We start from the raw sequence: 57,671 nt of genomic DNA, 5'->3' as shown, positions 1-57,671 counted from the left end.
CGCCGCCCGGCTGCTGGTCGGTGACGCTCATCGGCGGACGTCCTTCCCGTTGATCTCGACGACGGGAAGGCCGCCGGGGACCGGCCACTGGACCCGTTCGGCGGGGACGACCATGGCCACGCCGGTGCGGACCTCGGTCTCGCCGAAGACGAAGGTGTCGGCGACCTGGACGCCGGGGCGCTCCGCCTGGAGTTCCTCGACGGTTCCGTAGAAGAGCGCTCCGGTCGGGCAGACGGTGGCGCACATGGGGGCGAGGCCGTAGGCGGTGCGGTCGTAGCAGAGGTTGCACTTCATCTGGAGCTTCGCCTGGAGGTCGATCTTCGGTACGCCGAAGGGGCAGGCGTTGACGCAGTTGGAGCAGCCGATGCAGCGGGTGGTGTCGGCCTGCTGCACCACACCGTCGGCGGTCACCAGGATCGCGTCGGCGGGGCAGACCTCGGCGCACGGGGCGACCGGGTCCTCGCAGTGCATACAGACGGTGGGAAGGGAGGCGACGGAGTGGCCCTCGTCGGTGTAGTCGAGGTGGATCATCGATTTGCCGCGGTGCGAGTCGCATTCGCGGCAGGCGGAGACACAGGCCTGGCAGCCGATGCAGCGCCCCGGGTCGATGAAGATCGTTCTTCCCATCATGGGGGATCAGCTCCTCTCCGAGGTGCCACGGCCTTGTGGGGCCGTGGGAGGCAGCGGGTCGGTACGGGAGACCTGGGTCTCCGGGTAGGCGACATGGCCGGGGGCGACCGGCGGGGCGGGGACCTCGTCGATCCGCTCGGCGTGCTCGATGCGGCAGGCGCACACCTTGTACTCGGGGATCTTGGACCGGGGGTCGAGGGCGTCGATGGTGAGGGCGTTGGCCGCGGTGGGGACGGGCCAGTGGTACGGGACGAACACGGTGTCGGGGCGGATCGCCTCGGTGACCAGGGCGGGGAAGACCTCGCTGCCGCGCCGGGTGACGACGCGGACGGGCTCGCCGTTGCGGAAGCCGTGCGAGGGGTGGATCTCGGCCCAGGGGCGCGGGGTCTGTTCGACGAGGGCGCCGAGCCTGCGGGTCTGGTTGCCGGAGAGGAAGTGGGCGACGGTGCGGCCGGTGGTGAGCGACATGGGGTGCTCGTCGTCGTACGGGTCCATCGGCGGGTGCCATTCGACGACCTGGAGGTGGATCTTGCCGTCGGGGTGGTAGGTCTTTCCGTCCTCGAAGAGCCGGGGGGTGCCGGGGTGGTCGGTGGTGGGGCAGGGCCAGGCGATGCCGCCGGTCTCCTCCAGCCGTTCGTAGGTGATGCCGTAGTAGTCGTTGACGGTGCCGGCGGAGGCGATGCGCAGCTCGTCGAAGACCGACCGGGAGTCGGGGAAGTCGAACTTGTCACCGGCGCCGAGCCGGCGGGCGAGTTCGCAGATCGCCCAGGTGTCGGTGCGGACGCCGGGGGGCGGGTCCTGGGCCTTGTTGTGCTTGACCACGCGGGCTTCCGCGTTGGCCATCACCCCTTCGTCCTCGGCCCAGGTGGTGACGGGGAAGACGACATGGGCGTTGGCAGCGGTCTCGGAGAGGAAGAAGTCGAATTGCGCGTGGAACTCGGTGGTGTCGTACCCCTCCTTGACCACCCGGTAGTTGGGCAGGGAGACGAAGGGGTTGTTGCAGATGCCGATCAGGCCGCGGATCTCGCGGCGCTGCATCTGCCAGACCATTTCCATCATGGAGGTCCCGGCGAGCGGGAGTTCGGACTCCTCGATGCCCCAGATCTCGCAGATCTGGCGGCGGTGCTCCTCGTTCATGATGGAGCGTCCGCCGGGGAGGAGGTCGGACTTCTGGCCGTGCTCACGGCCGCCCTGCCCGTTGCCCTGGCCGGTGATGGTGCCGTAGCCGGCGCCGGGTTTGCCGATGTGACCGGTGGCGGTGCAGAGGTTGATCACGGAGAGGCAGTTCTCGACGCCCTGCGAGTGGTGTTCGATGCCTCGGGCGTGCCAGGCCATGGCCTTGGGCGCGCGGGCGAAGGTCCGGGCGACCTGGACGATCTGCTCGGCGGGGATCCCGCAGATCGCGGCGGCGCGGGAGGGCGGGTATTCGGCGGCCTTGGCCTTGACCTCCTCCCAGCCGGTGGCGTGGGCGGCGAGGTAGTTCTCGTCGGTGAGCCCTTCCTCGATGACGACGTGCAGGACGGAGGTGAAGAAGGCGGAGTCGGTGCCGGGTTTGAGGGCGACGTGGATGTCGGCGGTCCGGGCGATGGCGGTCTCGCGCGGGTCGATGACGATGAGGCTGGCCCCGCGGTCCCGGGCTCCCCAGACGTACTGGGTCATCACGGGGAAGCACTCGCCGACGTTGGAGCCGGCGATGAGCAGGCAGTCGGTGAGGAGGATGTCGGAGAAGGGGTTGCCGGCCCGGTCGATGCCGAAGGCCAGCTTGTTGGCGCCCGCGGCACTGACCATGCAGAGGCGGCCGTTGTAGTCGACGTGCCGGGTCTTGAGCGCGACCCGGGCGAACTTGCCCACCAGATAGGTCTTCTCGGAGAACAGGCTGGCCCCGCCGAGGAGCCCGAAGGCGTCGTTGCCGTGCGTCTGCTGGATGCGCTTGATCTCGGAGACGGTGAAGTCGAGCGCCTCGTCCCAGGAGACCTCGCGGAACTCCTCGTCGCGGGAGCGGCGCATCAGCGGGGCGGTGAGCCGGTCGGGGTGGTTGACCTGCTGATAGGCGTTGATGCCCTTGGGGCAGAGCCGCATCCGGTTGATGTCGTGGTTGCGGGGTTCGACGCCGAAGACCTTGCCGCCCCGGTCCACGCGCAGATACATCCCGCACTGGACGCCGCAGAAGCAGCAGTGGGTCGGCACGAGCGTCTCGCCGTTCTGGTCGGCGTGCCACTGGTCGGCCGGGATGCCGCCGGCGTCCCGGAAGGCGCGGGTGCCGGGTGGGGCGAGGGAGGGGTCCAGGGGGATGAAGGTGCGGCGGTCGGCAGCAGCTCGCGGTTCCGCGGTCACTTGAAGCCCTTCTTCACATGGGAGAGGTAGGCGCTGCCGCGCAGCACCCGCTTGCAGCGCGGGCAGTACTCGGCCCAGGAGTCGAAGTCGAGCCGGAGGTCGCGCATGGTGCCGCGCAGGTTCTCGACGTAGGGCCCGGTGTCGATGGGTTCCTCGCAGCGGCGGCAGGCGAACACCTCGTCGTCCTTGCGGCCGGTGTACTTGAACAGCTGCATGCCGACCGCGGCCGGGCGCTGGACGATGTGGAAGAACTTGCCGAACGGGATGTAGATGAGGGTGAAGACCACCGACACCATGTGCAGGATCGCCAGGAACTGGTAGCCGCCACCGTGCAGGAAGACCGAGGAGAAGGTGAGCAGCAGACCCGTCACGGAGATGACGATGAGCGCGATCAGCGGCACGAGGTCGTAGGCGAAGCGCTGGCCGGTGATGGCGCCGCGGTCCTTCATCCGGCGCCACAGGAAGTACGAGGCGCCGGGGATGACGAGGACGGCGGCGATGTCCAGGCCGTGGAACATCAGCCAGCCGAGGAGGTTGAGGGAGTCGAAGCCGAGGATCTTGAAGCCCCAGATCCGCATCTCGTAGCCGGGACCCGAGCCGCTGCCGGAGGTGAAGGTGAACCAGCCCCAGGTGAGCGGGAAGGTGATCAGGGCGGCGAGGATGCAGCCCCAGAAGATCAGCTGGTGGGCGGCCCAGCGGGCGTGGGAGCGGGCTCCGAGGAACTTCTGGAAGCCGAGATAGGTGGCGATCATCTTCGGCAGGGCGGTGGGCGCCCGACGGAAGTTGTCCAGGGAGAAGAAGCTGCGCCAGCCCTGTTTGAAGAGGCGTCGGGCGCCGGGGGCGGAGATCCACACTGTGTACCGGTAGGCGACGCCGAACGCGAGGAAGACCGTGGCCACGGCATAGGGGAGGAGGGCCGAGTCGAAGTTGCGGAGCATCCGGCTGCCGAGCACGATCGCGAGGATCAGCAGGGCGGAGACCGCCGCTCCGACGAGCGTGGCCCGGGTGGTGACGGACCGGGGGCCGGTCGCGGCGGGGGGCGTGGCCGCGGTTCCGTCGGGGGCGTGGGGCTCGGCTGCTGCGGTGGCTTCAGAGGGCTCGGTCACCCGGCCACCGTAGGACTGTTTGGGCGGATTCAACCCGTTTTGGAGGGTGAGAGGGTGAGCGGGTCGCCCGGACAGTCGCAAGGGTCGCCTTGCCTGGGCCGGGTCCGGACCCCCTGCCCGTGCGGGGCCTTGCGCACCGCTGCCGGCTCGCCGGTACGTTCGAGGCGCATCGGCCCGTGCTCCCCCGCGGGCCCCGATCCCGACCGGAGGAGCCGCACATGACCCACGATGACAAGGCCCCCGCCCTCCCGCCCCTGCTGGACGCGCTGACCGATGTGGCCGGGATCCGCGTCGGCCATGCCGAGGTCGCCGGAGCGGGTGCGTTGAGCGGTACGACCGTCGTCCTGGCGCCCGAGGGCGGGGCCGTGGCCGCCGTGGACGTGCGGGGCGGCGGGCCGGGTACGCGGGAGACGGACGCGCTGGATCCGCGCAATCTGGTGCAGCGGGTCGACGCCGTCGTCCTCACGGGCGGCAGCGCGTACGGGCTCGATGCCACGTCCGGGGTGATGGCCTGGCTGGAGGAGCAGGGCCGGGGTGTCCGGGTCGGCGCGGGCCCCACCCAGGTGGTCCCGGTCGTTCCGGCCGCCGCCCTCTTCGACCTCGGCCGGGGCGGCGACTGGCGGGCCCGCCCCGACGCGTCGACCGGCCGCGCGGCGGTGGAGGCCGCGGCCGCCACGGGGCCCGGGGAGCCGGTCGCCGAGGGCGGCGTGGGCGCGGGTACCGGCGCGGTGGCCGGGCAGCTGAAGGGCGGCATCGGCACGGCGAGCGCCCGCCTCGCCTCCGGGGTCACGGTGGCCGCCCTCGTCGCGGTGAACGCGGCGGGCTCGGTGGTCGACCCCCGGACCGGGGTGCTGTTCGGGGAGTACGGGGCCGGGGAGCCGCCGGCGCAGCCTCCGGCCGAGGTCCACGCGGCGGCGGAGCGCCGTCTCGCCCGGGAGCGGGAAGCGGCGGAGGAGGCCGGGGGCGGGGTTCCGCCGTTCAACACGACGATCGCGGTCGTCGCCACGGACGCGGACCTGACCCGGGCGCAGGCCCAGAAGCTGGCGGGCACCGCGCACGACGGCCTGGCACGCGCGGTGCGCCCGGTGCATCTGCTGACCGACGGGGACACCGTGTTCACGCTCGCGACCGGGCAGGCGCCGGTGCCGTCGGGCGATCCGGTCGCCGTCAACGAGATCCTGGCGGCGGGCGCCGACGTCCTGGCGCGGGCCATCGTGAAGGCGGTGCGCGCGGCCCGGAGCACCGAGGGGCCGGGCGGCAGACTCCTCTCGTACACGGAGCTGTACGGCGGCAAGGCCTGATCCGAACGACAGGTTCCGGGGGCGCGCGGCGCGAGCGAGGGGCGCGCGGGCAGCCGACTCACCCTCGGCGCCCGGGAGTTCACCCCAAGCGCCCGAAATGCACCGGGAACACGCGGGGAACTTTCTGCGTGCGCCCTACGTTTTTACCAACCCCGGTCACGATGTCGGACCCAGGGACTACGTTAAGCACGCATCAAGTAACACGCGGCGACGGCCTGGAGACACCACCTTGAGCGATCCGTACGAGACAACCGAGCACCACCTCGACCGACTCCTGCGACGCGCCCTCAACTCCTTCGACCTTCCCGACAGTACGGTCGACCGGCTCGGCACCGCGCTCGCCCACAGCAGTTCGCTGCACTCGTCGCACCACAGTTCCGTGCTGCACCGCGAGACCTACCGTCACACGTATCTCCTCGCCGACGGCTCCGCCCTGACCCTGTGGGAGCTGGTGCACAGCGGAGGGCGGGATGTGCGGGCCCCGCGCCGGCACGAGCTGTACGACGAGGAGGGCGACGCCCGCATCGCCGCGTCCCGGCTGGCCGGAAGTTTCTCCGACTCCCCGCTCTTCGGCGACGAGGGGATACAGGAGGCGCAGGGGGATCTGGAGATGCTGACGGTCCTGATGCCCGCCCCTCCGGCCCCGCTCCCCCGGACGTACGCGCCGGACAACTCCGCGGACCACGCCCGCCGGGTGCTGCGCCGCGCGGAGAACGCCGACCGGCCGGGCGAGCAGAAGGCGCGGCTGCTCCGGTCCGCCTTCGCCCACCACATCACCCAGATCTTCGGGCGGCAGTGCCACGTCGACGGCCGGACGGCCGGATTCACGCTCTACGAGCACGCGTTCCTGCTGCTGGACGGCAGCGAGACGAGCCTGTGGGAGGTCGAGCACACGGCGACGCCCGACGGCCGCCACATGTGCGAGGTGTACGAGGACGAGCACACCGCCCGTGCGGCGATGGAGAGCCGCACCCGGATCTGCTGACCCGGGCCGGCGGTCAGTTCGCGTCAGCCTCTGTGGACGCGTCGTCCTCCACGTGGGCGCGCGGGCGGGCGGGCAGGGCGAACATCACCAGGAAGATCACCGAGAGCACTCCGGCCACCCACCACAGCGACTGCTGGAACGCGTCGACGAACGCCGGGCCGACCGCCTCCGGGGCAAGCCGGTCGCCGATCGCGCCGAAGAAGACGACGGACACCAGGCCGAGGCCGAGCGCCGTCCCCATCTGCTGCACGGTGTTGATCAGGCCGGACGCCGAACCGGCGTGCTCCTTGGGCACTTCGGAGAGCACCGCGTCGGTCAGCGGAGCCACGATCAGCCCCATGCCCGCGCCCATGACCACCAGCGGGACGGCCATCTGCCAGGACGTGATGCCCATGCCGTACTGCTCGCTCTCCCAGAGGTAGATCAGCAGCCCGGCGACCATGAGGAGCGCACCGGCCTGGAGGACCTTGCGGCCGAAGCGGGGCACCAGCTGCTGCACGGAGATCCCGGCGGCCACCGAGACGGCGACGGAGAACGGGATGCCCGTCGCGCCGGCGCGCAGCACGCTCCAGCCGAGACCCATCTGCATGTAGAGGGTCCAGACCAGGAAGAAGATGCCGAGGCCGACGCCGAAGGTCAGCTGCACGGCGATGCCGGCGGCGAAGCTCTTCACCCGGAACAGGGACATCTCGATCAGCGGCGAGCCGTCGGTCAGCGTCTTCTGCCGCTGGTTCAGGACCAGCGCCCCGAACACGAACAGGCTGCCCACCATCGACAGATGGCCCCACAGCGGCCAGCCCAGCTCGTGGCCCCGGGTGAGCGGGTAGATGAGCATCAGCATCGCCAGGGTGATCAGGGCGACGCCGAGAAGGTCGAGACGGACCGCCTTGGGCGCCTTGGACTCGGTGATGAACTTCGCGCCGAGGAGCAGACCGGCGATGCCGACGGGCAGGTTGATCAGGAAGATCGGCCGCCAGCCGAGCCCGAAGAGGTCCCACTCGGTGAGCAGCGCGCCCAGCAGCGGGCCGGAGACCGCGCCGAGTCCGACGATCGCGCCGAAGAGTCCGAAGACCTTGCCGCGCTCGTGGGCCGGGAAGGTGGCGTGCACGATCGAGAGGACCTGCGGCACCATCAGGGCCGCCGTCGCGCCCTGGAGGATGCGGGCGGCGACCAGTATCTCCGGGCTGGGCGCGACACCGCAGAGGGCGGAGGCGAGCGTGAATCCGCCGATGCCGATGAGGAAGAGCCGCTTGCGCCCGTAGATGTCGCCGAGCCGGCCGCCCGTGATCAGCCCGGCCGCGAACGCGAGGGCATAACCGGCGGTGATCCACTGGATCGCGGAGACCGATGCCTCGGTCTCGCGCTGGATGCTCGGGATCGCGATGTTGACGATCGTGACGTCGACCAGGTCCATGAAGGCCGCGGTCATCACGATGGCGAGCGCGAACCAGCGACGCCGGTCGGCCGGGGCGGACCCGGGTGCGACCGCTGTCTTCACCGGCGCGGGCGGTGCAGGCGGGGCGGGCGGTGCGAGGTGCGACGCCGCGAGGGGCGGGGGTGCGGAAGAAGGCATGGGAGGAACCTAGGCAGCCATCAGGTCAGATCATGACCTGATGGCCCGGCATCCTGAGGCCATGTCCGACACCCCCGCACGACTGCTGAAACTGCTGTCGCTCCTCCAGACCCCGCGCGAGTGGCCGGGCGGTGAGCTGGCCGAGCGGCTCGACGTCAGCCCGCGCACGATCCGCCGCGATGTCGACCGGCTGCGCGACCTGGGCTACCCGGTCGAGGCCTCGCGCGGCTCGGCGGGTGGCTATCGGCTGGTGGCGGGCGCCGCCATGCCGCCCCTGCTGCTGGACGACGAGGAGGCGGTGGCCATCGCGGTCGGGCTGCGGGCCGGGGCCGGGCACGCGATCGAGGGCGTCGACGAGGCTTCCGTACGGGCGTTGGCGAAGCTGGAGCAGGTGCTCCCCTCGCGGCTGCGGCACCGGGTCTCCGCGCTCCAGAACGCCACCGTGCCGCTGACCCGCGGCGACGGCGCGACCATCGACCCGCGAACCCTGACGACGCTGGCTTCGGCGGCCACCGGGCGGGAGCGGCTGAGGTTCGCGTACCGCAGCGGCGACGGCACCCGGACGAAGCGGCAGGTCGAGCCGTACCGGCTGGTGAGCACCGGGCAGCGCTGGTATCTGGTGGCGTACGACCTGGACCGGGAGGACTGGCGCACGTTCCGGGTGGACCGGGTCGGCGAGCCGTACGCGACGGGGGCCCGGTTCGTCCCGAGACCGCTGCCCGTGGACGGGACGAAGGGCGAGGGCGGCGACGAAGGCGGGGGCGTCGGCAAGGGCGGGGGCGGGGACGCGGCGAGGTTCCTGGCCCGGTCGATGCGGCGGATGAAGCCGGAGCTGCGCCTCGATGTGTGGTTCGGCGGGCCGGCGGAGTTCGTGGCGGCGCGGCTGCCCGCGCACCTCGGGGCGCCGGATCCGGACGGCGAGGGCGGCTGCCGGCTGCGGACCTCGTGCACCGACTCGCTGGAGTGGGTGGCGCTGCGGCTGGCGTTGGTGGACTGCGAGTTCTCCGTACGGGAGCCGCCGGAGCTGGTGGCGTACCTGGAGAGTCTCGGCGCCCGGCTGACCCGCGCCGCCCGGCCCGGGGACCGGCCTCTGCCCCGGCCTGCCGGCCCGGAACAGGGATGAGCCCCGACGCCGGGGGGGTGGGCGCCGGGGCTCAGCTCAGGGACCGGTGAAAACCGGTCGGGTGACCGGAATGACCCGGTCGGTCAGCCGGTGCGAACCGGCTTGATGGGGAGATTACGGGTTATTGGCTCACGCCGCAGCGTCAAAGCCCGTGTCGTGAGCCATTCGCTTCAATTCGAGCAGCGCGTGCTTCTCTATCTGGCGGATCCGCTCCCGGGTGAGGCCGTGCTGCTTGCCCACTTCGGTCAGGGTCCGCTCGCGCCCGTCCTCGATGCCGTACCGCATCTTGATGATCGAGGCGGTCCTGTTGTCGAGCTTGCCGATCAGGTCCTCCAGCTCCTCACTGCGGAGCAGGGTCATCACCGACTGCTCGGGCGAGACGGCGGAGGTGTCCTCCAGCAGATCGCCGAACTGGGTGTCGCCGTCGTCGTCGACGGACATGTTCAGGCTGACCGGGTCGCGGGCCCAGTCCAGGACGTTGCCCACGCGCTCGGCGTTGGAGTCGAGCTCGGCGGCGATCTCCGCGTGCTCCGGGTCGCGCCCGTGCTCGCGGTTGAACTCGCGCTGCACCCGGCGGATCCGGCCGAGCTCCTCCACCAGGTGGACGGGGAGCCGGATCGTGCGCGACTGGTCGGCGATCGACCGGGTGATGGCCTGCCGGATCCACCACGTCGCGTACGTGGAGAACTTGAAGCCCTTGGCGTAGTCGAACTTCTCGACCGCGCGCACCAGGCCCGCGTTGCCCTCCTGGATCAGGTCGAGCAGAGGGAGCCCCGCGCGCGGGTAGCGGCGGGCCACGGCGACGACGAGCCGGAGGTTGGAACGGATGAATATGTCCTTGGCGCGCTCGCCCTCGGCGACCAGCGCCTCCAGCTCCTCACGCTTCGCGTCACCGGCGGCGCTCTCCACCTCGCCGTCGAGGATCTGCTGGGCGTAGACGCCCGCCTCGATGGTCTGGGAGAGGTCGACTTCCTTGGCGGCGTCGAGCAGCGGTGTGCGGGCGATCTCGTCCAGGTACATGCCGACCAGGTCGCGGTCGGCGATTTCCCCGCCCCCGGCGCGAACACTGCTTGCCCTGCCGGTCCCACCGGAGGTGGTGGACGTACGACGGGCGACGGCACGGGTTGCCATGCGTGCTCCCTTGCTGAGTAGGTCGCGACACCCTTTCGGGTGCCCTGCATCCGATGGAAACAACGACTGGAATCCGGACAGAATTCCCATGCTGCACATTCATTTTCGTGACCATGCAGTACCCTGTCCGCCGCCGACCGGCGGATGCAGCTTCCGGCTTTCGCCGGACGCGCAGGTCAGAGCCGGTTCCGGGGACGATCGGGCCGCTTTCCGGCTCTCCGGCCGGATACCCGGAATCAGTGCGTCCATGAGACCGCGCTCACCTTCACGCCCGCCTCTCCCCCAACCGGCCGGCCCAGGTCCGGACCCGGGTCCAGGAGGGCCGCGCTCCCGCCGTGAAAGACGTGCCGGGCGCCGTTCGGGTTGCTCAGGATGTCCGCGGCGTGCCGGGCCGACCGGTCCTAGGACCTCGGACCGATCCGGCCGGTGACCGCGGCCGGATCGGCCCGGGACCGGGGTCCCGGGCCGACCGGGACCGCAGCCCGATCCGCCCCCGCCCGCCCGCGCCTAGCGTGATCGACACGAACCGCACGGACGCCAAGGACGCCGCGGACACGACAGATACCGCTGACGGCACGGACACCACGGGAGCGTGATCGGCATGGACGACACCACGGGCACCCTCGACGAAGCTCTGGAGCGCATCCACGTCTCGGGGCCGGAGCGCGACGGCTGGCTCAGCAATCACGCGCCGATGGCCGTGGAGGCCCTGGTGCGGCACGGCCAGGCGTCGGCCGTGCACCGCTGGCTGGACCGTTACGGCCCGAAGCTGGAGGAGATGCCGGTCACCGGCGCCCCGGTGACCGCCCGGAACTGGCACGAGGCGCTGGGCGACCCGCGCCGTGTCGCCGACTGGACGGCGTACTTCGAGCGGGAGACGGCCCGGGCGCCCTGGCGTGACGTGCTCGCCGCGTGGTGGCCCCGGCTGCTGCCGGGCATCGCGGCGGGCGCCACGCATCCGGTGATCCGGGTGGGCCACTCCGTACGGACCCTGCTGACGGGCGAGGAGACCGCCCCGCGCGTCCGGGAGCTGGCCCACGCCCTCGGTTACTGGGCCGCCCGGCACCAGCCGCTGCCCGCCCTGACACCGCTCGGCCCGGCGCCGAGCGCGGCGGCGGCGCTGGATCTGGTGCCGCTGGTGCCCGACCGGAGCGGTGGCATCCGGGACCGGTTCGCGCAGCTGACCGGGTTTCCGGAGTGGCCGGCTCCGTGGCAGGCCACAGCTCCGGAGTCCACCAGTCCGAAGCCAACCAGCCCGGAACCTGCCGGTTCGAAGCCCACCGGCCCGGAACCTGCCGGTTCGGAATCCACCGGTCCGGAGCCTGCCGCCCCGGAGTCCGCCGGTCCGGGGCGCTTCAGCCCGGAGCCCGCCTCCGCCGACGCCGCCCGGTCCGCGCTCCGGGAGCTGGTCCGGGCCTCGACGCACCGGTACGCGACCCACGCGCACGGCGAGCCGATCATGCTGGTCCACGCGGCGACCGCGCCCAACGCGGTCCTGCGCACCCTGCCGGCCCTGCCCCGCGAGCTGTGGGCGCCGAGTCTGCGGGCCGCCTGGGCGGCGAGCGCGGCGGTCACCGCCGCCTACGCACCCCGGGAGGCGGCCCCCGTACCGGCGTCGGCCGGGGCCGCTCCGGACGCCGGGGAGCTGTTCGCCCGGGCGGCGGCGCACGGCGACGACCACACCATCAAGTTCACCGACACGGCGCTGGACGTGGGCGACGCGCTCGCGTTCTCCGCCGCCCGGCGCGCGATCGAGCTGAACCCGCCGGTGTTCTAGGACGGCGAGGACGGCGAGGACGGCGAGGACCCCGGACCCCGTACCCCTCAGCCGAACTGCACCGAGCGCTTCGCCAGCCCCATCCAGAACCCGTCGATGACGCTCCGCCCCCGGTCCAGCTCGTCCTCGGCCGCGCCCAGCGTCACGAACAGCGGTGCGAAGTGCTCGGTGCGCGGGTGGGCCAGCTTCCCGGCCGGGGATGTGTGCTCGAAGTCGAGCAGCGCGTCGATGTCCTGGGCCCGCAGCGCGCGGTCGCCCCAGTCGTCGAACTCCGCCGACCAGCCGGGCACCCCGCCGCCCTGGTGTCGCAGGGCGGCCAGGTTGTGCGTGAAGAAGCCGCTGCCGACGATCAGCACGCCCTCGTCGCGCAGAGGGGCGAGTTTGCGCCCGATCTCCATCAGCTTCTGCGGGTCGAGCGTCGGCATGGAGATCTGGAGTACGGGGATGTCCGCGTCCGGGAACATCTCCACCAGCGGTACGTACGCCCCGTGGTCCAGGCCGCGGTCCGGGATGTCCTGGACCGGCGTACCGGCGCCGCGCAGCAGCTTGCGGACGCTGTCGGCGAGCTGCGGCGCGCCGGGGGCCCCGTACCGCACCGCGTAGTAATGCTCGGGGAAGCCCCAGAAGTCGTATACGAGCGGCACCGGCTCGGTGGCTCCCAGCGCGAGCGGCGCCTCCTCCCAGTGGGCGGAGACCATCAGGATCGCGCGCGGGCGGGGCAGCCCCGCGGACCAGGCGGCGAGTTCGCCGGGCCAGACGGGATCGTCGGCCAGCGGCGGTGCGCCGTGCGAGAGGTAGAGGGCGGGCATCCGCTCTGCGGTGGCTGTCATGGCACTCCCCATCCACTGGACGCGGAACTCGTGGCGCCGGGCACCGCGTTGGATGCACAGGGCACTGGTTCCGGTCACGAACTCGTCCGAGCAGGAGTTTCCCGAGGTCATCCAGGGGATCGTTGTTAAGGGGTCCTGCGGAATCCGTACGGATCCACGCCGGAACCCTTGCGGGAACCTCCTCGGCAGGCTTCTTGAACCTTCAAGTTCCCACCCTCGGAGACCTTAGCCCTATCTAGTTAAACTTTCAAGAAAAGGTCGTACAGTGGAGTACATGACCACGGCACCCACCGGCGCGCCGCGCTGGCTCACCGACGAGGAGCAGCACGCCTGGCGCGCTTATCTGCATGCCACCACGCTGCTGGAGGATCACCTCGACCGCCAGTTGCAGCGCGATGCCGGCATGCCGCACATCTATTACGGACTGCTCGTCCAGCTCTCGCAGGCCCCGCGCCGCCGGATGCGGATGACGGAGCTGGCCCGGAACGCGAAGATCACCCGTTCCCGGCTCTCGCACGCCATCGCCCGGCTGGAGAAGAACGGCTGGGTGCGCCGCGAGGACTGCCCCTCCGACAAGCGCGGCCAGAACGCGGTGCTCACCGACGAGGGCTACGCGATGCTCCGCCGCTCGGCGCCGGGCCATGTCGAGGCCGTACGGCAGGCGATGTTCGACCGGCTCACGCCCGAGCAGGTGAGCAGCCTCGGGGAGATCATGCGAGTGCTCGCGACCGGCCTGGAGCCGGAGGGCACGGACGCGGATCTGCCCTGGCTCCGCTGAGCGACGGCTGAGCAACGGCTGAGCGGAACCAGGGCAGAGGACCTGCCCGGGCTTCGCGCTGTGCCCGGGCAGGTGGGAGAAGGAGGGAGCGGCGGTCGCCGTCAGTGGGCGACGACCGGGATCCTGAACTCCTCCTCGGCGCCCGCGTCGGACACGCCGTCCGCCCCGCCGCTCGTCCCCGTTCCGGGGCGGCCGGTGTTGATGAGGGCGATCGCGATGGCGGCCGCGGCGACGAGGATGCCGACCGCCCACCAGATCGCGGCGGCGAAACCGCTGACCATGGCCTGGAGCTCCAGGAGCTGCGGGTCGGTGGCACGGGCCGCGTGGTCGGCGACGTACGCGGTGGTGGCGCTCGCGGCGATGGTGTTCAGCAGAGCGGTGCCGATGGCGCCGCCGACCTGCTGCGAGGTGTTGACCATCGCGGAGGCCACTCCCGCGTCACGCGGCTCGATGCCGTGCGTGGCCAGGGACATCGCCGGCATGAACGCCGTACCCATACCGAGGCCGAGCAGCAGCATGCCGGGCAGGATGACGGCCGAGTAGCTGGTGTTCAGGTCCAGCTGCGTCAGCAGCAGCATGCCGACCGCGGCGACCAGGAATCCGGGGCCCATCAGCAGACGCGGCGGGACCCGGGTCATCAGCCGGGTGCCGATCTGGGTGGAGCCGGTGATCATTCCCACGATCATCGGCATGAACGCGAAGCCGGTCTTGACCGGGGAGTAGCCCTTCACGACCTGGAGGTAGTAGGTCAGGAAGAGGAACAGCCCGAACATCGCGATGATGGCGAGACCCAGCGAGAGGTAGACCCCGCCCCGGTTGCGCTCGGTGAGGACGCGCAGCGGCAGCAGCGGCGACTTCACGCGCGCCTCGGTCACGACGAAGGCCAGCAGCAGCACGGCGGCGGCGATGAACATGGAGACGGTCAGCGCGTCCGACCAGCCGGCCGACTCGGCGCGGGTGAAGCCGTACACCAGGGCGACCAGGCCGAGCGTGGAGAGCACGACGCCGGGGATGTCCAGCGGTGCGCGGTTGCGGGCGCCGGAGGGCTCGCGGATGACGAAGTACGCGCCCGCGGCGGCGACGATGGCGAACGGGATGTTGACGAAGAACGTCCAGCGCCAGTTCAGGTATTCGGTGAGGAAGCCGCCGAGGATCAGCCCGACCGCGCCACCGCCACCGGCGATGGCCCCGTAGATGCCGAAGGCCTTGGCCCGCTCCTTGGCGTCGGTGAACATCACGGCGAGCAGGGACAGGGCGGCCGGGGCGAGCAGGGCGCCGAAGACACCCTGGAGGGCCCGGGAGCCGAACATCATCGCCTCGTTCTGGGCCGCTCCGCCGAGCGCGGAGGCCAGCGCGAAGCCGATCAGACCGACGACGAAGGTGCGCTTGCGCCCCCAGAGGTCGGCGATCCGGCCGCCGAAGAGGAGCAGCCCGCCGAAGGCGAGGGCGTAGGCGGTGATGACCCACTGCTTGTTGCCGTCGGAGATGCCGAGGTCGGTCTGGGCGGAGGGCAGCGCGATGTTCACGATGGTCGCGTCGAGGACGACCATCAGCTGGGCGAGCGCGATGAAGGCGAGGGCCTTCCAGCGGCTCGGATCAGGAAGGGCGGTGTCTGCCGTTCGGGACAGACCGGCTGTTTTTGGCATGGGTGTAGCCACCTAAGGACGTGCGAGGGCGCCGAGGCGTCGCGAAGTGGGCGTCGGCGGTACGTACCGGTGTACGCGCGACGGATGAAGTGGGCTGTGACGGAGGGGAACGACTACGTGTACGGGGGCGGTGACATGCCGCCCGGAAGGCTCAGATCGATGCGGGCGTCAGGGGCGCCGCAGGTCCTCCAAGGTCGCCGCCGATCCGGGCAGCTCCGAGCGGGCCGGGGTCTCCAGGCCGTCCAGGAACAACTGCAGGTGGCGGTGGGTGAACCGGTCGATCCCCTGGCAGGCGATGCCGGGGAGCGGCCGGGTGAGCTGGGAGAGGGCGACGAGTACGTCACCGACGGCGATGTCGGTACGCAGTCGCCCCGCGGACATGGCGCGCGCCACGAGCCCTTCGACGGCCTCTTCGAGGCGCCGGCGCTCGGCGAGCAGTTCGGGGTGGTCCTTGTCGAAGACGCCGGAGAGCATCGGGCACAGGGCGCCGATCCGTTCGTCGGCGGCCGCGTGCACGAAGCGGCTGAGCGCGGCGAACGGGTCGGACTCCGCGGCGACGGCCTCTTCGGCCCTCAGGGTGGTGCGGGAGGTGACCGCGAGGACGACCTCATGGGTGAGGGCGGCCCGGTCGGGGAAGTTCCGGTAGAGCGTGGCGTTGCCGACGCCCGCCCGGCGTGCGACGTCGTCCAGCGCCACGTCCGGCCCGAACTCGACGAACAGCTCGCGCGCGGCCGCGACGATCCGCTCGCGGTTACGCAGCGCGTCGGCCCGCGGGCGGGCCGTGCGGCACTGCGCGGCCGATGCGGCGTTCTCGGCGACGGTCTCCACGACGATGCCGTTCCTTCCCTCTGTGTAGCCGGTCGACCCCTGCCCGTAACCGGGGACCGTTTCCCCGTTTAGCGGGGACACGTATGCAAACGGGGAGAGGATCCCCGCTTATTTCCCGCCCCACTGTGACCTGAGTCACATCACCTCGGCAGGAAAACCCACCGATCGGCGCACCCAGCGAGCGGCCCCCGGCCACCCGGCACAGGCTGATCGCCAGAGCGCAGTCAGGGGTCGGCCGGCTGCCGCGGACCCCGAAGGCGCCTCTATGCAGCAGCCCCGCCACCGGATACGCAGACACCGCCGCCCGATCGCCCTGGCCGGAGCGACCGCGCTGGTCATAGCGGCCATGGCCTCGGCCAGCACCACCCTGCCGACCACCGGACGCGCCTCGGCGGGCCCGGCGGCCACCTCGCAGGACTCCGCGCTCGCCCCGTGCCGGATCTCCGCCACCATGGGCGTACAGATGTCCGAGGGCCTGCCGACCCCGGCCGGCTACGCCCGGTCGACCGGCGAGGTCAGGGCGCTCAACCTGATGATCGACTTCCCGGACGCGGAGGGCACGGAACCCGCGGCGGACCGGTACGCGGAGTTCTTCCCGCAGACCTCCGACTGGTTCAGGACCAGCTCCTACGGCCGGCTCGTCTACCGGCCCGAGGCCCCCGTCAAGGACTGGCTGCGGATGCCGATGGCGTTCACGGAGTACGGGATAGAGCGCGGATCACCGTTCGAGCCGGGCTACCGCCAGCTGGTGAAGGACATCGTCGCGGCCGCCGACCCCCGGGTCGACTTCTCGGAGTACGACCTGGTCAACATCCTGGTCAGCCCGAACGCCGGCCCCTCCGCGCTGGACACCGTGCTCTCGGTGACCTTCTCCGGCAACGACGAGGCCCCGGAGGCGGACGGCGTACCGCTCGCCAACACCTCGTTCGTCTACAGCCGCCAGGACGACGGGTCGGGGTCGTACGCCGAGACCGGCTACCGCGTCCTGCCGCACGAGAACGGCCATGTCTTCGGGCTGCCCGACCTCTACACGATGGAGGGCGGCGGCTCGGTGGGGCACTGGGACATCATGTCCGAGGACTGGGGCGCCAACAACGACTTCCTGGCCTGGCACAAGTGGAAGCTCGGCTGGCTCGACAACGACCAGATCAGCTGCGCCTCGCAGTCCGGCGTCAGCGAGCACACGCTCGGGCCGCTGGCCGCCGAGGGCGGCACCAAGCTCGCCTTCGTCCCGCTGAGCGCCCAGTCCGGCTACGCCGTGGAGGTCCGTACGGCCGGGGGCAACGACGAGGCGGTCTGCCGGCCCGGGGTGCTGATCTACAAGGTCAGCTCCGACGTGGACACCGGCCAGGGCCCGGTCTCCGTCGCCGACGCCACCGAGGACAGCGGCGGCTGCACCCGACGCCCCAATGTGCACGCGGAACTGTCGGACGCCCCGTTCCGCCCCGGCCAGACGTTCACCGACCGGGCCAACGGCGTACGGATATCCGTGCTGGACGAGGACGACGACGGGAACTACCGAGTACGGGTCACGCGCCCGTGAGCGGGTGGGGCGGCGGCCCTCACGGAAGCCCGGATCACGCGCCCGGGAGCGGCGCGGTGGCGGCCCGGACTACGCGTCCGGGAGCGGCGCGGTGGCGGCCCGCACGGAGGCCCGGACTACGCACCCGCGCGGCGCGGTGGCCGCCCGCACGGAAGCCCGGACTACGCGCCCGGGAGCGGCGCGGTGGCCGCCTCCACCAGGGCCCGGAGCCGAGGCTTGAGGAGCTTCCCGGTGGCGTTGCGCGGGAGCGGCTCCTCGGTGAACAGCACCCGGGCGGGCACCTTGAAGGCGGCCAGCCTCGCGCCGACGTGGTCGCGCAGAACGTCGGCGGTGACCCCGGCACCGGCCCCGGCTCCGGTGCGCAGCCGGACCACGGCCGCCACCTCCTCCCCCAGCACCGGGTGCGGGATGCCGAGGACGGCGGCGTCGGCCACGTCGGGGTGGTCGTGCAGGACGCCCTCGACCTCGACGCAGTACACGTTCTCGCCGCCCCGGATCACCACGTCCTTGAGCCGGTCGACGACGGAGATCCGCCCCTCGCTCCGTACGGCGAGGTCTCCCGTACGGAACCAGCCACCGTCCCCGAAGGCCTCCTCGGTCGCCGCCGCGTCGCGCCAGTAGCCGCGGAACAGGGACTGGCCGCGCAGCCACAGCTCGCCCGGCTCACCGTCGGGCAGCTCATCGCCCGAGGGCCCGGCGATCCGCACCTCCGTGACCGGGGTGGGCCGTCCCGCGCCGCCGGGCTCCGCCCGGTACTCGTCGCCGAAGTGCGCGAGGACCCCGCCGCTGGTCTCGGTGAGGCCGTAGCCGTTGCGGGGCTCGACGCGTTCGCCGTAGCGGGCGGTGAGGCGGGCGACCAGGGCGGGCGGGGGCGCGGCTCCCCCGGTGCTGAACAGGGTGAGCCCCGCCAGCCCGTCGCCCGCCCGCTCCGCGGCTTCCAGCAGCTGGAGCCCGGTGGCGGGGACGCCGGAGAAGTGCGTGACGCGGTGCGTACGGATCAGCCGCAGCGCCTCGTCCGCGTCCCACTTGTGCATCAGGACGAGGGTGCCGCCGGCCGCCATCGCGGCGTAGAAGCCGGTGAACGCGGCGACATGGAAGAACGGGAACGTCATCAGCGAGACCGGTGCGGGCCCCTGCCCCGGGATGACGCCGCGCGCCCGTGCGGAGGCCGCCGCGTGGTAGCGGGGGTTGAGCGCGGCCCCGGCCTGGGCGAGATGGGTGGCCACCGCGCCCTTGGGACGGCCGGTGGTGCCGGAGGTGTAGAGGATCGTGGCGTCGTCCTCGGGCCGGGGCTCCACGTCGGGCGGCGCGGCCAGCGGATCGGGCGCGGGGAACTCCTCGTACCGCTCGACGCGCAGCCCCGCGGCGTCCTTCTCCTCCCCGTCGGAGCCGTGGAAGAGGACGACGCGCGCCCCGGTCCGCCGGGCCCAGCCGGCGACCCGCCCCAGCCGCTCCCCGTCCACGAGGAGCACCTCGGGCTCGCAGTCGTCGAGGGCGTGGCCGAACTCCTCCTCGGTCCACCAGGCGTTGAGCGGTACGGCGACGAGCCCGGCCAACTGGGCGGCCCAGAAGGCGATCTGCCACTCGGGGTGGTTCCGCATCGCGATCACGGCCCGGTCGCCGGAGCGCAGCCCGTACCGCTCCCGCAGGCGTACGGCGAGGGCGGAGGCGGCAGCGAAGAACTCCCCGTAGGAGTACGTCCGTTCCCCCGCGATCAGGAACGGCGCGTCCCCGTAGGCCCAGGTGGCCTCCACGAACTCCCGGAGCGTACGGGGCCCGTCGGCGTACTCAGGTGTCCCCCGCTCGCCGATGACCACGGCGAAGGGCGCGCCGGGCGCGGTGAGGGCGGCCTCGACGCGCGCGGCGCGCCGGGCGAGCTCAGCAGCGGCTGCTGCTCCGGGGTCCGGGGACGGAACGGTGTGCGGCACGGACGGCCTCTCTCGCGCTGACGCTGACGCTGACTGCTACGCGAGACGCTATGCGGGCGGGGCGGGAGCCGCCAGGGCCGAGCCCCGCCCTGGAGTCCTCCTGGCCTTGCGGCGGGACGGGCTCAGTGGTGTCGGCGGGCGCGTGTCCGCTTCACCCGACGGTCAGCAGCCGGCCGGCAATCATCCTGATCAGGGCGTCGCGCTGGTCGACCAGGTAGAAATGGCCTCCGGGCAGCACATCCAGGTGGAACTCGCCGGACGCGACGTCGGACCAGCACGACATGTCCGCCACCGAGGTGTCCGCGTCCTCGTCCCCGACGTACGCGTACAGAGGACAGTCGACCGGCCGGGCGGCGCGCGGGCCGTAGGTCCCGACGATCGTGAAGTCGGCGCGAATGGCCGGCAGGACGATCTCCCGGAGGTCCGGATCCGTCAGAAGCGCCTCGTCGGTGCCGCCGAGCCGGCGGACCTCTTCGATCAACGCCTCGTCGCCCTGGGTGTACAGCGATCGCGGCGTCACCCGGTGCGGGGGCTTTCGGCTCGACACGTGGAGTGCCGCAGGGCGCACCCCGTGCCCGTCGTTCAGGTGCAAGGCCACCTCGTGGGCGAGCGACCCGCCCATGCTGTGCCCGAAGAGCACCGTCGGTACGTCGTCGAGGAGGGGAAGGAGCGCCGCGGTCACCTGGTCGGCAAGCTCCTCCATGGTCTCGGCGCACGGGTCGGCCAGGCGGTCGTGCCGCCCTGGATAGCGCACGACCAGTACCTCCGTAGCGCTGTCGAACGAGGTTCCCCAGGAGTGATAGAAGCTGGCCGATCCGCCTGCGTGCGGGAGCACCAGCAGCCTGCGGCGAAGGCGGTCCGTCGCCGGGTAGCGGCGGAACCACCTGTCGGTGTCGACCGTCGCCGACCGGGCGGTACGTCGGGTGCCGACGCTCATACTGTGTTTCCTCCTGGGTGTCGGCTCCCGGTCGCGGGCTCGGTGGTCCGCTCCTCGGCCTCGGTGCGCTCTCTCTTCCGTGCAACGGCGGTAAGGGGTCCGATCGCCGAACTCGCCGGTGGCCTCGAAGCCCATGCTCGCAGGCCCACCGGCGAGTTCGGCGACCACCGGCCGACCGCACCTCGTGCGACGCGCCGTCCGTGGTGCCGTCGGGGAACCGGTCCCCGCCGGCCGGCGCGTCACAGGAGATGCGAGCCGGGATCCCGAACCGCCGGAGCGGCAGGACCGCTGGGCGGCGTCAGCGGGCAGACGCCTCGGCGACCACTTGGTGGACCGCCTCCAGATTGATCATCCGGGTCAGCTCGGACTGGTCGATGGTGATGCTGAACTCCTTCTCCAAGGAGGCCAGGATCTCGATGGCACGCAGCGAGTCGGCGCCGTGGTCGTCGATGAAGAGGCTGGTATCCGTCACCTCGTCCTCCTCGATCTCCAGAATGTCGCAGACTATTTCCTTGATCACCGAGCGGCGGTCACTGGCGGTCGTGGTCATGGATCTGATTCTCCTCGGTGGGTTCACTTGCCGTAGGGCGGCCACATCGCGCACCCGCTCCGGTTGTCCGACAACTCGGCGAAAAGCGGGGCGGGATGCCATCGTCACCGAATTCAGGTCGACGATAAGCGTCGCGGGAACGCGTGGACAAGACTTCCCGGGACCTCTTCGACACCACGGTTCGAGAGTTTGCAATGAGAGAGATCGAATAAGGCATTGCGCATGCCTCAGCCGCTCCCTACCCCGGGCCCGATGTTCCCGACCGGAGGCGAGCGCGATGCCGACGGCCGGACGGATACCGCCCAGCTCCCACTCTCCCGGTACCGGAGGTAGCCGAGCGTCACTTCGCGGCATCGAAGATTTGTCGACCACCGCCGATGTGCTCCCCTCCGGTGCGGAAAGGCTGATCGCCCGGAGCATCGCGTTCCTTCCTGCCAACGAATCGTCCGGGCGGCGGACACGAACCACGTTCTGGCAGGTTGCTGAACCCTGCGTTGACGCCGTGCTCCGCACCGCAGAAGGCTTGGGGCGGTGTTCCATGACCTCCGACCCAGGCGGCATGCCGCAGCACTGGTCCACCAGGACCGGGGGCATCCGAAATCCCCTCACACCTAGCACGAACTCGGAAGACCGATATGAAGTGGAGTAAGTTGTGGGCACATTAGGTCGTTGGTGTTTCCGACACCGGTGGATCGTCATCATGCTGTGGATCGTCGCGTTCGCAGGTATCGGCATGATAAACGGTGCCATCGGCGGGCCCAAGTACTCCAACTCGTTGACTCTCCCGGGCAATGACTCGACCAAGGCACTCGAACTGATGCAGGCCGAGTTCCCGGAACAGGCCGGCGAATCCGCGTCCATCGTCTGGAAGGCGGAGTCGGGATCGGTCCGGGATCCGGAGGTCCAGCAGAAGATCGGCAAGATGCTGCAGGAGGTCGACAGCCTCCCGCAGATCGGCCGAGTGGCCGGACCGTACGAGCCGCAGGGCGCCGCGCAGATCAGCGAGAACGGCAAGATCGCCTATGCGCAGCTGTCCTTCAGCGTGCCCTTCGAGGACATCAAGCCCGATCAGGTCAAGAAGCTCGTGAAGACGGCGAAGGCCGTCTCCGGTGATCAGCTGGACGTGCAACTGGGCGGCGGGGTCATCTCGTTCGCCGATGAGCCACCGGCCAATCTGAGCGAGATCGTCGGTGTGATCGCCGCGGCGATCATCCTCTACTTCGCCTTCGGCTCCTTCCTCGCCATGCTGGTGCCACTCGTCACCGCGCTCTTCAGCGTCGGAGTGGGGCTCAGCTCCGTCGGCCTGGCCAGCCACGTGACCTCCGTGCCGGAGTTCTCGTCGATGCTCGGCATGCTCATCGGCCTGGGCGTCGGCATCGACTACGCGCTGTTCATCGTCACCCGCTACCGAGCCAACATCAACCGCGGCCTCTCTCCGGAGGACGCGGCCACCGGGGCGGTCAACACGTCGGGGCGCGCGGTGCTCTTCGCCGGTGCCACCGTGTGCATCTCGCTGCTCGGCATGTTCGTCATCGACCTCGACTTCCTCAACGGCATGGCCGTGGCAGCCTCGCTGGTCGTCCTGACCACGATGCTCGCCGCCGTCACGCTGCTGCCCGGACTCCTGGGTGTGATGAAGGGCCGTGTCCTGAGCCGCCGTCAGCGGCGCAAGCTCGCCGAGCGGGGGCCCGAGACGGAGCATCCCGCCGGGCTCGCGGTGCGCTGGTCGCGCATCGTGGAGCAGCGTCCGCGGATTCTCTCCGCCGTCGCCCTCATCGTGATGGTGGCACTGGCGATTCCGACGTTCTCCCTGCGCCTGGGCTTCTCCGACCAGGGCAACAACCCGTCCACCACGACGACGAGGAAGGCGTACGACCTCCTCGCCGAGGGCTTCGGAGACGGTTCGAACGGGCCTCTCCAGCTCGTCGCGGTCGTGAACTCCCCGCAGGAGAGCGCGGCGCTCGACTCGGTGGTGGCCGAGGTGAAGGGCGCGAAGGGAGTGGCCTCCGCCGTGGCGGCACCGGCCGCACCGGGCAGTGACCTTCGGATCGTGCAGGTCGTGCCGGAGACCTCACCCCAGTCCGCGGAGACGTCCGAACTGATCACCCGACTCCGCGACGACATCGTCCCCGACGCGTCCGCGGACAGCTCGCTCAAGGTCTATATCGGCGGTACGACAGCCGTCTCCGACGACTTCGCCGACGCACTCGCCCAGAAGCTGCCTCTCTTCATCGGCGTGGTCGTCGTCCTCGGCTTCCTGCTGCTGATGCTCGCCTTCCGCAGCCTCCTGATCCCCCTCACCGCGGCACTGATGAATGTGCTCGCGGTCGCCTCGTCCTTCGGCGCGGTGGTGCTGATCTTCCAGTGGGGGTTCGGGGCGGATCTGCTGGGCGTGGGCGAAGGCCCGGTCGAGGCGTTCCTTCCAGTGATCATGCTCTCCATGCTCTTCGGTCTCTCCATGGACTACCAGGTCTTCCTGGTGAGCCGCATGCACGAGGAGTGGGTCCACGGCAAGGACAACGCCACCTCGGTCCGCACCGGTCTCGCCGAGACCAGCCGGGTGATCAACGCTGCCGCGATCATCATGATCGCGGTGTTCGGCTCCTTCGTCCTGTCGGGTCAGCGGGCCGCCGCCATGTTCGGTCTCGGCCTGGCCGCGGCCGTGGCGCTGGACGCCTTCATCCTGCGCACCATGCTCGTCCCGGCGTTGATGCACCTGTTCGGCAAGAACAACTGGTGGCTGCCGGGCTGGCTGGACAAGCGCATGCCGCACCTGGCGGTGGAACTTCCGGACGAGCCTGTTCCGGCGCCGCGCCCGGTGGCGGTCGCCGACACCGAGGACGACACCAAAGGCGATGACCGGCTGATCCCCAGCGGGCGCTGAGCCTGTCCGGTCACCCTGCGGGAGCGACCCGCAACCGCTACGAGGGCTCCCTCATCACCATCCGTGGCGAGGGAGCCCTCGCACGTGGCGGGAGCAGGAGGTGACGGGAGCAGGAGACGGAGAGCCCGCGTTTCTGTACGGGAGGCAATCCCGGAGCGACCCTGACTCCGGCCGGTTCCACTGACGCCGGTGAAGCCGGCAGGATCCCCAGTCCCCGGGCCGTGAGACGGCACAAGGGGGCGGGGCCGCGCTCCGGACCTGAACCAGCGAGAAGAGCGGGGCCACGCCCCGCACGGCAAAAGGAAAGCGGCCGGACCCTCAAGCCAGGGCCGGCCGCACATCTATGAGCACATCAGTCCTACGGCTGGCAGCGGCGCCGGTAGTAGGCATAGGTCAGGGCCAGCACCATGGGGCCGCACAGCACGAACAAACCGCTGCACGACACCGCGAGGATCTCCCATCCCAGGCTGTCGAACGGACCGCGTTCGAATCCGGCGATCTGGAATGTGGTGAGAACCCAGCCGATCAGGACCGCCACGATGACCAGGCCACCGACAACCGCGGGAACGATCACCATGTACGGCGGAACACGCTTGCCGCCGAACTTGGGAACCCAGGCCGGCACGACCTCGCCCCACGGGCGCACCAGGCTGAAACACGACAGCGCAAAGAGCTCGGAAATCACGCTGAGCCCGCCGACATAGGCAATCGACATCCACAGAGGCATATCCATGGCCGGAAGGCCTGTCCCCATCGTGAATCCTAAGGCGATGGGAAGCCGCCACAAGCACACCGGCAGAGCGACCAACGGAATGAGGTGAGCGGTTTTCTCCGCCCAGCGCGGGACCGGCCTTTCGGTACCCATGGCGATCACTTCCGGACTCTTCATCTGGTTTGCCATACTCTCAACGTTTCACGGAACCGGGGGACGCGAGATCAGTCTCAGGGATGAACCCGCTCACCCCCGCGGCTGAGGCCCTGCGGTACCCGCTCAGCCCCTCCGACCCAAGGCCACCGGCATCGATTCGAAACCCCAGATCAGGTTGGAACGCATGCGCTGCACGGGCCCCGCGTGTCCGGCCGCCCCCACCCGCCGGGTCAGCTCTTCGAACATCACGGAGAGCTCCATGGTCGCCAGCGCCGAACCGAGGCAGAAGTGCGTGCCCGAGGCGAAGGTCAGGTGGCGGTTGGGCGAGCGGCCGACGTCGAAGGCGTCGGGGTTCTCGAAGACCTGCCCATCGCGATTGGCGGCCGACAACCACACCGCCACCTCGTCGCCCGCCGCGATCGCACGGCCCTCCAGCTCGGTGTCCTGGTTGGCGGTGCGCAGCACATGCATGGCCGGACTGGTGTAGCGCAGCACTTCCTGCACCGTGCTCGGCAGCAGTCCGGGATCGGCGCGCAGCCGGTCCCACTGGTCCGGGTGGTCCATGAGTGCGAGCAGCCCGCCGACGGTGGCGTGCCGCGTCGTCTCGTTGCCGCCCGAGATCAGCCCGTCGCAGTTGAGGAAGATCTCCTCGTCGGTGAGCGGTTCACCGTCCACCTCACCCTGGACCATCGCGCTGACCACGTCCTCCTGCGGGTCCTCGCGCCGCAGCTCGACCAGCTCGTCGTAGTACATGAGCAGGTCGGTGTGGGCCGCGGCCGCGCGCATGGCCTGGTCCTCGCCGCCATCCACCGCGTCGGAACCGAAGGCGATCATGGTCCGGTCCAGCATGAACCCCCAGTCCTCCTTGGGCACACCGAGCATGTCGCAGATGACGGAGACCGGCAGCCGGGCGGCGGCGTCGACGAAGTCGCTGGTGCCCTTCTCCAGGGCCTCCTCCAGCGTCTCCACGACGGTGGAACGCATGGTGTCCTCAAGCCGCTTGACCATCCGCGGCGTGAACGCCGAGTTGATGATCCGCCGGATCTTCCCGTGCCGGGGCGGGTCGGTGACGATCAGCATCTTTCCCGCGGAGGCCTCGGTGGCCAGGGGGTTGTGGTCGAGCCGCATGCCCTTCTCCGAGGTGAAGTTCGCGGAATCCCTGAGCACCTGGTTCGCCAGCGGGTGCGAGAGCACGGCCCAGAACGCAGGCCCGTTCGCACGCTCGTTCCGGTAGAGCGGCGACTGCTCGCGGAGCTCCTTCCATATCTCCTCGGTGCGACCACTCCTGGGCAGTTCCGGGTCGGCCAGGTCTGTCATTTCGTACTCCTCCGTGTGAACAGCACGGACGGACCGTACGCGCCGGCCGTGCCAGAGAGTGGGCTCAGCCGTTCCGCCGGGTCTGGCGCACGACTTCCGCGGCGATACGGTCCGGCGCCTGTTCCGGCTGCCAGTGACCGATGCCTTCCAGGCTCACGGAACGGTAGGGGCCGGTGACATGCTCTGCCGTCCGGTCGACGGCGACCCGGCTCGCCGCCCTGTCCTCGTCGCTCCAGACGTAGGTGGTGGGTACCCCGACGGAGCCGAAGCCCTCGTGCTCGGCAAGCAGACTGCCCGAGCGGTACCAGTTCAGGGTCGCGTCCAGCACTCCGGGCCGGGTGTGCAGGTCCAGGTAGCGCTTCACCTGCTCCGGGGCGACCTGGTTCCCGAAGAGGGACCGCAGTTGCGCCGCGTCGTGGGCGAGCATCCCCGCGGTGGACTCCGGCGATGCGAAATAGGCCAGGTACCGCGACCGTTCCCGCTGCTCGGGGTCGTTCCGCAGCGCGTACCAGTACGCCTCCGGGTGCGGGAAGGACACCGCGGTCAGGGTCCGCACCCGGGCGGAGTGACGGGCCGCGAGGCACCAGGCGACGACGGCTCCCCAGTCGTGGCCGACCACATGGGCCGAGCCGACCCCGAGGGCGTCCAGGATGCCCGTCGCGTCGGCCGCCAGCAACGGCAGTGCGTAGGCGTCCGGACCGGTCGGGCGGGCGCCGTCGCTGTACCCGCGCTGGTCGGGAGCGATGGTCCGCAGGCCGGCGCTGTGCAGTGCCGGCACCACCTGGTCCCAGGCGTGCCTGCTTTGCGGAAACCCGTGCAGAAGGAGAACGGGATCGCCGTCCTCCGGACCCGAGACCTCCACATCGAATACCAGACCGCCGACTGAAACCCGCATGCGCTCCCCTGCCCCCTGTTCACTGTTAGCGCCGGAAAGTAGCCTGCCTTCGCGGCCGATTTCCCCGGTCTTTGCGCCGCCCCGGGCAGAGGCGTCCCGTGGACGCTATCGACCGGCCCCCCGGTGGACTACCGACGTGACAGCCAACTGCTGTTCGCTCCATGGAGCATCACGCCGGATCGCACCCCCTGGCAGGTTGCTGCAGTCGTGGTTGTGGCCCTCCATGCAGCGTTGTTGAGTGAGCGCTGGAATGCACGGACTGTATGCGGGCGCGGTATTTCGCGCAGATAGAGCGGGAGTAATTCAGGTGAATAGGCCCGGAGTCGAAGACATCCTTCCACTGTCGCCGCTGCAGCAGGGGCTGCTGTTCCACGCGGTTTACGACGAGGCCTCGGACGACATCTACACCGTCCAGCTCGTGCTCGACATCGAAGGCCCGCTGAATGCCGACAGGATGCGGCAGGCGGCGGCGGCGCTGCTGCAGCGGCACCCCAATCTCCGGTCGGCATTCCTGTACGAGAAGTTCGACGAGCCGGTGCAGGTGATTCCGCGCGAAGTGGCATTGCCGTGGACCGAGACCGACCTCAGCGGACTGGCCGCAAAGGAACGTCAGGCGGAGTGGGAGCGCTGGCTCGCCGAGGACCGGATGCGCCGCTTCGATCTCAAGCGTCCGCCGCTGCTGCGGTTCACGCTCGTCACGCTGGCGCCCGGCGAGTACCGCTTGGTGTTCACCAACCACCACATCCTGCTCGACGGCTGGTCGATGCCCGTCCTGCTCACCGAGCTGTTCGAGCTGTACGGCACCGGGGGCGACGCTTCGGCGATGCCCCGTGTCACCCCCTACCGCGAGTACCTCGGCTGGCTGGCCAAGCAGGACCGGGCGGCAGCGGACGCTGCCTGGAAGCAAGTGTTCCGCGGTATCGAGGAGCCCAGCCTGGTGGCCCCGGTCAGCCGAGGCAGGAGCCATGACCTGCCCGAGCGGGTGTCCGCCGCCCTGTCCACCGAGCTGACCACCGCGCTCGTCGCACAGAGCCGAGCGGAAGGCCGGACGCTCAACTCCCTTCTGCAGACGGCCTGGGCGACCGTGCTGGGGCAGCTCACCGGGCGCGACGACGTCGTGTTCGGCATGGCGGTCTCCGGTCGCCCCGCGCACATTCCCGGCATCGAGTCGATGGTCGGCCTCTTCATCAACACACTGCCCGTGCGCGTCACCCTCGACCCGACCGAGACCTTCGGCGCCCTGGCCGACCGGCTCCAGTCCGAACAGGCCGCGCTCACCGCCTACCACCACGTCAGCCTGACCGACATCCAGCAGATCGCCGGAGTGGGCGACCTCTTCGACACCTGCATCGTCCTGGAGAACTACCCGGTCGACACCGCTGACCTGAAGCTGCCCGGTGAAGGCCTGAGCATCACCGGATTCGACGCCCGCGACGCCAGCCACTACACGGCGGTGCTCACCGCCGTTCCGGGCGAGCGCATGCAGGTGCGGCTGGACTACCGCGGGGACGTCTTCGACACCGCCACCGCCCAGGACGTCCTGGACCGCTTCGTCGCACTGCTCCAGAAGATCGGCGACCAGGACCCCCGGCCCGTCGGACAGGTGGACCTGCTCACCGAGCGGAGCCGGCACCAGGTGCTGGTCGAATGGAACGACTTCCGGCGTGACGTCGACCCGGTCACCTTCCACGGGATCGTCGAGAACCATGCGGTCCGCACTCCCGAGGCCACCGCCATCTCCTCCACCGACGTGACATTCCGTTACGAGGAGTTCAACGAGCGTGCCAATCAGCTGGCGCATCTGCTGATCGAGCGGGGGGTGGGCCGTGAGCAGATCGTGGCGCTCGCGCTGCCCCGGTCGGTGGACATCGCGGTCGCCCAGCTCGCCGTGATGAAGGCCGGAGCCGCCTACCTGCCCGTCGACCCGGACTACCCGGCCGACCGGATCAGCTACATCCTCGACGACGCCGCGCCCGCCCTGCTCATCACCGACACCGAACACGCCCCCAGGCTCCCCGAACACGACCGGGTCCCACGCCTCCTGATCGACACCGCCGGCCTCACCACCGGCCGGCCTCACCACAACCCCGCCGTCCCCGTACAGCTCACCCACCCCGCCTACGTCATCTACACCTCCGGCTCCACCGGCCGCCCCAAGGGCGTCGTCGTCACCCACCAAGGCCTGGCGAGCCTCGCGGCGACCGTGGCCGACCGGCTCGACGTCACCGCCGACAGCCGGGTCCTGCAGTACGCCTCGCCCAGCTTCGACGCCTCGGTGGCGGAGCTCTGCATGGCCTACGGCGCGGGCGCCACTCTCGTCATTCCGCCCCTCGGCCCGCTGGCCGACGACGCGCTCACCCGGGTCCTCCTCGGCCAGGAGGTGACCCACGCGATCATCCCGCCGGCGGCTCTGGCCACCGTCCCGCCCGCGGACTTCCCGGCCTTCCGCTCCCTGACGGTGGCCGGTGAGGCCACCTCCGCCGAGCTGATGGACCGGTGGGCCCCGCGTCTGCGGATGATCAACGGGTACGGGCCCAGCGAGTCGACCGTCGGCGCGACCTTCAGCGCCCCGCTGGAGGCCGGCAAGGGCGCTCCGCCCATCGGGTATCCGTCGTACAACACCCGCATCCACATCCTCGACGGCCGACTGCGGCCCGCACCGGCCGGGGCGCCGGGTGAGCTGTACATCGCCGGCGCCGGCCTCGCCCGCGGCTATCTGGGCCGCGCCTCTCTGACGGCAGAGCGCTTCGTGGCCAACCCCTTCGGCACGCCCGGTGAGCGGATGTACCGCACGGGCGACCTGGCCCGGTGGGCGCCGGACGGACAGCTGGAGTTCGTCGGCCGCGTCGACGACCAGGTCAAGCTGCGCGGCTTCCGCATCGAGCTGGAGGAGATCCAGAAGGTCATCTCCGCCCATCCGCAGGTGTCCCAGGCCGCTGTGGTGGTGAGGGAGGACCAGCCCGGCGACAAGCACCTGGTCGCCTACGTGGTGTCGAAGGGGGCCGCGCTCGACCCGGCTCGCCTCTCCGCCGAGCTGCGGGACCGCGCGTCCGGGCAACTGCCCGAGTACATGGTCCCCTCGGCGTTCGTCGCCATGGACACGCTGCCGGTGACCACGAACGGCAAGCTGGACCGCAAGGCGCTGCCCGCGCCCGAGTTCAGCGGCACCACCGGCGGCCGGGGCCCGCGCAACGAGCGCGAGGAGCACCTCTGCCGGCTCTTCGCCGACATCCTGGGCGTGGAGCGCGTCGGCATCGACGACCACTTCTTCGACCTGGGCGGCCACTCCCTCAGCGCGACCCGGCTGCTGGGACGCATCCGTCGCCAGCTCAAGGTGGAGCTGACCGTACGGGACCTGTTCCAGGACCCGACGGTCGCCGGGGTCTCGGCCCGGATCCGGGCCGCCGAGGCCCCCACCCGCGCGCCGCTGACCGCCGGGGAACGACCGGCTGAGATCCCGCTGTCGCCGGCCCAGCAGCGGCTGTGGTTCCTCAGCCGGATGAAGGGGGGCGGCGGGAACTACAACCTGCCGGCCGCCCTGCGGCTGAGCGGCCCGCTGGACGCCGAGGCGCTGCGCCACGCCTTCACCGACGTGATCGGGCGCCACGAGAGCCTGCGCACCGTCTTCCCCGACACGGACGGCCGGCCGCGCCAGGAGATCCTGCCGGCCGACGAGGTCCGTCTCGACCTGCGTCTCACCCGGATCGGCGAGGACGAACTGCGGGATGCCCTCGTCCGGGCCACCCTGGAGGACTTCGACCTGGCGTCGGAGATTCCGGTCCGGGTGAACCTGTTCCAGCTCACGTCCGACGAGCACGTACTGTTGGTGACGCTGCATCACATCGCGGGGGACGGCTGGTCCATGGCACCGCTGTCCCGCGATGTCTCCGTCGCGTACGCGGCACGGTGCGTCGGCAAGGAGCCGGTGTGGGAGCCGTTGCCGGTGCAGTACGCCGACTACACGGTGTGGCAACAGGACGCCATGGGGGAGGAATCCGACCCCGACAGCACGCTGACGCAGCAGATCGCCTACTGGCGATCCCAGCTCGCCGACCTGCCCGAAGAGCTGGCCCTTCCGACGGACCGGGTGCGTCCCGCGGTGGCGACCTACGCCGGCGCCGACGTTCCCGTACACCTGGACGCGGCCACACACCAGCGGCTGCTCGCCCTGGCCCAGGAGCGTGACAGCAGCCTGTTCATGGTGCTCCAGGCGGGTCTGGCGGCTCTGCTGTCGCGGTTCGGCGCGGGCTCGGACATCCCGATCGGCTCGCCGATCGCGGGGCGTACGGACGCGGCGCTGGACGATCTGGTCGGGTTCTTCGTCAATACGCTGGTGCTGCGTACGGACACGTCGGGAGACCCGGCGTTCCATGAGCTGCTGGACCGCGTGCGTGAGACCAACCTGGCGGCACACGCGCACCAGGAGCTGCCCTTCGAGCGGCTGGTGGAGATTCTCAACCCGGCGAGGTCGCTGGCCCGTCATCCCCTCTTCCAGGTGTTGCTCTCCCTGCACAACAACCCCGAGACGGCGTTGAACCTCAACGGCGTCCGGGCCACCGCCCACGAGGTTCCCCTCGACAAAGCCCGCTTCGACCTCACGCTCGAACTCGTGGAGTTGCGGGATGGGGAGGGTGGTGCCGCGGGTGTGTCGGGGCGGCTGGAGTTCGCCCGGGATCTGTTCGACGAGGAGACGGCGCGTCGGCTGGCGGCGGGTCTGGTGCGGCTGCTGAAGGCGGTCGCGGCCGATCCGCGGGTACGGGTCGGTGAGCTGGACGTGCTGTCCGCGGTGGAGCGTGGGTGGGTGGTCGAGGGATGGAACGCGACCGACCACACGGTGACACCGGGAACCCTGGTCTCCGGGTTCGAGGATCAAGTGGCCCGCACCCCGGACGCGACCGCCGTCCTCTTCGAGGACCAGGCTGTCACATATGCGGAACTGGACACCCGGGCGAACCAGCTCGCGCACGCACTGACCGCCCGGGGAGTGGGGCCGGGAACGTTCGTCGCGGTCGCCGCCCCCCGCTCCGTGGAACTGGTCACCGCCCTCTACGCCGTCCTGAAAGCGGGCGCCGCGTACGTACCGGTCGACCCGGACTACCCGGCCGACCGCATCAGCACCATCCTCCAGGACGCCACCCCCGCACTCCTCCTCACCACCACCAACACCGCCCCGCAACTGCCCACAACACCAGTGCCCCAGCTCCTGCTGGACACCGACCAGGGCCGGGGCACCGAACACCCCGCACACCGCCCCGACGTGACAGTCGCACCGAACGCACCCGCCTACGTGATCTTCACATCCGGTTCCACCGGACGCCCCAAGGGCGTCGTGGTCGGACACGACGCGATCAACAACCGCCTCGCCTGGATGCAGGACACCTACCAACTCGACACCACCGACCGGGTCCTGCAGAAAACACCCTCAGGCTTCGACGTCTCCGTCTGGGAATTCTTCTGGCCCCTGCGCACCGGCGCGACCCTCGTCCTCGCCCGCCCCGAAGGCCACAAAGACCCCGCCTACCTCACCACCCTCATCCAGAACACCGGCATCACCACCGCCCACTTCGTGCCCTCCATGCTCCAGGCCTTCCTCACCGAACCCACCACCCCCCACTGCACCACCCTGCGCCGGATCATCTCCTCCGGCGAAGCCCTCCCCACCGACACCGCCCACCGCTTCCACACCCAACTCCCCACCACCCAACTCCACAACCTCTACGGCCCCACCGAAGCCGCCGTCGACGTCACCGCCCACCACACCACCACCACCAGCAGCAGTGGAAGTGACACCACCAGTAGTGGTGGCAGTGGAAGCAGTGGCAGTGGCAGTGGCAGTAGTGGTGGCAGTAGTAGTGGCAGTGGTGGTGGTGTTCCGATCGGGCGGCCGATCTGGAACACCCGCACCTACATCCTCGACAACGCCCTGCGCCCCGTCCCCGTCGGCGTCCCCGGAGAGCTCTACCTCGCCGGAATCCAACTCGCCCACGGCTACACCCACCGCCCCGCCCTCACCGCCGAACGCTTCACCGCCAACCCCCACAGCACCACCGGCGAACGCATGTACCGCACCGGCGACATCGCCCGCTGGACCACCGACGGCACCATCGAATACCAAGGCCGCAGCGACGACCAGATCAAACTCCGCGGCTTCCGCATCGAACTCGGCGACATCGAAACCGCACTCACCACCCACCCCCACATCACCCACACCACCGTCCTCCTCCGCGAAGACCAACCCGGCAACAAACAACTCATCGCCTACACCCTCCCCACCCCCGGACACACCCCCCACCCCGACCAACTACGCACCCACGCAGCCACCCACCTCCCCGACCACATGATCCCCGCAGCATTCATCACACTCACCGAACTCCCCCTCACCGCGAACGGGAAGCTGGACCGCAAAGCCCTCCCCGCACCCGACTTCAGCCGCCAAGTCGTCGGCCGCAGCCCCCGCAACCCCCGCGAAGAACTGCTCTGCACCCTCTTCGCCGAAACCCTCAACCTCGACACCGTCACCATCGACGACAACTTCTTCAACCTCGGCGGCGACAGCATCGTCTCCATCCAGCTGGTCAGCCGCGCCCGTGCGGCCGGGCTCGTCTTCACACCGCGTGACGTCTTCCAGCAGCGCACCGTCGAGGCGCTCGCCGCCATCGCGGTGGCCTCCGACGGCAGCGCGGTCGACACCCCGAACGACCCCGAAGCGGGGACCGGTGACCTCCCGGCGACGCCGATCATCCACTGGCTGTCCGAGGCAGGCGGCGAGATCGACGGCTTCTACCAGGCCATGGTCGTCCGGACGCCCGCCACCGCCACCGTGGAGACACTCACCACGACGCTCCAGTCCCTCATCGACCACCACGACATCCTGCGCCTGCGGACCACGCGGACCGAGGGCCGCCCATGGACGTTCACCGTCCGGCCCAAGGGTGACGTCGACGCCGCGTGGATCCTGCGCCGCGTCGACACCGCCGGCGTCCACGGCGGCGAACTGCGCAGCCTGATGGCGAAGGAGACCAAGCCGGCTCAGGACGCACTCGCGCCCGACGACGGTGTCGTGCTCCAGGCCGTCTGGTTCGACGGTGGTCCGGGCGTCGAAGGGCGCCTGCTCCTGATGGCGCACCACCTGGTCGTGGACGGAGTCTCCTGGCGCATACTCCTCCCGGATCTCGCCACCGCGCACGATGCGGCCGAGGCCGGACGCGAGCCCGACTTCGGACAGCCCGGAACCTCCTACCGCGGCTGGGCCCAGGGGCTGGTCGAGGCCGCCTCCACCGAGGCGCGCACCGCGGAGCTGGACACCTGGACCGCCATGCTCGGGGCCGAGGACCCGCTGCTCGGCAACCGTCCTCTCGACCCGGACCGGGATACCGCGGCCACCAGTCGCGCGCTCTCCGTGGAACTTCCCCCTCATCTCACCGAGCCTCTGCTCACCACCGTTCCCGCCGTCTTCCACGCGGGTGTCAACGACATCCTCCTCACCGGCTTCGCACTGGCCGTCGCCGACTGGCGACGTCGCCGCGGGCAGAACACCACCGGGACGCTCATCGACCTGGAGGGGCACGGCCGTGAGGAACTCGTCCCCGGCACCGACATCTCCCGCACCATCGGCTGGTTCACCAGCCTCTACCCCGTACACCTCTCCCCCGGCGTCACCGAAGACGCCTGGGAAGAGATCCGGACCGGCGGCCCCGCCGTCGGCAACGCCGTCAAGAGCATCAAGGAACAGCTCAGGGCCCTGCCCGACAACGGCGCCGGCTACGGCCTCCTCCGCCACCTCAACCCCGACACCGCACCCACCCTCGCCGCCCTCCCCACCCCCCAGATCAGCTTCAACTACCTGGGCCGCTTCGAACTGGCCGGCAAGAAGGGCGGCTCCGGCGGGACGACCGCCTGGTCCCCCGCTCCCGAGGCGGACAGCGGGGTGAGCGGCGGCAGCGACGACGGCATGCGGCTCAGGTACGCGTTCGTCCTCAGTGCCGCGGCGATCGACGGACCCGACGGGCCCACCCTGACGGCCGGCTGGTCCTGGCCGCGGGAACTGATCGACGAGGAAGACGTACGCGACCTGGCGGAGAGCTGGTTCCGGGCCCTGGAAGCGATCGTCACGCACGCCGAAGGGCCGGACGCCGGCGGTCGCACCGCCTCCGACTTCTCGCTCGGAGGCCTGTCGCAGGACGAGATCGCCGAGTTCGAAGACGACTTCCTGCTCTGAGCGGAGATCACTGATGCCGAAGGAAAACGCAATGACGAAGTCCGGTCTCGAAGATGTTCTCCCGCTCTCGCCCATGCAGCAGGGGCTGCTGTTCCACTCGATGTACGACGAGGACGACGCCGACGTCTACACCATCCAGCTCAGCTTCGCGATCGAGGGTGAGCTGGACGCGGAAGCCCTGCGCCGGGCCGCTGCCGGCGTGTTGCGCCGGCACGCGAGTCTGCGAGCCGGATTCCGGCCCCGTAAGAACGGCGAACCGGTCCAGCTGATCTCCCGCGAAGTGGAACTGCCGTGGGCCGATGCCGATCTGCGTGGTCTGTCCGACGCCGAACGCGAACGGGAACTGGACCGGCTGATCGCCGAGGACCGCGCCCGCCGGTTCGACCTGGCCCGTCCTCCGCTGGTGCGCTTCACCCTCATCAGGGTCGGGCAGGACCGCTACCGGTTCCTGGTGACGCACCATCACATCCTGTTGGACGGATGGTCGTTCGCCCGTGTTCTGGGCGAGCTGTTCGAGCTCTACGGCACCGGCGGTGACGATTCCGGGCTGCCTCGTGTGACGCCGTACCGCGAGTACCTCGGCTGGCTGGACCGGCAGGACCGCCCGGCCGCCGAAGCGGCCTGGCGGCATTCCCTGGCGGGCCTCGACGGGCCCTCGCTGCTCGCCACCGGAAGCCGGAGCACCTCGCTCAGCCGGGGGCAGCTCACCGTGGAACTGTCGGCCGAGCGGACCGCGGCGCTCGGCCGGGCCGCCCGGCGGGCGGGGGTGACGGTCAACACCGTGGTCCAGGCGGCCTGGGCCATGGTGCTGGGGCGGTTGGCCGGCCGCGACGACGTGGTGTTCGGTGCGACGGTCTCGGGCCGTCCGGCCGACATCCCCGGGGTCGAGTCGATGGTGGGTCTGTTCATCAACACCCTGCCGGTCAGGGTCCGCATCGATCCCTCCGAGAGCCTGAACGATCTGCTGGCCCGGATCCAGGACGAGCAGTCGGAGCTGATGCCTCACCAGCACCTGGGGCTCAACGAGATCCAGCGACTGAGCGGGCACAGCGAACTCTTCGACTCGATCCTCGTCTTCGAGAACTTCCCGGTCGACTCGCAGAGCCTCCAGAAGTCCTCCGGTGCGCTCGGCATCGTGGCGAGCGAGAACCGCGACGACACGCACTACCCGCTCACCATCGCCGTACTCGTCGGCGAGACCATGGAACTCGCCCTGGCCTACCAGCCGGATGTGCTGGATCCCGCGCTGGCGCGGTCTCTCGCCGACAGCCTCGTGCTTCTTCTCAGCACGGTCGACGAGGACGCCGAGCGTCCGGTCGGGCTGCGGCAGTTCGGCTCCCCCGAGCAGAACGCGCTGCTGCTGGCGCAGAGCACGGGACCCGTGCTGGAGTTGCCGGCCGAGGAGACGCTGCACGGCCTGCTGGAGTCGCAGGCGGCACTCACCCCGGACGCCACGGCTCTGGTGTGCGGCACGGAGCGGCTGACGTTCGCGGAGCTCAACGGCCGCGCCAACCGCATGGCCCGACTGCTCGTCGAGCGGGGGGCCGGGCCCGAGCGGGTCGTGGCGCTCTCGCTGCCCCGCTCGGCGGACCTGGTCGTGGCCCTGTACGCGGTGCTCAAGTCGGGCGCCGGGTATCTGCCCCTGGACCCGGAGTACCCGGCCGACCGGGTGGCGTACCTCTTCGACGACGCTGCTCCGGCGTGCCTGATCACGCATCACGGCACCGCGGCGGGTCTGCCCGACGTGGCGGCCGGGACACCACGGGTCGTCCTGGACGACCCCGCGGTCGAGCGGGCCCTGGCCGGTCTGCCGGACAAGGACCTCGTCCAGGCCGACCGGATCGCCCCGGTGGGGGCCGACCACCTCGCGTACGTGATCTACACCTCGGGTTCGACGGGCCGGCCCAAGGGTGTGGCGGTCGAGCACCGCAACGCCGTGAGCCTCTTCCACAGTCAGCGGGCCCAGCTCTTCCGGCCCGGGTCACAGGCGCTGGGTGACCGGCGGGTGCGCGCCGGTGTCACGGCGGCCTTCACCTTCGACGCGTCGGTCAACGGTCTGATCTGGATGCTGGACGGCCATGAGCTGCACGTCATCGACGACGAGGTGCGCCGGGACCCGGAGCAGATGGTCGGCTACGTGCGGCAGCAGCGCCTCGACTTCGTCTTCTCCACGCCGACCTATCTGCGGCAGCTGCTGGCGGCCGGGCTGATGGATGCCGCCGAGCACCGCCCGCGTCTGCTGGAGATCGGCGCCGAGGCGACCGACGACGCTCTCTGGCAGGAGATGCGGGAACTGCCCGACGTATCCGCCTTCAACTACTACGGCCCGACCGAATGCACCGTCGTCACCCTCTGCCTCCCCTTCGCGGAGAGCGAGAAGCCCCTGATCGGCAGGGCGCTGGGGAACACCCGGGCCTATGTCCTCGACAGCCGGCTGCGGCTGCTTCCCGCGGGCATGGCGGGCGAGCTGTACATCGCGGGACCGCAGGTGACTCGCGGCTATCTCGGGCGCTCGGCGCTGACATCCGAGCGGTTCGTGGCGGACCCGTACGGCGTCCCGGGCGAGCGGATGTACCGTACCGGCGATGTCGTGCGCCGCACGGCCGACGGGCTGCTGGAGTACCTGGGGCGCGCGGACGACCAGGTGAAGATCCGCGGCTTCCGCATCGAGCTCGGCGAGATCGACTCGGTGCTGACGGGCCACCGGTCGGTCGCGCACAGCGCGGTGGTGGTGCGGGAGGACCAGCCCGGCGTCAAGCGCCTCGTCGCCTATGTCGTCCCGGCCGGCCGGAGCGCCGACACCGAGGTGCTGCGCGCCCATGTGTCGGACCGGGTGCCGGAGTACATGGTGCCGTCGGCGTTCGTCGTCCTGGACGCCCTGCCGATGACCGCCAACGGGAAGCTGGACCGCAAGGCACTGCCCGCACCCGACTTCAGCCGCCAGGTCGTCGGCCGCGGCCCGCGCACCCCGCGCGAGGAACTGCTCTGCGGGCTGTTCGCGGAGGTTCTCGGCCTGCCGGAGGTCGGTATCGACGACAGCTTCTTCGAGCTCGGTGGCGACAGCATCATCTCGATCCAGCTCGTCAGCCGGGCCCGCCGTGCGGGACTGGCTCTCACGCCCCGTGACGTCTTCCAGCTGCGGACCGTGGAGGCGCTGGCCGCCTCCGCACAGCTCTCCGACGAGGCGGGGAGCAGCACCTCCGAAGGGTCCGGGCCGGACAGCGCGACGGGCGCGGTGCCGCTGACGCCGATCATTCACCATCTGCGGGAGACCGGCGGTCCCGTGGACGGGTTCAACCAAGCCATGATGATGCAGGTCCCGGGCGACTACGACCTCGGGACGCTGACCAAGGCGTTCCAGGGGGTGCTCGACCACCACGACGCGCTGCGGTTGCGGCTGGACAGGACGCCGGACGGCACCTGGTCGCTGGAGGTTCCCCCCCGGGGCGCTGTCCGGGCCGAGGATGTCGTGCGGCGGGCCGACGCGCGTGCCGTGCCTCTGAGCGAGGCCGCGCAGGCCGCCCAGGAGCGGCTGTCCCCCGGCGACGGGGTGATGGTGCAGGTGGTGTGGCACGACGCGGGGCCCGACGCTCCCGGGCAGGTTCTTTTCATGGCGCATCACCTCGTCGTGGACGGAGTGTCCTGGCGCATCCTGATGCCCGATCTCGTCGCCGCGTACGAGGCGGTCTCGGCCGGCCGTGAGCCGGACCTGGAGCCGGTGGGCACCTCGTTCCGCGCCTGGGCCGACGGGCTGGTGCGGGCGGCCGGGGAGCGTACCGGCGAGCTGGACATCTGGACCGCCATGCTCCAGGGCGAGGATCCCCTGCTCGGCTCCCGCCCGCTCGACGCGCGCCGTGACGTCGTGGCGACGTCCGGGGGCCTGTCGGTCTCGCTGCCCGCCGACATCACGCGGGCGCTGCTGTCCCAGGTGCCCGCGGCGTTCCACGCGGGCGTCAACGACGTACTGCTCACCGGCTTCGCACTGGCGGTGACGGACTGGCAGCGGCGGCGGGGCCGCGACTGCTCCAGCGCGTTGATCGACCTGGAGGGGCACGGCCGTGAGGAACTCGTCCCCGGCACCGACATCTCCCGCACCATCGGCTGGTTCACCAGCCTCTACCCCGTACACCTCTCCCCCGGCGTCACCGAAGACGCCTGGGAGGACGTATGGACCGGCGGCCCCGCCGTCGGCAACGCCGTCAAGAGCATCAAGGAACAGCTCAGGGCCCTGCCCGACAACGGCGCCGGCTACGGCCTACTCCGCCACCTCAACCCCGACACCGCACCCACCCTCGCCGCCCTCCCCACCCCCCAGATCAGCTTCAACTACCTGGGCAGGCTGGGCGGTTCGGCCTCCGAGGAGGAAGGCGACTCCGGGAGCGGGCTGGGCGGAGCCGCCGACCCCCAGATGCCGCTGACCCACGCGCTGACGCTCAACTCGATGGCACGGGAGACGCCCCAGGGGCCGTCCCTGGTCGCCAACTGGTCCTGGCCGCGGGAGCTGTTCGACGAGGACGAGGTGCGGGACCTGGCCCAGACCTGGTTCCGCGCCCTGCGGGCGATCGTCACGCACGCCGAAGGGCCGGGTACGGGCGGCCACACGCCGTCCGACCTCTCGCTGGTCCGGCTGGCGCAGAGCGAGATCGACGAACTGGAGGCCGGGCAGCCGAAGCTGGCGGACGTTCTGCCGCTCGCCCCGCTCCAGGAAGGTCTGCTCTTCCACGCCCTCTACGACCAGCAGGGCTACGACGTCTACACCGTCCAGTTCTCCTTCGAGATCGGCGGTGAGCTGGACGGCGCGGCGCTCCGGGCGGCCGCGGACGCCCTCCTCAAGCGCCACGCCAACCTGCGGGCCGGGTTCCGGACTCTGGACAACGGGGAGGCCGTCCAGGTGATCCCGGCCGAGGTGAGGCTGCCGTGGTCCGAGCTCGACCTCAGTGGTCTGTCTCCATCGCGCCGTGAGGCCGAGCTGGCCCGTCACCTGGACGAGGACCGCAACCGGCGCTTCGATCTGACCGCTCCCCCGCTGGTGCGGTTCAGTCTGGTCGCCCTCGGTGAGGGGCAGCACCTCTTCACGATCACCAACCACCACATCCTGCTGGACGGCTGGTCCTACCCGGTGCTGCTGGGAGAGTTGTTCGAGCTGTACGCCGCGCAGGGGGACGACTCCGCTCTACCCCGGGTGGCCCCTTACCGGGACTACCTCGTCTGGCTGGCCAAGCAGGACCGCGGTGCTGCCGCGGAGGCGTGGACCCGGGCGCTCGACGGCCTCGACGAGCCGACGCTGCTGGCGCCGGTGGACCCCGGGCGGTTGCCGGTCGTCCCGGAGCGGATCTCGCGGGAGCTGTCACCGGAGTTCGCGGTGGCCCTGCGTGAGAGGGCCCGTGAACACGGCGTCACGCTGAACACGCTCATGGGGGTCGCCTGGGCCATCACCCTGGGGCACCTGACCGGCCGGGACGACGTGGTGTTCGGCACCACGGTGTCGGGCCGGCCGCCGGAGATCCCGAACATCGAGTCGATGGTGGGGCTGTTCATCAACACCCTGCCGGTACGGGTCCGGCTCGACCCCGCCGAAACGGTGGGCGACCTCCTGCGCCGCGTCCAGGACCAGCAGTCCGAGCTGATGGCCCACCAGCACGTGGGGCTCACCGACATCCGGGAGATGACCGGGTTGGGCGAGCTCTTCGACACGATCCTCGTGTACGAGAACTACCCGGTGGACAACGAGGCGATGGCCCAGTCGCTCGGCGATCTGACGGTTCGGGGCACCGAGCCCCTCGACGCCACGCACTACCCGATCGGCGTCACGGTGATGCCGATGGGCGAACGGCTGCTGGTGCGGGCGGACTACCGCGGCGATGTCTTCGCTCCGGAAGCCGCCGAACGCGTCCTCGGTCACCTGCTGCGGGTGGCCGAGGCGATGACCGATCCGCTGCGTCCGGTGCGCGAGCTCGATGTGCTGTCCGACGCCGAGCGCCGCCGGCAGCTCGTCGACTGGAACGACACGGCCCGCGACGTGCCCGACGAGGTCCTCGCGGAGCTGTTCGAGGCCCAGGCCGCGCGGACACCCGACGCCGACGCGCTGCTGTCCGGCGGCACACGCCTGTCCTACGCGCAGCTCAACACCCGGGCCAATCGGCTGGCACGGCTCCTGATCGCCCGCGGGGTCGGACCGGGGAGTTACGTGGCGGTGGCCCTGCCGCGGACCGCGGAGCTGCCGATCGCTCTGCTCGCGGTGGCCAAGACCGGCGCGGCGTACCTGCCGATCGATCCGGACTACCCGGCGGACCGGGTCTCGTACATCTTCTCGGACGCGCGGCCCGTCTGTGTGATCGCCGGCACGAGCACGGCGACGGGACTGCCGGTGGACCCCTCCGACCTGGTCGTCGTCGACGACGGGACCACGCAGGCCGCTCTGGCGGCCCTCTCGGGGGAGGACCTGGCCGCCGTGGAGCGGACCGGTCCGCTCTCGCCCGCGAGCCCGGCGTACGCCATCTACACCTCCGGTTCCACGGGCCGGCCCAAGGGTGTCGTGGTGTCGGCCGGGAACCTGGTCAACTTCCTCTTCGCCATGCGTGAGCGGGTGTCTCCGCAGCCGTCCGACCGGCTGCTCGCCGTGACGACGGTGGCGTTCGACATCGCGGGACTTGAGCTGTATTTGCCGCTGGTCTGCGGAGCGTCGGTGGTGATCGCCGCCTCGGACGAGGTCCGGGACACCGCGCTCCTCGCCGAGCTGGTGAGGAGCACGGGGGCGACCATCCTGCAGGCGACCCCTTCGCTCTGGCAGAGTCTGGTCACCGAGCGCCCCGAAGCCGTGCGCGGCCTGCACATGCTGGTCGGCGGGGAGGCACTGCCCGCCCCGCTGGCCCGGGCGATGGCCGAGCTCGGTTCCCGGGTCGTCAACCTCTACGGCCCGACGGAGACGACCATCTGGTCCGCCGCCGCCGAGGTCTTCGCCGAGGGCGACCCGTCCATCGGGCGTCCCATCGCCAACACCCAGGTGTATGTGCTGGACGCCGGGCTGCGGTTGATGCCGGCGGGCATACCGGGAGAGCTCTACATCGCGGGAGAGGGAGTCGCACACGGGTACCGCGGTCGGCCGGGCCTGACCGCCGAGCGCTTCGTCGCCAGCCCCTTCGGCACCGCGGGCGAGCGGATGTACCGCACCGGCGACCTGGTGAAGTGGCGGCCGGACGGACAGCTGGAATTCGTGGGCCGCGTCGATCACCAGGTGAAGATCCGCGGTTTCCGGATCGAACTGGGCGAGATCGAGAGCGCCGTCGCCGCCCATCCGGCCGTCGGCCAGGTCACGGCGCTGGTCAGGGAGGACCGGCCGGGCGACAAGCGTGTGGTGGCCTACGTCGTGCCCGCGCGGAGCGATGAGGAGCCGGACGCCGACGAGCTGCGGAGCCGGGCGGCGCTGACGCTTCCGGAATACATGCTGCCCTCGGCCTTCGTGGTACTGAAGTCGTTCCCGCTGACGCCGAACGGAAAGCTGGACCGCAAGGCCCTGCCCGCGCCCGACTTCGGCAGCCTGGCCTCGTCCCGCGACCCCCGGAACCCGCGTGAGGAGGTCCTCTGCACGCTCTTCGCGGAGATCCTCGGCCTGGAGACCGTAGGAATCGACGACAGCTTCTTCCAGCTCGGGGGCCACTCCCTCCTCGCCACCCGCCTGGTCAGCCGCGTCCGTACGGTGTTCGACGTCGAACTCGCGGTGCGCGAGATCTTCGAACAGCCGACCGTCGCCGGGCTCGCGCAGCGCCTGGACACCGCCGACGGCTCCCGTCAGGCGCTGGGCGTGATGCGGCGTCCGGCGGAGATCCCGTTGTCGCCGGCCCAGCGGCGGCTGTGGTTCCTCAACCGCTTCGAGGGGCCGAACGCCGCGTACAACATTCCGCTCGCCACCAGGCTGCTCGGCGACGTGGACCCCGCTGCCCTCCAGGCCGCGCTGCGCGATGTGGTGGACCGTCACGAGAGTCTGCGGACGGTCTTCCCCGACACCGACGGCCGCCCCCGCCAGGACATCCTCAGCTCCACGGCGACCGCCCTGGAGCTGCCGGTCACGGTGGTGTCCTCGGAGGAACTGGACGGCGCGGTGGGCGCCGCGGCCCGGGAGGGCTTCGACCTGGCGCGGGACATCCCGCTGCGGGCGCGGCTCTTCCGGGTCTCCGCCGACGAGCACGTGCTGCTGATCGTGGTGCACCACATCGCGGGCGACGGCTGGTCGCTGACGCCCCTGGCACGGGATGTGGCGACGGCTTACCGGGCGCGGCTGTCCGGGGCGGCACCGGAGTGGGAACCGCTGCCGGTCCAGTACGCGGACTACACGCTGTGGCAGCGGCAGGTGCTGGGCGAGGAGAGCGATCCGGCCGGCGCGCTGGCCGGACAGCTGGACTACTGGCGTGCGGCGCTGGCGGATCTCCCGGAGGAGATACCGCTGCCCATGGACCGGCCCCGGCCGCCGGTGGTGGACTACCGGGGCCGGACGATTCCGCTGCGGCTGCCCGCGCACATCCATCAGCGGGTGGTGGACCTGGCGCACGCGTGCGGTGCGAGTGTGTTCATGGTGATGCAGGCCGCGGTCGCGGCCCTGCTGGGCAAGCTGGGCGCCGGGGACGACATCCCGCTCGGCAGCGTGATCGCGGGCCGCACCGACGAGGCGCTGGACGATGTCGTCGGCTTCTTCGTCAACACGCTGGTCCTGCGCACCGACCTCTCGGGCAATCCGTCCTTCCGCGAGCTCGTCGAACAGGCCAGGGCGACCGACCTGGCCGCCTACGCCCACCAGGACGTGCCCTTCGAGCGCCTGGTGGAGGAGCTCAACCCGGTCCGTTCCATGGCCAGGCACCCCCTTTTCCAGGTCATGCTGGTGTTCCAGAACAACGCGACCGTGCAGACCGAGGTGCCCGGGGCCCGGATGATCCCGTACCCGACGGGCACGGACGTCGCCAAGTTCGACCTGTCGTTCCAGTTCGGCGAGCGGCTGGGCCCGGACGGCGCCCCGGCGGGCATCGAGGGCAGCATCGAGTTCGCGCTGGAGCTCTTCGACCCGGAGACGGTCGAGGCGCTGGCCGTGCGGCTGGAGCGGTTCCTCGACGTGGTGACCGCCGATCCCGCGCGCGCTGTCGCAGGTGTCGACGTCCTCACCCCGCAGGAGCGGCGGACGATTCTGGTCGAGTGGAACGACACCGAGCGGCCCGTCGAACCGGTCACCCTGCCCGGGCTCTTCGAGGCCCAGGTGTCCCGCACCCCGTCGGCGGTCGCCGTGGACGCCGGGCATCTCAGGCTCACCTACGCGGAGCTGAACGAGCGCGCCAACCGGCTCGCGCACGCCCTGGTCGAACGCGGTGTGGGGCCCGAGTGCGTCGTCGCCCTCGCGCTGCCCCGCTCGGTGGACATCGCGGTGGCGCAGCTCGCCGTGGTGAAGGCCGGCGCCGCCTATCTGCCGGTGGACCCGGACTATCCGGCCGAACGCATCGCCTACATCCTCGATGACGCGGCCCCGGTGCTGGTCATCACCGACACGGAGCACGCCGGGCGGCTTCCGGAGGGCGGTGGCGCACCGCGCCTCCTCCTGGACGACGCCGATCTCTCCGGGCACCCGACGCACAACCCGGCGGTGCCGATCCACACGGCACAGCCCGCGTACCTCATCTACACGTCCGGTTCGACCGGCCGCCCCAAGGGCGTCGTGGTCACCCACCACGGGCTGGCCAGCTTCGCGGCCGTGGAGGTGGAGCGGTTCGACGTGACCGGGGACAGCCGGGTACTGCAGTACGCGTCACCCAGCTTCGACGCGTCGGTGCTGGAGATCTGCATGACGTACGCGGCGGGCGCCACGCTCGTGGTCCCGCCCCCGGGGCCGCTGGCCGGGGACGTCCTGGCCGAGGTGCTGCTGGAACTCGAGGTGACGCACGCGCTGATTCCGCCCGCGGCGCTGGCATCGGTACCGGCCGGCGGCTTCCCCGCTTTCCGGTCCCTGGTGGTCGGCGGTGACGCCACCTCGGCGGAACTCGTCGACCGGTGGGCTCCGGACCGCCGGATGGTGAATGCCTACGGTCCGACCGAGTCCACCGTCGCGGCCACGATCGGCCAACCGCTGACGGCCGGCACGGGCACTCCGACGATCGGGCGTCCGGTGCACAACAGCCGGGTGTACATCCTGGACTCGGGTCTGAGCCCGGTCCCGGCCGGAGTCGCCGGTGAGCTGTACATCGCCGGCGCCGGCCTGGCACGTGGCTATCTCGGCCGGACCCCGCTGACCTCGGAACGGTTCGTCGCCTGCCCGTTCGGCGGTCCGGGCGAGCGGATGTACCGGACCGGCGACCTGGCCCGCTGGACGGCAGAGGGGGAGATCAGGTACCTGGGGCGCGCGGACAACCAGGTGAAGATCCGCGGCTTCCGCATCGAGCTGGGAGAGATCGAGTCCGCGCTGCTCTCCCACGGCCGGGTGGCGCAGGCCGTGGTCACCGTCCGGGCGCAGCAGACCGGCGAGCCCGCGCTGGTGGCCTACACGGTGGCCGGGGACGAGGGGGCCGCCGATCAGGCGGAGCTGCGCCGGCACCTGGCGGCGTCCCTGCCCTCGTACATGGTGCCGGCCGCCTTCGTACGGCTCGACGCGCTGCCGGTGACGCCCAACGGAAAGCTCGACCACAAGGCGCTGCCTGCCCCCGATCTCGGGGAGCTGGCGGGGTCGCGCGGTCCGCGCGCGCCCCGGGAGGAGCTGCTGTGCGGTCTGTTCGCAGAGGCCCTGGGCCTGGAACGGGTCGGCATCGACGGCAACTTCTTCGAGCTCGGCGGCGACAGCATCGTCTCCCTTCAGCTCACCAGCCGGATCCGCTCGGTCCTCGGCGTCAAGATCAGCAACCGCGCCCTCTTCGAGACGCCCACCGTGGCATCGCTCGTCGAGAGCCTCGGCTCCGGGTCGTCGAGCGACGGCTTCGAAGGCCTGCTGCCGCTCCGCGCCGACGGGGAGAAGCCGCCCCTGTTCGCGGTGCACGCCACGGGCGGGCTCGCCTGGGGATACGGCGAGTTCCTGAAGCACATCCGCGCCGAGTACCCCGTCTACGGCCTACAGGCACGCGGCTTCAAGCCGGGCGACGAACTGGCCCGGAGCGTACCGGAGATGGCCGCGGACTACATCGAGCAGATCCGTACGGTCCAGCCGCACGGCCCGTACCACCTCATCGGCTGGTCCATGGGTGCGCTGACCGCCTACGAGATCGCCACCCAGCTCCAGGACGCGGGAGAGGAGATCGGCCTTCTGGTCAACCTCGACCAGATTCCGTTCGAGGAGTACTTCGGCGCCGATCAGCCCGAATACACCGAGCAGATCGTCTTCCGCGCACTGCTGATGGTCGCGGGATTCGATGTCGATTCCATCGGTGAGGACGTCGTATTCGAGTACGCCCAGGTCATGGAAATGGTCAGCAGCCGGGACAGCGCCTTGGGGAGCCTCGAACCGCATCACATCGACGCGTTCGCCGAGGTGATGAAGAACAACTACCGCATCGTGACGGAATTCCGTCCCAAGAAGCTGCGGGGCGGCATGACGGTGGTCGTCTCGACCACCGAACACGGTGAGGAGGCCGAGCAGCGCATGGTCGACAAGTGGAGCCCGTACGTCGGCGGGGGCATCGACACCCACCCCCTGGCCGCGACGCACAACGACATGATGTCGCCGGGCGCCGTCTCGGAGATCGGCCGCCTGGTCCACGACCGGCTCCGGTCTCTCGGCGGGCCGCCCGTGGCAGCTAGCTGACTCCTCCCTTGCGGCGGTCCTCCGGCCGCCCCTTTGATGAGCAGAAATGCCCGTAACGCTTGGCCAATCCCCGATGTGGAAGTGGACGGATATGGAGACAGCGATCTCTGCGGAAGGACTCCGCAAGAAATACGCGGACAATGTGGTGCTGGACAGCATCGACCTGTCCGTCGCCAAGGGCGAGGTGCTGGGACTGCTCGGTCCGAACGGTGCGGGGAAAACCACGATCGTGCGTATCCTCGCCACGCTGTTGCCGTACGACAGCGGGAAAGTCACGGTCGCCGGGTTCGACCTCGCCAAGGACAAGCGCGAGATCCGTCGCCGTATCGGTCTGACCGGGCAGTACGCGGCAGTCGACGCCCTGCTCACCGGACGGGAGAACCTCCGTCTGATCGGTGTTCTCCTGGGACTGGGCAAGCGCAAGGCGCACACCAGGGCGGAAGAGCTTCTGGAGCAGTTCGACCTGACGCATGCCGCCGACCGGCAGGCCAAGACGTACTCGGGCGGCATGCGGCGCCGGCTCGACCTCGCCGCAAGCCTCGTCACCACTCCCACCGTGCTCTTCCTCGACGAGCCGACCACCGGCCTCGACGTGACCAGCAGGAAGCTGTTGTGGGGCATGGTCAGGGAGCAGGTGAACAAGGGGGTGTCCGTTCTCCTGACCACGCAGTACCTGGAGGAGGCCGATCAGCTGGCCGACCGGATCGCCGTCCTCAACCAGGGCGGGCTCATCGCCGAGGGCACCCCGGAGGAGCTCAAGCGGAAGGTCGGCGGCGAGCGCCTGGAGGTGTCCGTGGCGACGGAGGCCGACCTTCCGGCCGCGACGCGGGCTGTCGGCCAGGCCTCCGCCGAGGTCCCGTCGATCGACAAGAAGACGAAGACGGTCTCCATACCGCTGGTAGGCGGGGTGAACACCCTCGCCTCGGTGACCACCGCGCTGAAGGAGGCGGCGGTGGAGCCCGTCGACTTCGCGATCCGCCGTTCCTCCATGGACGACGTCTTCCTCGCGCTCACCGGGCAGCCGGTGTCGCCCGAAGAAGCCGACGACGACGAGACAGGCCCGGGGGCCCGACCCACCGCAGAGCGGCAGACCGTTCAGGGAGAGAAAGCGGCATGACCGAGACCCTTGTCCACTCATCCGCCCTCATCGGCCGGCACCTTCGGCATCTGACGCGCACACCACAGCAGTTGCTGAGTGTCACGTTGCTGCCAGTGCTCTTCGTCCTGGTCTTCGGCTATCTCTTCGGCAGCGCGATGGAGGTGCCGGGCGGCCAGTCCTACCAGGACTACATCATGGCCGGCATCTTCGCCCAGGTCGTGCTCGGGAACATGGTCCTGAGTGCCCTCGGCGTGATCTCCGACCTCGACAACGGGCTGATGGACCGCTTCCGGTCGCTGCCGATGTCCCGTTCCGCCGTCCTCATCGGCCGGACCACCCACGATCTGATCCTGACCATCTGGAGCTTCGCGCTCATGACGGTGCCGGGCTATGTGATCGGCTGGCGCGTGCACGAGGGCATTCCGTCGGCCCTGGGCGGATTCGGCGTGATGCTCCTCCTGGGGCTGGCCGCTTCCTGGCTCGGTGCCCTGCTGGGCCTGAAGCTGGCCAACGCCGCGGCGGTGAACGCCCTCGGCTCCATCATCGTGATGCCGCTGGCGTTCCTGTCGAACGCGTTCATCCCGCTCGACGGCCTGCCCGGCTGGATGCAGGCGATCTCCCAGTGGAACCCGGTCAGTTCCGTGGTCCAGGCCACTCGGGAGCTGTTCGGGAACGCACCGCCGGTCCCCGCCGACGCGGCGTTCCCGATGCAGCACGCGGTCCCCATGGCCGTGGCCCTCTCCCTGGCCCTGCTGGTCGTCGCGGTTCCGCTGACGATCCGCGCCTACGAGAAGGCCGCGTCGAAGCAGTAACTCCACCCCACAACGGCAGGGGGCCGGACCGCGACCGCTCATGGACGCTGTCCGGACTCTCTGCGACGAAGACCCTGCAAGAACACATCCTGCAGGGTTTCGTCGTATCTCCGCGGCCCTCGGTCCAGACGTACCGATCCGGCTGCCCGATCCCGTCCGCACCGAACCCAGTCCACGAAACGGGGGAATGATGATGACCGAGACGAAGGAAAGACCCAAGGGCTCCCGGCTGAGTTCACTCACCGGAGTCCGATTCCCAGCACTACTCCTGGTATTCCTCAACCACATCCACCTCGGGATCCCTCTCCGCTCACCGGAGGCCGGAGAGACCTACTACACCTGGGCCGGCTGGATCGGCCAGGCCGGCCTCTCGCTCTTCTTCCTCATCAGCGGATTCCTGCTGGTGTGGACCGCGCGCGAACACGATTCCGCACTGCAGTTCTGGCGGCGCAGGTTCGTACGGATCGCACCCCTGCACTGGGTGACCTTCGGCCTCTCGCTGGCCATCTTCGCCTATCCGGCCGTCTCCGGCACGGCGGCCGTTCTCAACTTCCTGATGGTCTCGTCGTGGTCGATCGATCCCGAAATCTTCGGCAGCATGAACGCCCCCAGCTGGTCACTGACCTGCCTGGCCCTCTTCTACCTGCTCTTTCCCGCCCTGCACCGGGCCGTGCGGCGCGTTCCGGCGCGACGTCTGTGGTGGTGCGCCGGCGCGGTGGTGGCCGCGATCATCTCCATCACGGTCGTCGTACGAGCGGTGGTCCCCGCAGACCCCATGATCCACCCCCTGTCGCCGGCGTCCTCCCTGAACGCCTTCTACTTCATCCAGATCTTCCCCGTGTCGCGCGTTCTGGAGTTCCTCCTGGGAATTCTGCTGGCACGCCTGGTCATCTCCGGCCGGTGGATCGGGGCCGCCCGGCCTCTGCCCGCCACGGCGCTGCTCCTGGTGGGCTTCTTCATCGCCTACCAGCTACCGCGTGAATACCGGCTCGTCGCCGCGATGATCATCCCGGTCGCCCTGTTCGCCGGCAGTCTCGCCGCGGCCGACATCGCGGGGCGCAAGTCCCTCCTCGCGACCCGGCCCATGCAGTGGCTGGGCGACATCAGTTTCGCGTTCTTCCTGGTCCACTGGCCGGTGATCATGTTCTTCGCCAAGGTCTTCGGCCAGCAACGGATGTACTCGGTATCCGAGTTCATCGCCGTCGCACTGCTGGATCTCACGGTCAGCATCGTCCTCGCCTGGCTGCTCACCATCGGCGTGGAACGTCCGCTCGTCCAGCTGCTGTCGGGCCCCCGCGGCCGGACCGAGCAGCCGCCGACGGACCCCCTGCCCTCCATCCCTTCACCCCGACAGGGAGGCCACGACGAGGAAGCAGCGTCACAGGCTCACGCCTCATGACGCAAGGGTGTCCCTCCAACCGGAGGGACACCCCTCCTCATCCTGTGGTCTCTCCTGACCATCCCCCACACAGGAGCAGACATCATGTCCCCCGACCCCTCACGACCCCGGCTGCCCTCCCTCACCGGCATCCGCTTCCCTCTCATGCTCGTCGTGTTCATCGGCCACGTCGCGCTCATCGTCCCCTTCGCGGATCCCGAAGCCGCGCAGTGGTACCGCCACTATCTGGGCGGAATAGGCAAGGTCGGACTGTCCTGCTTCTTCGTGCTCGGCGGATTCATCCTCACCTGGATCCACCGTGAGAAGGACTCGCCCCTGCTCTTCTGGCGCCGCAGGCTTGCCAAGATCGTCCCCCTGCACTGGCTGACGTTCGCCGTGGCCGTGGTCGTCTTCGCCGGCTCCGCGACGACCTTCGAGACGGGGGCCATGAGCCTCCTGCTCCTACAGGCGTGGTCGCCCGACCCCCAGATCTTCGGCGCCGCCAACGCCCCGAGCTGGTCGCTCGCCTGCGTCGCCTTCTTCTACCTGCTGTTCCCCGTACTCCATCGGGCGATGTCTCGCGTCAAGGCCCAGCACCTGTGGTGGTGCGTCGGCGCGGTCCTGGCCGTGGTCTTCGCCATACCCGCCGTGGTGCGCGCCCTCGTACCGGCCGAGGCCGGGATGGCGCCGAACGCGCCCGCCGGTTCGACGGACGCGTTCTGGATCATCCAGATCTTCCCGGTGACCCGGCTGCTGGAGTTCGTCCTGGGCATCCTGGTGGCCCGCATCGTCATGGCCGGCCGCTGGACCGGCCCGGGTCCGCTGCCGTTCGCGGTCCTGCTCGCGGTCCTCTACTTCGTCGCGCTGGAGACCCCCGCGGAGTACCGGCTGGTCGCCATGACCATCGTGCCGGTGACACTGCTCCTCGGCTCCCTCGCGGCGGCCGACCTGCGGGGCGACCGGTCCATCGTCGCGAACCGCCCCATGGAGTGGCTCGGAGACATCTCCTTCGCCTTCCTCCTCGTCCACTGGCCGGTGATGAACTTCTTCTTCCAGCAGTTCGGAGAGGAGCTCTACTCCGTCCCCAAGGCGATCGGCGTGGTCTGCCTCGATCTCGCGGTGAGCCTGGCCCTCGCCCGGCTGCTCACCGTGGCCGTGGAGCGGCCGCTCGTGAAGCTTCTGTCACCGAAGCGAAGGAGCAGGGAAGCCGCGCGCGCACACTGAGCGGCCCGGCTCCCCTGTTCTCCGTGCGGGCGGGTTCAGAAACCCCATTCCTCCGACAGGAGGTCGATCTCGTTCTGGTTGAGGTCCACCAGAAGGTCCGACGGAGTGAATCCGCCCGCATCCGGCGTCTCGGCATGGGCGACCAGGGCGCCGAGCGCCTTGAACCAGCCCTCGGCCAGCGCCCGCACCTCGTCCTCGCGGAACAGCTCCGAAGGCCAGGACCAGGTGGCCGACAGCCGCGGGCCGTCCGCCTGGTCCTGGGTGACCGCGTTCAGCTCCAGCGCGTGCCCGACCGGCATGTCCGGGTCGCGTCCGTCGCCCAGGTCCACGTCGGACAGTACGGACCAGTCCGCCACGTCACCGGCCCCGTCCGCCATGGCGATACGGCCCAGGTAGTTGAAGCTGATCTGCGGTGCCGGCAGGGCGGACAGCGCGGCACCGGCTTCCTCGTTGAGGTAGCGCAGCAGCCCGTACCCGATGCCGTTGTCCGGTATCGCCCGCAGCTGCTCCTTGACCTCCTTGAGCACCCGGCCGAGAGCGGGACCGCCGGCCCGGACGTCGGGCCACTCCCGGTCCGGAACCCGCGGATCGAGGTGCACCGGGTACATGCTGGTGAACCAGCCGACCGTACGGGAGACGTCGAGGTTCTCCCCGAGCTCTTCGCGGCCGTGCCCTTCGAGGTCGAACACGACGCTGCGGCCCGCTCCGCGTGCTCGCTGCCAGTCGACCGCGGCGATGGCGAAGGCCGCCAGCAGAACGTCGTTGATCCCCGCGTGGTAGATGGTCGGCAGCCGGGTCAGGAGCGGTTCGGTCAGCTCCACGGGCAGGGAGAGCGTGAGCCTGCGGGCGGTCGCGGCCTTGTCCCGGACCGGGTCCAGCGCTCGGCTTCCCAGCGGCCGCCGGGGTTCTCCGAGCATGGCCGCCCAGAGCGGCAGTTCCTCGATCCGGCCCGGCTTCCCGGCTTCCTCGGCCAGATTCCGCGCCCAGCTCCGGAAGGAGGTGCCCGTCTCCCCCGGGCCCGTGTCACGTCCCTCGGCCGCGGCCCGGTAGAGCTCCGGAAGCTCCGGCGTCAGCAGGCGCCAGGAGATCCCGTCGACCACCAGATGGTGGATGACGAGAAGAAGCCGGCCCGCCGATTCGGCACCCGCGTCGAACCAGACGGCTTGCAGCATCACCCCGGATTCCGGGTCCAGGCGCCGTTGGGCGGCCCTCGCCTCCTCCGCGATGTCCGTGTCATGCACATCCACGCGGCTCAGGACGTCCTCCGCCCGGACCTTCCCGGGCGGTCGCACCTCCAGCTCCCACTCGCCACCGGCATGACGGGTCAGCCGGGCGCGCAACACGTCGTGCCGGTCCAACAGCGCCTGAACCATGGCCGACATCGGCTCGGTGGCGCATCCGGGCGGGGTCCGCACCATCATGGCCTGCTGGAAACCGTCGGCCGGGCCGCCGAGTTCCCGTAGCCAGTGCATGATCGGGGTCAGCGGCACCGGGCCGAGTCCCGCTTCGGGCGACTCGTGGACAACCGCGGAGACCGGCACGGCGACCTCGGCGAGGGCGGCCGGGGTCTGGCAGTCGAAGACGTCCCGCGTCCTGATCAGCAGCCCGGCCTTGTGCGCCTTGCTGACGAGTTGGAGGGAGACGATGCTGTCGCCGCCGAGCTCGAAGAAGTTTCCGTCGACGCCGACGCGTTCGAGGCGCAGGACCTCGGCGAAGAGGTCGCAGAAGACCTCTTCCTGTACGGTGCGCGGCTCCCGGGTGCCCAGGAGGTCCCCGAAGTCGGGGGCGGGGAGCGCCTCGCGGTCGAGCTTGCCGTTGACGGTGACCGGGAGCGTGTCCAGGGTGACGAAGGCCCCCGGCACCATGTACGAGGGCAGTGCCTCGGCCACATGCCGGCGCAGCTCCGCATGGTCCGTGGTGAGGCCGGCGGCGGGCACGAGGTAGGCGACCAGGACGGCGACACCCGGCTGGTCCTCCCGGATCAGAACCGCGGCCCGGTCGACCGTCCCGTGGGCGTTCAGCGCGGCCTCGACCTCGCCGAGCTCGATGCGGTAGCCGCGGAGTTTGACCTGGTTGTCGGCGCGGCCGAGGTAGTCGAGTTCGCCGTCCGCCGTCCAGCGGGCGATGTCGCCCGTGCGGTACATCCGCTCCCCCGTCGTGCTGTACGGGTCGGCGACGAAGCGCTCGGCGGTCAGCCCGCGCCGTCCGAGGTAGCCGCGGGCCAGGCCCTGGCCCGCGATGTACAGCTCGCCCGGCACTCCTGCGGGGACCGGACGTAGACCAGCGTCGAGGACGTGGACACGACTGTTGTGAACCGGCCGGCCGATGGGCGGCGTCCCGCTCTGCGCGGTCAGGGGGGCGCTGGTGGTCACCATGACGGTGGATTCCGTCGGACCGTAGGCGTTCACCATGCGGCGGCCCGGCGCCCAGCGGTCGACCAGCTCCGCCGAGGTGGCGTCGCCTCCGACCACGAGGGTACGGAAGGCGGGGAAGTCACCGGGCCGCACGGCGACGGTGGCCAGGGCCGCCGGTGGGATCAGCGCGTGGGTCACCGCGCTGTCCCGCAGAACGGCGGCCAGCACGTCGTCGGCCAGCGGACCCGGCGGCGGAACCACGAGCGTGGCGCCGGCCGCGTAGGTCATGCAGATCTCCAGGACGGACGCGTCGAAGCTGGGCGAGGCGTACTGCAGGACCCGGCTGTCGGCGGTGACGTCGAAGCGTTCGAGTTCGGCGGCGGCGAACGAGGCCAGGCCTTGGTGGGTGACGACGACGCCCTTGGGGCGGCCGGTGGAGCCGGAGGTGTAGATGACGTAGGCGGGGTGGGTGAGCTGTACGGGGACGGCGGGGTTGTGGTGAGGCCGGCCGGTGGTGAGGCCGGCGGTGTCGATCAGGAGGCGTGGGACCCGGTCGTGTTCGGGGAGCCGGGGGGCGTGTTCGGTGTCGGTGATGAGCAGGGCGGGCGCGGCGTCGTCGAGGATGTAGCTGATCCGGTCGGCCGGGTAGTCCGGGTCGACGGGCAGGTAGGCGGCTCCGGCCTTCATCACGGCGAGCTGGGCGACCGCGATGTCCACCGACCGGGGCAGCGCGAGCGCCACGATCTGCTCACGGCCCACCCCCCGCTCGATCAGCAGATGCGCCAGCTGATTGGCACGCTCGTTGAACTCCTCGTAGCTATAGGTGAGTTCGGGAGATTCCAGAGCGGTGGCCCGCGGCGCACGGATCACCTGGGCCTCGAACAGCCCCGGGAAGGTCACCGGCTCGACGGACCGCGAGGTGGCGTTCCACTCCACCAGAATCCGCTCACGCTCCCGCGCGGTCAGCACGTCGATCGTCGACACGGCCCGATCCGGATCGCCCAGCGCCGCCTCCAGCAACTGCCCGAGACGTGCCGCCAGCACCTCGACCGACGCACGGTCGAAGAGATCGACCGCGAACTCGATCACACCCTCCAGCCCCGCGGGCGAACCGTCACCGGAGAACCGCTCCTCCAGCTCGAAGGAGAGATCGAACTTGGCCGTGTCGAGCGCCACCGGCAGCGGGGTCGCGGGGATACCGCCCAACTCGGCCTCAATGGCCGGGGTGTTCTGCATCGACAGCATGACCTGGAAGAGCGGGTGCCTGGCCATGGAACGAGCCGGGTTGAGTTCGTCGACGAGGCGCTCGAAGGGCACGTCCTGGTGGGCGTAGGCCGCCAGGTCCGTCTCCTTCACCCGGTCGACGAGCTCGCGGAAGGTCGGGTTCCCGGAGAGGTCGGTGCGCAGCACGAGGGTGTTGACGAAGAAGCCGACAAGGTCGTCGAGCGCTTCGTCGGTGCGTCCGGCCACCGCCGTACCGATCGGGATGTCCTCACCTCCGCCGACCTTGCCCAACAGGGCGGCGATGGCGGCCTGGAGGACCATGAAGACGGTCCCTCCCGCATCACGTGCCAGATCGGCAGCTGCACGCTGGAGGCCGGGCCCGAAGTGCATGGGCACCCGCTCGCCGCGGTAGCTCATCTCCGCCGGCCGCGGCCGGTCGGTGGGGAGGGCCAGCTCCTCCGGGAGGTCCGCGAGCGTGGTGCGCCAGTGGTCCAGCTGACCGGCCAGGACGCTCTGCGAATCGTCCTCGTCGCCGAGGATCTCGTCCTGCCAGAGGGTGTAGTCGGCGTACTGGACCGGCAGCGGCTGCCACTCGGGGGCGCCCCCGGCGCTGCGCGCGGCATAGGCGGTGGACAGATCCTTCGACAACGGCGCGTTGGACCAACCGTCACTGGCGATGTGGTGGACGACCAGCAGCAGCACATGGTCGCCCTCCGACACCCGGAACAGGTGGGCACGGAAAGGAGTTTCGACCGCCAGGTCGTAGGAGGCCGAGGCGGCTCGGCTGAGTGCCGCCCCGAGTTCTTCGGTGGTCACGTCGGTGACGGTGAGGTCGACGGTCGCCTGTTCGGGGGTGTGGATTTCCTGGCGGGGGTGGCCGTCGGTGTCCGGGAAGGTGGTGCGCAGGCTCTCGTGCCGGGTGATGACGTCGTTCAGCGCCGCACGCAGGGCCGGCACATCCAGCCCGCCGGAAAGCCGCAGGGAGAGACCGGTGTTGTAGTTGCCGCCCGAACTCTCCAGTCGGTTGATGAACCAGAGGCGGCGTTGGGCGGGGGAGAGGGGGGTGTGGTGGGGGCGGGGTCGGGGGGTGAGGTGGGGGCGGGTGGTGGGGGTGGTGGTGTCGAGGTGGTGGGCGAGTCCGGCGACGGTGGGGGTTTCGAAGATGGTGCGGACGTCGAGTTCGGTGTCGAGGGCGGTTCGGATACGGCTGATGAGGCGGGTGGCGAGGAGGGAGTGCCCGCCGAGGTTGAAGAAGTTGTCGTCGATGGTGACGGTGTCGAGGTTGAGGGTTTCGGCGAAGAGGGTGCAGAGCAGTTCTTCGCGGGGGTTGCGGGGGCTGCGGCCGACGACTTGGCGGCTGAAGTCGGGTGCGGGGAGGGCTTTGCGGTCCAGCTTCCCGTTCGCGGTGAGGGGGAGTTCGGTGAGTGTGATGAATGCTGCGGGGATCATGTGGTCGGGGAGGTGGGTGGCTGCGTGGGTGCGTAGTTGGTCGGGGTGGGGGGTGTGTCCGGGGGTGGGGAGGGTGTAGGCGATGAGTTGTTTGTTGCCGGGTTGGTCTTCGCGGAGGAGGACGGTGGTGTGGGTGATGTGGGGGTGGGTGGTGAGTGCGGTTTCGATGTCGCCGAGTTCGATGCGGAAGCCGCGGAGTTTGATCTGGTCGTCGCTGCGGCCTTGGTATTCGATGGTGCCGTCGGTGGTCCAGCGGGCGATGTCGCCGGTGCGGTACATGCGTTCGCCGGTGGTGCTGTGGGGGTTGGCGGTGAAGCGTTCGGCGGTGAGGGCGGGGCGGTGGGTGTAGCCGTGGGCGAGTTGGATTCCGGCGAGGTAGAGCTCTCCGGGGACGCCGACGGGGACGGGGCGCAGGGCGTTGTCGAGGATGTAGGTGCGGGTGTTCCAGATCGGCCGCCCGATCGGAACACCACCACCACCACTGCCTCCACCGCTGGTGGTGTCACTTCCACTGCTGCTGGTGGTGGTGTGGTGGGCGGTGACGTCGACGGCGGCTTCGGTGGGGCCGTAGAGGTTGTGGAGTTGGGTGGTGGGGAGTTGGGTGTGGAAGCGGTGGGCGGTGTCGGTGGGGAGGGCTTCGCCGGAGGAGATGATCCGGCGCAGGGTGGTGCAGTGGGGGGTGGTGGGTTCGGTGAGGAAGGCCTGGAGCATGGAGGGCACGAAGTGGGCGGTGGTGATGCCGGTGTTCTGGATGAGGGTGGTGAGGTAGGCGGGGTCTTTGTGGCCTTCGGGGCGGGCGAGGACGAGGGTCGCGCCGGTGCGCAGGGGCCAGAAGAATTCCCAGACGGAGACGTCGAAGCCTGAGGGTGTTTTCTGCAGGACCCGGTCGGTGGTGTCGAGTTGGTAGGTGTCCTGCATCCAGGCGAGGCGGTTGTTGATCGCGTCGTGTCCGACCACGACGCCCTTGGGGCGTCCGGTGGAACCGGATGTGAAGATCACGTAGGCGGGTGCGTTCGGTGCGACCGTCACGTCGGGGCGGTGTGCGGGGTGTTCGGTGCCCCGGCCCTGGTCGGTGTCCAGCAGCAGTTGCGGCACTGGTGTCGTGGGCAGTTGCGGGGCGGTGCTGGTGGTGGTGAGGAGGAGTGCGGGGGTGGCGTCCTGGAGGATGGTGCTGATGCGGTCGGC

Annotated in this window: 29 protein-coding genes (1 of these 29 running past the window's edge); 13 read left to right on the top strand and 16 right to left on the bottom strand. The window is 70.4% G+C overall.

The features are described from left to right. The 4 genes in view from G3I54_RS28850 to G3I54_RS28835 are tightly spaced (at most 6 nt apart) and all read right to left on the bottom strand, a layout consistent with a single transcriptional unit that may run on beyond the window. Positions 1-31: the start of a Rieske (2Fe-2S) protein gene (locus tag G3I54_RS28850; RefSeq protein WP_164618645.1), read on the bottom strand. It extends 689 nt beyond the left edge of the window; the window shows 31 of its 720 coding nt (coding positions 1-31); it begins with the start codon at positions 29-31; its stop codon lies beyond the left edge, outside the window. After that, positions 28-630, bottom strand: a complete 603-nt coding sequence (locus G3I54_RS28845; protein ID WP_007452552.1) for a 4Fe-4S dicluster domain-containing protein — start codon at positions 628-630, stop codon at positions 28-30. The genes G3I54_RS28850 and G3I54_RS28845 overlap by 4 nt, the downstream gene beginning before the upstream one ends. A gap of 6 nt (positions 631-636) precedes the next feature. Further along, positions 637-2,964 carry a molybdopterin oxidoreductase family protein gene (locus G3I54_RS28840; protein ID WP_164618643.1) on the bottom strand — a complete coding sequence of 776 codons (2,328 nt, stop codon included), beginning with the start codon at positions 2,962-2,964 and terminating at the stop codon, positions 637-639. Next, positions 2,961-4,070 (bottom strand): MFS transporter, encoded by a 1,110-nt coding sequence (locus G3I54_RS28835; RefSeq protein ID WP_164618641.1) that lies wholly within the window; start codon positions 4,068-4,070, stop codon positions 2,961-2,963. Before G3I54_RS28835 ends, G3I54_RS28840 begins: the two co-directional genes overlap by 4 nt. Before the next feature lie 218 nt (positions 4,071-4,288). On the opposite strand from G3I54_RS28835, the gene G3I54_RS28830 reads away from it, so the two are divergent. Both G3I54_RS28830 and G3I54_RS28825 read left to right on the top strand, forming a co-directional pair. Next, on the top strand, positions 4,289-5,371 hold the full coding sequence (locus tag G3I54_RS28830) for a P1 family peptidase (RefSeq protein ID WP_164618639.1): 1,083 nt from the start codon (positions 4,289-4,291) through the stop codon (positions 5,369-5,371). A gap of 229 nt (positions 5,372-5,600) precedes the next feature. Then, the gene (locus G3I54_RS28825; protein ID WP_164618636.1) at positions 5,601-6,356 is read left to right on the top strand and encodes a DUF6227 family protein; all 756 of its coding nucleotides are present in this window, start codon (positions 5,601-5,603) and stop codon (positions 6,354-6,356) included. Positions 6,357-6,369: 13 nt separating this feature from the next. On the opposite strand, the gene G3I54_RS28820 is transcribed toward G3I54_RS28825, so the two are convergent. After that, complete coding sequence (locus tag G3I54_RS28820) at positions 6,370-7,785, bottom strand: MFS transporter (protein ID WP_239144636.1); 1,416 nt, start codon at positions 7,783-7,785, stop codon at positions 6,370-6,372. A gap of 205 nt (positions 7,786-7,990) precedes the next feature. On the opposite strand from G3I54_RS28820, the gene G3I54_RS28815 reads away from it, so the two are divergent. Next, a complete protein-coding gene (locus G3I54_RS28815; protein WP_164618634.1) occupies positions 7,991-9,052 on the top strand; it encodes a transcriptional regulator in 1,062 nt (353 codons plus the stop codon). A 129-nt stretch (positions 9,053-9,181) separates the two neighbouring features. Here the strand turns inward: G3I54_RS28815 and G3I54_RS28810 are convergent, their stop codons facing one another. Continuing rightward, entirely contained in the window at positions 9,182-10,183 is a 1,002-nt protein-coding gene (locus tag G3I54_RS28810) for a sigma-70 family RNA polymerase sigma factor (protein WP_164618632.1), read from the bottom strand. A gap of 601 nt (positions 10,184-10,784) precedes the next feature. Between G3I54_RS28810 and G3I54_RS28805 the strand changes: the two genes are divergently transcribed. Further along, a complete protein-coding gene (locus tag G3I54_RS28805; protein WP_164618630.1) occupies positions 10,785-11,960 on the top strand; it encodes a questin oxidase family protein in 1,176 nt (391 codons plus the stop codon). 47 nt (positions 11,961-12,007) lie between these two features. On the opposite strand, the gene G3I54_RS28800 is transcribed toward G3I54_RS28805, so the two are convergent. Continuing rightward, positions 12,008-12,790, bottom strand: coding sequence for a class III extradiol ring-cleavage dioxygenase (locus tag G3I54_RS28800; protein WP_103508191.1), 783 nt, complete (start codon positions 12,788-12,790; stop codon positions 12,008-12,010). A 265-nt stretch (positions 12,791-13,055) separates the two neighbouring features. On the opposite strand from G3I54_RS28800, the gene G3I54_RS28795 reads away from it, so the two are divergent. Continuing rightward, on the top strand, positions 13,056-13,568 hold the full coding sequence (locus tag G3I54_RS28795; RefSeq protein ID WP_164618628.1) for a MarR family transcriptional regulator: 513 nt from the start codon (positions 13,056-13,058) through the stop codon (positions 13,566-13,568). Positions 13,569-13,669: 101 nt separating this feature from the next. Here G3I54_RS28795 and G3I54_RS28790 read toward each other — a convergent pair whose 3' ends face one another. Next, on the bottom strand, positions 13,670-15,214 hold the full coding sequence (locus G3I54_RS28790; RefSeq protein ID WP_239144633.1) for an MFS transporter: 1,545 nt from the start codon (positions 15,212-15,214) through the stop codon (positions 13,670-13,672). A gap of 168 nt (positions 15,215-15,382) precedes the next feature. Beyond that, positions 15,383-16,042, bottom strand: a complete 660-nt coding sequence (locus tag G3I54_RS28785) for a TetR/AcrR family transcriptional regulator (protein ID WP_164618626.1) — start codon at positions 16,040-16,042, stop codon at positions 15,383-15,385. A 265-nt stretch (positions 16,043-16,307) separates the two neighbouring features. Here G3I54_RS28785 and G3I54_RS28780 point away from each other — a divergent pair, with 265 nt between their 5' ends. Then, on the top strand, positions 16,308-17,585 hold the full coding sequence (locus G3I54_RS28780; protein WP_164618624.1) for a M6 family metalloprotease domain-containing protein: 1,278 nt from the start codon (positions 16,308-16,310) through the stop codon (positions 17,583-17,585). Positions 17,586-17,746: 161 nt separating this feature from the next. On the opposite strand, the gene G3I54_RS28775 is transcribed toward G3I54_RS28780, so the two are convergent. The 3 genes from G3I54_RS28775 to G3I54_RS28765 all read right to left on the bottom strand — a co-directional run bounded on the left by G3I54_RS28775 (position 17,747) and on the right by G3I54_RS28765 (position 21,000). After that, a complete protein-coding gene (locus G3I54_RS28775) occupies positions 17,747-19,513 on the bottom strand; it encodes a class I adenylate-forming enzyme family protein (protein ID WP_164618623.1) in 1,767 nt (588 codons plus the stop codon). Between the two features lie 151 nt (positions 19,514-19,664). Continuing rightward, positions 19,665-20,450 (bottom strand): alpha/beta fold hydrolase, encoded by a 786-nt coding sequence (locus G3I54_RS28770; protein WP_164618621.1) that lies wholly within the window; start codon positions 20,448-20,450, stop codon positions 19,665-19,667. Positions 20,451-20,748: 298 nt separating this feature from the next. After that, positions 20,749-21,000, bottom strand: coding sequence for an acyl carrier protein (locus tag G3I54_RS28765; RefSeq protein ID WP_164618619.1), 252 nt, complete (start codon positions 20,998-21,000; stop codon positions 20,749-20,751). Positions 21,001-21,733: 733 nt separating this feature from the next. On the opposite strand from G3I54_RS28765, the gene G3I54_RS28760 reads away from it, so the two are divergent. Further along, entirely contained in the window at positions 21,734-23,884 is a 2,151-nt protein-coding gene (locus G3I54_RS28760) for an MMPL family transporter (protein WP_239144632.1), read from the top strand. 358 nt (positions 23,885-24,242) lie between these two features. On the opposite strand, the gene G3I54_RS28755 is transcribed toward G3I54_RS28760, so the two are convergent. The 3 genes from G3I54_RS28755 to G3I54_RS28745 all read right to left on the bottom strand — a co-directional run bounded on the left by G3I54_RS28755 (position 24,243) and on the right by G3I54_RS28745 (position 26,964). Continuing rightward, the gene (locus tag G3I54_RS28755) at positions 24,243-24,785 is read right to left on the bottom strand and encodes a hypothetical protein (protein ID WP_164618615.1); all 543 of its coding nucleotides are present in this window, start codon (positions 24,783-24,785) and stop codon (positions 24,243-24,245) included. A gap of 90 nt (positions 24,786-24,875) precedes the next feature. Further along, a complete protein-coding gene (locus G3I54_RS28750) occupies positions 24,876-26,069 on the bottom strand; it encodes a cytochrome P450 (protein ID WP_164618613.1) in 1,194 nt (397 codons plus the stop codon). Between the two features lie 64 nt (positions 26,070-26,133). Then, entirely contained in the window at positions 26,134-26,964 is an 831-nt protein-coding gene (locus G3I54_RS28745) for an alpha/beta hydrolase (protein ID WP_164618611.1), read from the bottom strand. A 307-nt stretch (positions 26,965-27,271) separates the two neighbouring features. Between G3I54_RS28745 and G3I54_RS28740 the strand changes: the two genes are divergently transcribed. The 6 genes from G3I54_RS28740 (at position 27,272) to G3I54_RS28715 (ending at position 51,459) form a co-directional block, all read left to right on the top strand. Next, on the top strand, positions 27,272-35,182 hold the full coding sequence (locus tag G3I54_RS28740; protein ID WP_164618609.1) for a non-ribosomal peptide synthetase: 7,911 nt from the start codon (positions 27,272-27,274) through the stop codon (positions 35,180-35,182). Positions 35,183-35,213: 31 nt separating this feature from the next. Then, positions 35,214-46,946, top strand: coding sequence for a non-ribosomal peptide synthetase (locus G3I54_RS28735; RefSeq protein ID WP_164610158.1), 11,733 nt, complete (start codon positions 35,214-35,216; stop codon positions 46,944-46,946). A 91-nt stretch (positions 46,947-47,037) separates the two neighbouring features. Further along, the gene (locus G3I54_RS28730) at positions 47,038-48,063 is read left to right on the top strand and encodes an ATP-binding cassette domain-containing protein (RefSeq protein WP_164610160.1); all 1,026 of its coding nucleotides are present in this window, start codon (positions 47,038-47,040) and stop codon (positions 48,061-48,063) included. Then, positions 48,060-48,857: an ABC transporter permease gene (locus G3I54_RS28725; RefSeq protein WP_164610162.1), complete on the top strand. Its 798-nt coding sequence runs from the start codon at positions 48,060-48,062 to the stop codon at positions 48,855-48,857. Before G3I54_RS28730 ends, G3I54_RS28725 begins: the two co-directional genes overlap by 4 nt. A 193-nt stretch (positions 48,858-49,050) precedes the next feature. After that, positions 49,051-50,256, top strand: coding sequence for an acyltransferase (locus G3I54_RS28720; protein WP_164610164.1), 1,206 nt, complete (start codon positions 49,051-49,053; stop codon positions 50,254-50,256). Between the two features lie 84 nt (positions 50,257-50,340). Beyond that, positions 50,341-51,459 (top strand): acyltransferase, encoded by a 1,119-nt coding sequence (locus tag G3I54_RS28715; RefSeq protein ID WP_164610166.1) that lies wholly within the window; start codon positions 50,341-50,343, stop codon positions 51,457-51,459. A 35-nt stretch (positions 51,460-51,494) separates the two neighbouring features. On the opposite strand, the gene G3I54_RS28710 is transcribed toward G3I54_RS28715, so the two are convergent. After that, the coding region (locus tag G3I54_RS28710; protein ID WP_164610168.1) for a non-ribosomal peptide synthetase at positions 51,495-57,671 on the bottom strand (6,177 nt) is incomplete at its 5' end.

The organism is Streptomyces sp. SID14515 (genome assembly GCF_010548505.1).
In the GTDB taxonomy this organism is placed as follows: Bacteria; Actinomycetota; Actinomycetes; order Streptomycetales; family Streptomycetaceae; genus Streptomyces; species Streptomyces caviscabies.
Note: the sequence above shows the minus strand (reverse complement) of the source record. Positions and strands in the feature narration are given on the sequence as shown.

Bases quoted from the DNA above. Each gene is read 5' to 3' on its own strand.
- G3I54_RS28845 (WP_007452552.1), bottom strand. From the start codon at position 630: ATGATGGGAAGAACGATCTTCATCGACCCGGGGCGCTGCATCGGCTGC.
- G3I54_RS28830 (WP_164618639.1), top strand. From the start codon at position 4,289: ATGACCCACGATGACAAGGCCCCCGCCCTCCCGCCCCTGCTGGACGCG.
- G3I54_RS28820 (WP_239144636.1), bottom strand. From the start codon at position 7,785: ATGACCGCGGCCTTCATGGACCTGGTCGACGTCACGATCGTCAACATC.
- G3I54_RS28815 (WP_164618634.1), top strand. From the start codon at position 7,991: ATGTCCGACACCCCCGCACGACTGCTGAAACTGCTGTCGCTCCTCCAG.
- G3I54_RS28810 (WP_164618632.1), bottom strand. From the start codon at position 10,183: ATGGCAACCCGTGCCGTCGCCCGTCGTACGTCCACCACCTCCGGTGGG.
- G3I54_RS28805 (WP_164618630.1), top strand. From the start codon at position 10,785: ATGGACGACACCACGGGCACCCTCGACGAAGCTCTGGAGCGCATCCAC.
- G3I54_RS28800 (WP_103508191.1), bottom strand. From the start codon at position 12,790: ATGACAGCCACCGCAGAGCGGATGCCCGCCCTCTACCTCTCGCACGGC.
- G3I54_RS28790 (WP_239144633.1), bottom strand. From the start codon at position 15,214: ATGCCAAAAACAGCCGGTCTGTCCCGAACGGCAGACACCGCCCTTCCT.
- G3I54_RS28780 (WP_164618624.1), top strand. From the start codon at position 16,308: ATGCAGCAGCCCCGCCACCGGATACGCAGACACCGCCGCCCGATCGCC.
- G3I54_RS28770 (WP_164618621.1), bottom strand. From the start codon at position 20,450: ATGAGCGTCGGCACCCGACGTACCGCCCGGTCGGCGACGGTCGACACC.
- G3I54_RS28765 (WP_164618619.1), bottom strand. From the start codon at position 21,000: ATGACCACGACCGCCAGTGACCGCCGCTCGGTGATCAAGGAAATAGTC.
- G3I54_RS28760 (WP_239144632.1), top strand. From the start codon at position 21,734: ATGATAAACGGTGCCATCGGCGGGCCCAAGTACTCCAACTCGTTGACT.
- G3I54_RS28755 (WP_164618615.1), bottom strand. From the start codon at position 24,785: ATGGCAAACCAGATGAAGAGTCCGGAAGTGATCGCCATGGGTACCGAA.
- G3I54_RS28750 (WP_164618613.1), bottom strand. From the start codon at position 26,069: ATGACAGACCTGGCCGACCCGGAACTGCCCAGGAGTGGTCGCACCGAG.
- G3I54_RS28745 (WP_164618611.1), bottom strand. From the start codon at position 26,964: ATGCGGGTTTCAGTCGGCGGTCTGGTATTCGATGTGGAGGTCTCGGGT.
- G3I54_RS28735 (WP_164610158.1), top strand. From the start codon at position 35,214: ATGACGAAGTCCGGTCTCGAAGATGTTCTCCCGCTCTCGCCCATGCAG.
- G3I54_RS28730 (WP_164610160.1), top strand. From the start codon at position 47,038: ATGGAGACAGCGATCTCTGCGGAAGGACTCCGCAAGAAATACGCGGAC.
- G3I54_RS28725 (WP_164610162.1), top strand. From the start codon at position 48,060: ATGACCGAGACCCTTGTCCACTCATCCGCCCTCATCGGCCGGCACCTT.
- G3I54_RS28720 (WP_164610164.1), top strand. From the start codon at position 49,051: ATGACCGAGACGAAGGAAAGACCCAAGGGCTCCCGGCTGAGTTCACTC.
- G3I54_RS28715 (WP_164610166.1), top strand. From the start codon at position 50,341: ATGTCCCCCGACCCCTCACGACCCCGGCTGCCCTCCCTCACCGGCATC.